59 protein-coding genes and 3 pseudogenes (1 of these 62 running past the window's edge) are annotated in these 57,671 nt (G+C 31.1%); 30 read left to right on the forward strand and 32 right to left on the reverse strand.

Annotated features, from left to right (window positions below; genetic code table 11):
• Positions 1–53 precede the first annotated feature (53 nt).
• A pseudogene (locus B4H69_RS14210) lies at positions 54–1,945 on the reverse strand (S9 family peptidase).
• A 185-nt stretch (positions 1,946–2,130) separates the two neighbouring features.
• On the reverse strand, positions 2,131–2,970 hold the full coding sequence (locus B4H69_RS14215) for a hypothetical protein (RefSeq protein WP_236688191.1): 840 nt from the start codon (positions 2,968–2,970) through the stop codon (positions 2,131–2,133).
• Positions 2,971–3,159: 189 nt separating this feature from the next.
• Between B4H69_RS14215 and B4H69_RS14220 the strand changes: the two genes are divergently transcribed.
• The 3 genes from B4H69_RS14220 to B4H69_RS14230 all read left to right on the forward strand — a co-directional run bounded on the left by B4H69_RS14220 (position 3,160) and on the right by B4H69_RS14230 (position 5,853).
• Positions 3,160–3,519 carry a hypothetical protein gene (locus tag B4H69_RS14220; protein ID WP_180906316.1) on the forward strand — a complete coding sequence of 120 codons (360 nt, stop codon included), beginning with the start codon at positions 3,160–3,162 and terminating at the stop codon, positions 3,517–3,519.
• A 103-nt stretch (positions 3,520–3,622) separates the two neighbouring features.
• The gene (locus B4H69_RS14225) at positions 3,623–5,167 is read left to right on the forward strand and encodes a SulP family inorganic anion transporter (RefSeq protein WP_038333625.1); all 1,545 of its coding nucleotides are present in this window, start codon (positions 3,623–3,625) and stop codon (positions 5,165–5,167) included.
• A 50-nt stretch (positions 5,168–5,217) separates the two neighbouring features.
• Positions 5,218–5,853 carry a carbonic anhydrase gene (locus B4H69_RS14230; RefSeq protein WP_125350207.1) on the forward strand — a complete coding sequence of 212 codons (636 nt, stop codon included), beginning with the start codon at positions 5,218–5,220 and terminating at the stop codon, positions 5,851–5,853.
• Between the two features lie 60 nt (positions 5,854–5,913).
• On the opposite strand, the gene B4H69_RS14235 is transcribed toward B4H69_RS14230, so the two are convergent.
• From B4H69_RS14235 to B4H69_RS14245, 3 genes are all read right to left on the reverse strand, one after another.
• Entirely contained in the window at positions 5,914–6,330 is a 417-nt protein-coding gene (locus B4H69_RS14235) for a hypothetical protein (protein ID WP_180906315.1), read from the reverse strand.
• A gap of 21 nt (positions 6,331–6,351) precedes the next feature.
• Positions 6,352–6,846 (reverse strand): hypothetical protein, encoded by a 495-nt coding sequence (locus B4H69_RS14240; protein ID WP_244958028.1) that lies wholly within the window; start codon positions 6,844–6,846, stop codon positions 6,352–6,354.
• 451 nt (positions 6,847–7,297) lie between these two features.
• Positions 7,298–7,750: a type I restriction enzyme HsdR N-terminal domain-containing protein gene (locus tag B4H69_RS14245; RefSeq protein WP_221854544.1), complete on the reverse strand. Its 453-nt coding sequence runs from the start codon at positions 7,748–7,750 to the stop codon at positions 7,298–7,300.
• 3 nt (positions 7,751–7,753) lie between these two features.
• Here B4H69_RS14245 and holA point away from each other — a divergent pair, with 3 nt between their 5' ends.
• Together holA and trxB are read left to right on the forward strand one after the other, a co-directional pair.
• The gene (gene holA, locus B4H69_RS14250) at positions 7,754–8,764 is read left to right on the forward strand and encodes a DNA polymerase III subunit delta (RefSeq protein ID WP_291053609.1); all 1,011 of its coding nucleotides are present in this window, start codon (positions 7,754–7,756) and stop codon (positions 8,762–8,764) included.
• A 71-nt stretch (positions 8,765–8,835) separates the two neighbouring features.
• The gene (gene trxB / locus B4H69_RS14255; RefSeq protein WP_291094585.1) at positions 8,836–9,780 is read left to right on the forward strand and encodes a thioredoxin-disulfide reductase; all 945 of its coding nucleotides are present in this window, start codon (positions 8,836–8,838) and stop codon (positions 9,778–9,780) included.
• 79 nt (positions 9,781–9,859) lie between these two features.
• Here trxB and B4H69_RS14260 read toward each other — a convergent pair whose 3' ends face one another.
• The 7 genes from B4H69_RS14260 to B4H69_RS14290 form a co-directional block, all read right to left on the reverse strand.
• Entirely contained in the window at positions 9,860–12,967 is a 3,108-nt protein-coding gene (locus B4H69_RS14260; RefSeq protein WP_280045737.1) for an efflux RND transporter permease subunit, read from the reverse strand.
• A gap of 3 nt (positions 12,968–12,970) precedes the next feature.
• Positions 12,971–14,062 carry an efflux RND transporter periplasmic adaptor subunit gene (locus B4H69_RS14265; RefSeq protein ID WP_280045736.1) on the reverse strand — a complete coding sequence of 364 codons (1,092 nt, stop codon included), beginning with the start codon at positions 14,060–14,062 and terminating at the stop codon, positions 12,971–12,973.
• Positions 14,063–14,066: 4 nt separating this feature from the next.
• The gene (locus B4H69_RS14270) at positions 14,067–15,317 is read right to left on the reverse strand and encodes a TolC family protein (RefSeq protein ID WP_280045735.1); all 1,251 of its coding nucleotides are present in this window, start codon (positions 15,315–15,317) and stop codon (positions 14,067–14,069) included.
• Positions 15,318–15,389: 72 nt separating this feature from the next.
• Positions 15,390–16,727: a sensor histidine kinase gene (locus B4H69_RS14275; RefSeq protein WP_244958027.1), complete on the reverse strand. Its 1,338-nt coding sequence runs from the start codon at positions 16,725–16,727 to the stop codon at positions 15,390–15,392.
• Positions 16,728–16,730: 3 nt separating this feature from the next.
• Positions 16,731–17,408: a response regulator transcription factor gene (locus B4H69_RS14280; RefSeq protein WP_180906310.1), complete on the reverse strand. Its 678-nt coding sequence runs from the start codon at positions 17,406–17,408 to the stop codon at positions 16,731–16,733.
• Positions 17,409–17,603: 195 nt separating this feature from the next.
• Entirely contained in the window at positions 17,604–18,251 is a 648-nt protein-coding gene (locus B4H69_RS14285; protein WP_180906309.1) for a 2OG-Fe(II) oxygenase, read from the reverse strand.
• Positions 18,252–18,375: 124 nt separating this feature from the next.
• A complete protein-coding gene (locus B4H69_RS14290) occupies positions 18,376–18,912 on the reverse strand; it encodes a GNAT family N-acetyltransferase (RefSeq protein ID WP_317169017.1) in 537 nt (178 codons plus the stop codon).
• 137 nt (positions 18,913–19,049) lie between these two features.
• Between B4H69_RS14290 and B4H69_RS14295 the strand changes: the two genes are divergently transcribed.
• The gene (locus B4H69_RS14295) at positions 19,050–19,613 is read left to right on the forward strand and encodes an NADPH-dependent FMN reductase (protein WP_180906308.1); all 564 of its coding nucleotides are present in this window, start codon (positions 19,050–19,052) and stop codon (positions 19,611–19,613) included.
• A 54-nt stretch (positions 19,614–19,667) separates the two neighbouring features.
• Positions 19,668–20,123: a hypothetical protein gene (locus B4H69_RS14300; protein WP_180906307.1), complete on the forward strand. Its 456-nt coding sequence runs from the start codon at positions 19,668–19,670 to the stop codon at positions 20,121–20,123.
• A 49-nt stretch (positions 20,124–20,172) separates the two neighbouring features.
• On the opposite strand, the gene B4H69_RS14305 is transcribed toward B4H69_RS14300, so the two are convergent.
• Positions 20,173–20,808, reverse strand: a complete 636-nt coding sequence (locus B4H69_RS14305; protein ID WP_180906306.1) for an NAD(P)H-dependent oxidoreductase — start codon at positions 20,806–20,808, stop codon at positions 20,173–20,175.
• Positions 20,809–20,884: 76 nt separating this feature from the next.
• Positions 20,885–21,349 carry a hypothetical protein gene (locus B4H69_RS14310; RefSeq protein WP_180906305.1) on the reverse strand — a complete coding sequence of 155 codons (465 nt, stop codon included), beginning with the start codon at positions 21,347–21,349 and terminating at the stop codon, positions 20,885–20,887.
• A gap of 105 nt (positions 21,350–21,454) precedes the next feature.
• Between B4H69_RS14310 and B4H69_RS14315 the strand changes: the two genes are divergently transcribed.
• The 5 genes from B4H69_RS14315 (at position 21,455) to B4H69_RS14335 (ending at position 24,959) form a co-directional block, all read left to right on the forward strand.
• Positions 21,455–22,471, forward strand: coding sequence for an aminoglycoside phosphotransferase family protein (locus B4H69_RS14315; protein ID WP_280045734.1), 1,017 nt, complete (start codon positions 21,455–21,457; stop codon positions 22,469–22,471).
• Positions 22,464–22,886, forward strand: a complete 423-nt coding sequence (locus B4H69_RS14320; RefSeq protein ID WP_180906303.1) for a RapZ C-terminal domain-containing protein — start codon at positions 22,464–22,466, stop codon at positions 22,884–22,886. The genes B4H69_RS14315 and B4H69_RS14320 overlap by 8 nt, the downstream gene beginning before the upstream one ends.
• Position 22,887: 1 nt before the next feature.
• Positions 22,888–23,601, forward strand: coding sequence for a nucleotidyltransferase family protein (locus B4H69_RS14325; protein ID WP_180906302.1), 714 nt, complete (start codon positions 22,888–22,890; stop codon positions 23,599–23,601).
• A 151-nt stretch (positions 23,602–23,752) separates the two neighbouring features.
• The gene (locus B4H69_RS14330) at positions 23,753–24,148 is read left to right on the forward strand and encodes a hypothetical protein (RefSeq protein ID WP_180906301.1); all 396 of its coding nucleotides are present in this window, start codon (positions 23,753–23,755) and stop codon (positions 24,146–24,148) included.
• Positions 24,123–24,959, forward strand: coding sequence for a tetratricopeptide repeat protein (locus B4H69_RS14335; RefSeq protein ID WP_291094595.1), 837 nt, complete (start codon positions 24,123–24,125; stop codon positions 24,957–24,959). Before B4H69_RS14330 ends, B4H69_RS14335 begins: the two co-directional genes overlap by 26 nt.
• Positions 24,960–25,040: 81 nt before the next feature.
• Here B4H69_RS14335 and B4H69_RS14340 read toward each other — a convergent pair whose 3' ends face one another.
• Positions 25,041–25,412 (reverse strand): YchJ family protein, encoded by a 372-nt coding sequence (locus B4H69_RS14340; protein WP_038336606.1) that lies wholly within the window; start codon positions 25,410–25,412, stop codon positions 25,041–25,043.
• A 29-nt stretch (positions 25,413–25,441) separates the two neighbouring features.
• Positions 25,442–26,164, reverse strand: coding sequence for an RDD family protein (locus B4H69_RS14345; protein ID WP_180906298.1), 723 nt, complete (start codon positions 26,162–26,164; stop codon positions 25,442–25,444).
• A 29-nt stretch (positions 26,165–26,193) separates the two neighbouring features.
• Here B4H69_RS14345 and B4H69_RS14350 point away from each other — a divergent pair, with 29 nt between their 5' ends.
• The 6 genes from B4H69_RS14350 (at position 26,194) to B4H69_RS14375 (ending at position 32,090) form a co-directional block, all read left to right on the forward strand.
• Positions 26,194–27,189, forward strand: coding sequence for a stage II sporulation protein M (locus B4H69_RS14350; RefSeq protein WP_180906297.1), 996 nt, complete (start codon positions 26,194–26,196; stop codon positions 27,187–27,189).
• Entirely contained in the window at positions 27,176–27,838 is a 663-nt protein-coding gene (locus tag B4H69_RS14355; protein ID WP_180906296.1) for a hypothetical protein, read from the forward strand. The genes B4H69_RS14350 and B4H69_RS14355 overlap by 14 nt, the downstream gene beginning before the upstream one ends.
• A complete protein-coding gene (locus B4H69_RS14360; RefSeq protein WP_180906295.1) occupies positions 27,835–29,079 on the forward strand; it encodes a hypothetical protein in 1,245 nt (414 codons plus the stop codon). Before B4H69_RS14355 ends, B4H69_RS14360 begins: the two co-directional genes overlap by 4 nt.
• Positions 29,079–30,065, forward strand: a complete 987-nt coding sequence (locus B4H69_RS14365; RefSeq protein ID WP_180906294.1) for an AAA family ATPase — start codon at positions 29,079–29,081, stop codon at positions 30,063–30,065. The genes B4H69_RS14360 and B4H69_RS14365 overlap by 1 nt, the downstream gene beginning before the upstream one ends.
• Positions 30,065–31,393: a DUF58 domain-containing protein gene (locus B4H69_RS14370; RefSeq protein WP_180906293.1), complete on the forward strand. Its 1,329-nt coding sequence runs from the start codon at positions 30,065–30,067 to the stop codon at positions 31,391–31,393. The genes B4H69_RS14365 and B4H69_RS14370 overlap by 1 nt, the downstream gene beginning before the upstream one ends.
• A 79-nt stretch (positions 31,394–31,472) precedes the next feature.
• On the forward strand, positions 31,473–32,090 hold the full coding sequence (locus tag B4H69_RS14375; RefSeq protein WP_180906292.1) for an N-acetylmuramoyl-L-alanine amidase family protein: 618 nt from the start codon (positions 31,473–31,475) through the stop codon (positions 32,088–32,090).
• A 49-nt stretch (positions 32,091–32,139) separates the two neighbouring features.
• On the opposite strand, the gene B4H69_RS14380 is transcribed toward B4H69_RS14375, so the two are convergent.
• Positions 32,140–34,536: an outer membrane beta-barrel family protein gene (locus tag B4H69_RS14380; RefSeq protein WP_180906291.1), complete on the reverse strand. Its 2,397-nt coding sequence runs from the start codon at positions 34,534–34,536 to the stop codon at positions 32,140–32,142.
• 125 nt (positions 34,537–34,661) lie between these two features.
• Here B4H69_RS14380 and B4H69_RS14385 point away from each other — a divergent pair, with 125 nt between their 5' ends.
• A complete protein-coding gene (locus B4H69_RS14385) occupies positions 34,662–35,267 on the forward strand; it encodes an N-acetylmuramoyl-L-alanine amidase family protein (protein ID WP_180906290.1) in 606 nt (201 codons plus the stop codon).
• A 56-nt stretch (positions 35,268–35,323) separates the two neighbouring features.
• Here B4H69_RS14385 and B4H69_RS14390 read toward each other — a convergent pair whose 3' ends face one another.
• Positions 35,324–36,013, reverse strand: coding sequence for a DsbA family oxidoreductase (locus B4H69_RS14390; protein WP_291094605.1), 690 nt, complete (start codon positions 36,011–36,013; stop codon positions 35,324–35,326).
• A 229-nt stretch (positions 36,014–36,242) separates the two neighbouring features.
• Here B4H69_RS14390 and B4H69_RS14395 point away from each other — a divergent pair, with 229 nt between their 5' ends.
• The 5 genes and pseudogenes from B4H69_RS14395 to B4H69_RS14415 all read left to right on the forward strand — a co-directional run bounded on the left by B4H69_RS14395 (position 36,243) and on the right by B4H69_RS14415 (position 41,752).
• Positions 36,243–37,532, forward strand: a complete 1,290-nt coding sequence (locus B4H69_RS14395) for an adenylosuccinate synthase (protein WP_038333598.1) — start codon at positions 36,243–36,245, stop codon at positions 37,530–37,532.
• A 58-nt stretch (positions 37,533–37,590) separates the two neighbouring features.
• On the forward strand, positions 37,591–38,445 hold the full coding sequence (locus tag B4H69_RS14400; RefSeq protein WP_038333597.1) for a fructosamine kinase family protein: 855 nt from the start codon (positions 37,591–37,593) through the stop codon (positions 38,443–38,445).
• Between the two features lie 21 nt (positions 38,446–38,466).
• Positions 38,467–39,899 (forward strand): annotated as a pseudogene (gene purB, locus B4H69_RS14405) (adenylosuccinate lyase).
• Positions 39,900–39,995: 96 nt separating this feature from the next.
• On the forward strand, positions 39,996–41,063 hold the full coding sequence (locus tag B4H69_RS14410) for an SGNH/GDSL hydrolase family protein (protein WP_180906287.1): 1,068 nt from the start codon (positions 39,996–39,998) through the stop codon (positions 41,061–41,063).
• A gap of 134 nt (positions 41,064–41,197) precedes the next feature.
• On the forward strand, positions 41,198–41,752 hold the full coding sequence (locus B4H69_RS14415; protein ID WP_180906286.1) for a hypothetical protein: 555 nt from the start codon (positions 41,198–41,200) through the stop codon (positions 41,750–41,752).
• A 49-nt stretch (positions 41,753–41,801) separates the two neighbouring features.
• Here the strand turns inward: B4H69_RS14415 and B4H69_RS14420 are convergent, their stop codons facing one another.
• From B4H69_RS14420 to dnaA, 4 genes and pseudogenes are all read right to left on the reverse strand, one after another.
• Positions 41,802–42,275: a DUF962 domain-containing protein gene (locus B4H69_RS14420; protein ID WP_291094610.1), complete on the reverse strand. Its 474-nt coding sequence runs from the start codon at positions 42,273–42,275 to the stop codon at positions 41,802–41,804.
• A gap of 206 nt (positions 42,276–42,481) precedes the next feature.
• The gene (locus B4H69_RS14425; RefSeq protein ID WP_180906284.1) at positions 42,482–43,189 is read right to left on the reverse strand and encodes an SAM-dependent methyltransferase; all 708 of its coding nucleotides are present in this window, start codon (positions 43,187–43,189) and stop codon (positions 42,482–42,484) included.
• A gap of 9 nt (positions 43,190–43,198) precedes the next feature.
• Positions 43,199–43,644 (reverse strand): annotated as a pseudogene (locus B4H69_RS14430) (low molecular weight protein-tyrosine-phosphatase).
• Between the two features lie 18 nt (positions 43,645–43,662).
• A complete protein-coding gene (gene dnaA / locus B4H69_RS14435; RefSeq protein ID WP_038333589.1) occupies positions 43,663–45,090 on the reverse strand; it encodes a chromosomal replication initiator protein DnaA in 1,428 nt (475 codons plus the stop codon).
• A 255-nt stretch (positions 45,091–45,345) separates the two neighbouring features.
• Here dnaA and B4H69_RS14440 point away from each other — a divergent pair, with 255 nt between their 5' ends.
• From B4H69_RS14440 to B4H69_RS14450, 3 genes are all read left to right on the forward strand, one after another.
• Positions 45,346–45,606, forward strand: coding sequence for a hypothetical protein (locus B4H69_RS14440; RefSeq protein ID WP_114999876.1), 261 nt, complete (start codon positions 45,346–45,348; stop codon positions 45,604–45,606).
• An 84-nt stretch (positions 45,607–45,690) separates the two neighbouring features.
• Positions 45,691–46,119, forward strand: a complete 429-nt coding sequence (locus B4H69_RS14445; RefSeq protein WP_280062014.1) for an acyl-CoA thioesterase — start codon at positions 45,691–45,693, stop codon at positions 46,117–46,119.
• A gap of 93 nt (positions 46,120–46,212) precedes the next feature.
• Positions 46,213–46,743 carry an adenine phosphoribosyltransferase gene (locus tag B4H69_RS14450; protein WP_114999872.1) on the forward strand — a complete coding sequence of 177 codons (531 nt, stop codon included), beginning with the start codon at positions 46,213–46,215 and terminating at the stop codon, positions 46,741–46,743.
• Between the two features lie 36 nt (positions 46,744–46,779).
• On the opposite strand, the gene B4H69_RS14455 is transcribed toward B4H69_RS14450, so the two are convergent.
• Entirely contained in the window at positions 46,780–47,427 is a 648-nt protein-coding gene (locus B4H69_RS14455; protein WP_291094618.1) for a SanA/YdcF family protein, read from the reverse strand.
• A 109-nt stretch (positions 47,428–47,536) separates the two neighbouring features.
• Here B4H69_RS14455 and B4H69_RS14460 point away from each other — a divergent pair, with 109 nt between their 5' ends.
• The 3 genes from B4H69_RS14460 (at position 47,537) to B4H69_RS14470 (ending at position 49,096) form a co-directional block, all read left to right on the forward strand.
• Positions 47,537–48,328 carry a HipA family kinase gene (locus B4H69_RS14460; RefSeq protein WP_291094621.1) on the forward strand — a complete coding sequence of 264 codons (792 nt, stop codon included), beginning with the start codon at positions 47,537–47,539 and terminating at the stop codon, positions 48,326–48,328.
• A complete protein-coding gene (locus B4H69_RS14465; protein ID WP_038333583.1) occupies positions 48,306–48,689 on the forward strand; it encodes a DUF3037 domain-containing protein in 384 nt (127 codons plus the stop codon). The genes B4H69_RS14460 and B4H69_RS14465 overlap by 23 nt, the downstream gene beginning before the upstream one ends.
• 80 nt (positions 48,690–48,769) lie before the next feature.
• A complete protein-coding gene (locus B4H69_RS14470) occupies positions 48,770–49,096 on the forward strand; it encodes a single-stranded DNA-binding protein (RefSeq protein ID WP_291094625.1) in 327 nt (108 codons plus the stop codon).
• A gap of 55 nt (positions 49,097–49,151) precedes the next feature.
• On the opposite strand, the gene B4H69_RS14475 is transcribed toward B4H69_RS14470, so the two are convergent.
• The 9 genes from B4H69_RS14475 to trpS all read right to left on the reverse strand — a co-directional run.
• The gene (locus tag B4H69_RS14475; protein ID WP_291094628.1) at positions 49,152–49,943 is read right to left on the reverse strand and encodes a DUF3667 domain-containing protein; all 792 of its coding nucleotides are present in this window, start codon (positions 49,941–49,943) and stop codon (positions 49,152–49,154) included.
• Between the two features lie 14 nt (positions 49,944–49,957).
• A complete protein-coding gene (locus B4H69_RS14480) occupies positions 49,958–50,206 on the reverse strand; it encodes a hypothetical protein (protein WP_291094630.1) in 249 nt (82 codons plus the stop codon).
• Positions 50,207–50,287: 81 nt separating this feature from the next.
• Positions 50,288–51,511: an aminotransferase class V-fold PLP-dependent enzyme gene (locus B4H69_RS14485; RefSeq protein WP_221627901.1), complete on the reverse strand. Its 1,224-nt coding sequence runs from the start codon at positions 51,509–51,511 to the stop codon at positions 50,288–50,290.
• A gap of 136 nt (positions 51,512–51,647) precedes the next feature.
• A complete protein-coding gene (sufD, locus tag B4H69_RS14490; protein WP_180906275.1) occupies positions 51,648–52,967 on the reverse strand; it encodes a Fe-S cluster assembly protein SufD in 1,320 nt (439 codons plus the stop codon).
• 149 nt (positions 52,968–53,116) lie between these two features.
• Positions 53,117–53,872 carry a Fe-S cluster assembly ATPase SufC gene (gene sufC / locus B4H69_RS14495; protein WP_038333580.1) on the reverse strand — a complete coding sequence of 252 codons (756 nt, stop codon included), beginning with the start codon at positions 53,870–53,872 and terminating at the stop codon, positions 53,117–53,119.
• Positions 53,873–54,013: 141 nt separating this feature from the next.
• A complete protein-coding gene (gene sufB, locus B4H69_RS14500) occupies positions 54,014–55,471 on the reverse strand; it encodes a Fe-S cluster assembly protein SufB (protein ID WP_180906274.1) in 1,458 nt (485 codons plus the stop codon).
• Positions 55,472–55,475: 4 nt separating this feature from the next.
• Positions 55,476–56,378, reverse strand: coding sequence for a hypothetical protein (locus tag B4H69_RS14505; protein WP_180906273.1), 903 nt, complete (start codon positions 56,376–56,378; stop codon positions 55,476–55,478).
• Complete coding sequence (locus B4H69_RS14510; protein ID WP_180906272.1) at positions 56,335–56,664, reverse strand: HesB/IscA family protein; 330 nt, start codon at positions 56,662–56,664, stop codon at positions 56,335–56,337. The genes B4H69_RS14505 and B4H69_RS14510 overlap by 44 nt, the downstream gene beginning before the upstream one ends.
• Before the next feature lie 119 nt (positions 56,665–56,783).
• A protein-coding gene (gene trpS / locus B4H69_RS14515; RefSeq protein WP_180906271.1) for a tryptophan--tRNA ligase crosses the window boundary here: on the reverse strand, positions 56,784–57,671 show its 3' portion. 84 nt of this gene lie beyond the right edge of the window; only the last 888 of its 972 coding nucleotides appear in the window; its start codon lies off the right edge, out of view — the gene reads right to left on this strand; the stop codon is at positions 56,784–56,786.

Raw genomic sequence — 57,671 nt, forward strand, 5'->3', positions numbered from 1 at the left:
TTCTATAGAAATTGCACTTTTAAATTATAGTTATGATTTATAAATCAATTGAATTACAAGGTTTCTTTTAACCATTTGAAAAATTCGGTATGCCAAATCACAGAATTCTGAGGTTTTAACACCCAGTGATTTTCTTCAGGGAAATAAATAAAACGAGATTTGATTCCTTTCAATTGTAAAATTTGATAAGCCTCTTGCCCTTGTCCCATTGGCACACGATAATCATGACCTCCAACATAAATTAACATTGGCGTATTCCATTTATTTACTAATTCTGTACTACTTGGATCAAATTTAGAGTACGTTTTTTGCGCAGCTTTGTTATTTGTTTCCCACCAAGCGCCACCAGCATCCCAGTTTGTAAAGAAAATTTCTTCTGTAGTTCCGTACATCGATTTCAAATCGAAAACACCATTATGTGCAATAAAAGATTTGAAACGACCTTCGTGAATACCTGCTAAATAATAAACAGAATATCCTCCGTAAGACGCACCAACAGCACCACGACGATCTTTATCTACATAAGATTCCTTCGNNGCGAAATATCATCAATCGCAGCCAAATAATCTTGCATTACTTGTCCTCCCCAATCTTTAGAAATTTGCTCATTCCACTCTACTCCATGACCTGGCATTCCACGACGGTTTGGCGCAATTACAATATACCCTTGTGCTGCCATTAATTGGAAATTCCAACGAGGAGAATAGAATTGAGTTAAAGCAGATTGTGGTCCACCTTGACAATACAATAAAGTTGGGTATTTTTTATTCGGATCGAAATTTGGCGGATAAATTACCCATGCAAACATTTCTTTTCCGTCTGTTGTTTTAATTTTACGTGCTTTTACATCACTCAACGCAATATTATCGAAGATCTCTTTGTTTTCGTTTGTTAATTGCGTTAATGCTCCAGATTTTAAATCAACCACATAAATTTCTGCAGCGTGATTGATATCTGTTTTTGTAACAATTGCTTTATTACCAACAATTTCTTTGATGTCTGCAATATCAAAATCACCTTTTGTAATTTGTTTGATGAAAGGCATTTTTCTCATTTTGAAGTTTACATCAACCTCAAATAATTGAATTGTTCCTCCTACTGGCGCATTGAAATAAATTTTGTTACCATCATTGCTCCATTTATAACCTTGTACGGTTCCGTCCCAATGTTTTGTAATATTCATTTCGATATCACCACGACGAACGATTAAGTCATTTTTATCTGCTTCGTAACCATCTCGTTCCATGCTCAAAAACGCAAAATCTCCTTGAGAAGAAAAACTTGGTGTATTGTCATAACCCATTTTTCCTTCCGTGATATTTTTTGTCGTTTTCGTTGCTAAATCGTATTGATAAATATCTGTATTTGTGCTTAATGCGTAATCTGTTCCGAATTTTTTCTTAGAAACATACAAAACTTTTGTTCCGTCTGGTGTCCAAACAAATTCTGAAACAGAATATGGTTCGTCTTTTAAAACATCAATTTTAGTCGAACCTTCTTTATTTTCTGACACAAATAAATGATCGTAATTTCCATCATTCCAAGTATCCCAATGTCTGTAATTTAATTCATTATAAATCTGCACATTTGATTTCTCCATTTCTGGATAATAATCAGAACCAAAAACCTTTTGTAATTTAACTTTATCAGTTTCTGCTTTATATTGTTGAGATTTATTCAACGATTCATCAGCCAAAAGCGTTTTATAATCTTCGATTTCCGAAGCTTTTCCTCCTGCCAACGAAATCATATACGTTTTCGATGTATCTTCTTGTGTTTTTACGTTAGTAGAAGTTACTTTGTAAATCAGATTTTTTTGATCTTTCGTTACTCCAACTGGAGCTACTTTTTTTACTTGCCAAAGAAGTTCTGGCGTCATTACTTTTTGTCCCATTGCTGTTGTCGATATCAAAATACTTGCGACTAATACAGAAAATCTATTCATGTTAATTTCAAATCTAAATAATTGTAAAAGTAACAATTCTTTATCGAGAAAGGTTAAATTTATAGATAAAAAAAGACATCATCCAGTACAAATTGTACTTAAATGATGTCTCCGCTAATAATTTTTTTCAAATCGTCTAATCGATTCTTAAAATTAGGCTATATATTTTATATTAAACTACTTAATTAAAAGTTTAACTTATTTTTATGAGTAAAAACTGGAATAATTGCTCCAAAAACTAAATTTTGTTGAGAGAACACAATATCCTGTTTTGCTTTATCAGCTTTGTTTGCAGTTGTACGAATATCACTTAAGTTAGCATATCCACCTTTTAATTCGGCTTGTACAAAGAAATAATCCCAGAAAGTAAAGTTGATCCCAACCATTGCAGCTGTAGCAAAACCTGCTAAGTGAAACTCATCATAACGTTCGTTACCCATTAATTTTACGTTAGAACGTGGATATAAAATCCCTGCTCCCAAACCAGCTGTTACGTTAACATCGATTCCTTTTCCATTTTTTGTAATTGGGAAATGTTGAATATTATCAAAACGACGAACCTCTAAATTAGCATAGTTCAAACCATCTGTATGTTCAAACGTTAAGAAATCTTCTGTTAATTTTTGATCAACATTATTATATGTTCCATCGTAATCTGAACCTGTGTTGATGTGACCATTCATTTTTACAACTTGGTCTTGATCCATCACATATTTCATGTGGTCAATCCCGAAAGAGATATTCCAATTATCCGAAACAAAGTAACCTAAACGGAAGTTATATTGCGGAATCGTCATAGAACTTGGATTGAAATACTTGATTCCAAAAGAAGTTTGACGGTCATGAGCTGCTACATTATCTAACGTAAAATCGTATCCATCTCCTTTGAACTGAATATCTGATTTTGTATACTGCGCGTGATTCCAACCCCAATAAACATAAAATTTACCTTTATTATTTTTTCCTTGCCCGAAAGTAGTTGCAACTAAAGCAACTAAAAACATTACACTTATATACTTTCTCAAAATTTAACTTTTTGCAAATTTATTCTTAAAAAAATTGAGTAAAAATGATTTATGATATCAATTTTATATCTAGACAATATTTAAAATCAATAAACATTGTTAAGCGTCATAAAATAAAATGATAAATATTTATTAAAAATGATGTTCTCTATTTTGTAATTAAAAATTAAAATATATTTTTGTGACATAATGAAAGACTACCTGATAAAACATAGCATTGGAATTTTTTTCACGCTTCTTTTGGTGTTCAGTACGAACATGCAAGGGTTGGCGGGTTATGTAGATTATCAGATGAGAATGGAGCAACAAGACAAAAAAGATTCTTCTGACAATGATCAAAAAGCTTTGTTTTCTCAAACTTCAACTGAAGAAGAAAATAATCAGAAAAATTCTTCGAGCGAAATCACAGAAAAAATACATTATTTCCACGAAATAAAATTGTTTACATTTTTTAATGTGAAACAAACTACACATTCGGATTTTCATCATTCTAATGCATATGCGTCTTTAGACAATGGTGTGACAACTCCACCTCCTGAATTAGTTTAATTTTTTAATTGATTTTTTGCATCATTCTATTCAAATCTATTGAATGGACAGCAAATTTATTTTTATCATTTCAAATTATTAAATAATTCATTTTAAAACTATTATGAATCTTTTTCAAAATTGGAAAAAGGACATACCTGCGAGTATTGTTGTCTTTTTCGTTGCATTGCCTTTATGTTTAGGTGTTGCGTTGGCCAGTGGTGCGCCTTTATTTGCCGGAATTATTGCGGGAATTGTAGGAGGAATTGTTGTTGGTCTTATTTCTAAATCTCAAATTGGTGTTTCTGGTCCAGCGGCTGGTTTGGTCGTTATTGTATTAACTGCTATTACAGATTTGGGTGCTTACGAACTATTTTTAGTCGCGGTTGTTATCGCCGGAATTTTTCAGATATTACTAGGTATTCTAAAGGCTGGAGTTATTGGTTATTACTTTCCATCTTCGGTGATTAAAGGAATGTTGTGCGCGATTGGTATTTCAATTTTCTTGAAACAAATTCCGTTAGCGTTAGGATATACAGAAACGTTTAGTTTTAGTAATTTTAGTTTAGATTTTATCACGCCAGGAGCGATTATTATTACAGCAATCTCTTTATTTATCTTGATTGTTTGGGATAATATTTTAGGAAAAAAATCAAACTTTTTCAAATTATTACCAGGATCATTAGTAGCTGTATTAGTGGGTATTTTGTACCAAGTTACAATTGGTGATACCAACCACGAAGTATTTTCTATCGACCACAATTTATTAGTAAAAGTTCCTGTTCCTGAAAGTGTTTCAGATTTCTTAGGACAATTTACTATGCCCGATTTCGCCTCTGGATTAACAAATCCTATGGTTTGGCAAGTTGCATTTACCATCGCAATTGTAGCATCATTAGAAACTTTATTATCTGTAGAAGCAACTGATAAATTAGATCCTTTAAAGCGTCAAACACCTACAAATCGAGAATTGATTGCACAAGGTGTCGGAAACTCTTTAGCTGGTTTAATTGGAGGTTTACCTGTTACGCAAGTTATTGTACGTTCATCTGCAAATGCAATGAGTGGCGGACTTACAAAACTTTCTACAATTACGCACGGTGTTTTATTATTAGTGAGTGTGATCTCTATTCCAATGTTTTTAAATTTAATTCCAAATGCGGTTTTAGCCTCTATCCTATTGGTTATTGGATACAAATTAGGTAATCCGAAACAATTCTTGGATATGAAAAAATTAGGAAAAGATCAGTTAATTCCGTTCGCAGTAACAGTTATTGCAATTTTGGCAACAGATTTATTAAAGGGTATCATCATTGGTCTTATTGTTGGTGTAGTGGTTTCCTTAATCAAATCTTACAATAACTCGCACGTAATGTTGGTGAAAGAAGGAAATGTTTTCCATATGAATTTTGCTGAGGAGGTAACGTTTGTAAATCGCGGTGCAATTGTAAAAGAATTAGATGGTTTGAAACCTGGTTCTAATCTTGAATTAGATGTTCGTAAAACACGAATTTTAGATTATGATATTATTGAATATTTAGATGAATTTAAAGTCAAAGCAAAAAATAATAACATTAATATTCGACTAATTTCCGAACGTGGAACAGTCGATAATCCACCATCATTCAGAGAGTTTTTTGGTTACGTATTAGTTGCCGGAGCTCATTAATCTGTAAAAAACATATAAAAATTAAAACACACACAATAAAATTAAATATAATGAAAGCACATACATCAGAAACTCAAGCAACAACAACTCCAGATAAAGCGTTAGAATTTTTAAAAGAAGGAAATGCAAGATTTGTTCAAAATTTAAAAGCAAACAGAGATTTACTTTCGCAAGTGAATGACACAAGAGAGGGACAATGGCCGTTTGCGGTTGTTTTGAGCTGTATTGATAGCCGTACTTCTGCAGAACTTATTTTCGATCAAGGTTTAGGAGATATTTTTAGTGTACGAATTGCTGGTAATTTCGTTAATCAAGATATTTTAGGTTCAATGGAATTTGGAACAAATGTGGCTGGCTCTAAATTGATTGTTGTCTTAGGACACTCTAAATGTGGCGCTTTGAAAGGCGGATTAGACGCTGAAGCAATTCACAAAACTGGAATGAATAATTTGTGTCATTTGGTTGATCATTTCAATCCTATTATCGACGAAATCATTCAAGAAGGTGAAGAACGTTCTTCTAAAAATGCAGATTTATTAGAAAGATTAAATCACCAAAACGTTATACAAACAATAGAAGATATTCGTAACCAAAGTACAACCTTGAATACCTTAGAAAAAGAAGGGAAAATCAAGATAATAGGTGCAAACTACTGTGTAGATTCAGGCGTTGTAACTTGGTTATAAAACAATTAATTCTTTAGATATTTTTTAGTAATGTAAAAGCCACTCTGCGAGTGGCTTTTGTTATTTAATTAAATCTATAGTTTCTATTTTATAACCATCATAAAATATTCTATAATTATTTAATTTGTTTTTAATAATCCATTTAACATCATTCAAAACAAAATTATCTTCTAAAGCTCTAATAATATATCTATCATCAATATAAATTTCTAAAAATTTATCATCAAATAGTTTAACATTCGAAATATCCAATGATACTAACTCAAATAATTCGTTATTATCAATATTAAAATTTGTAATCATATTAAATATTTTACATCCAGATACAAATTCTATTATTACTTCATCAATTTTATCATAATAAATTGATTTATTACTAATTGAAAACTTAAACGATAAAATACCCGAATATTCAATTGAATACAAACTTGCATTCAATAATAATTTATTTAATATAGATTCTACTTTTTCATTCATTATTAAATTGGCTTTTGTTGTTTAGAAGTATATTTTTTTCCATTCCTTAAATTTACTATCAATCTTTGCTTTAATAAGTAAATAATTTTGTTCTGAATCTTCAACATGATAAACAGATTTTTTGTCAATTATCTTCTCGAATATCTTTATGTAATCATCTAAATATGATCCATTATTCTTAGAAAAATCACTATTATCTTCGTAATAATCATTTGTAAATTTTCTTCCAATATCACTTAAATCAGTAGATAAAAACTTACCATCAGAATAACTATTAATAAACTCAGCTCCAGTTATTATGTTATTTTTCACAGAATCAATTCCTGCTTGTGAATCTTTTTTCAACTCTGAAGAAATTAAATCATTATCAATACACCACTTCATATACATTCCAATATGAGTTGACGCATTTTCTTGAGCTAAATCTTTTGGAAAATCATTTCCATAATGCCAAGAAGCATCATCATATTTAGAAATTTCTTTAGAAGAACTTTCTTTCTGTTTTAAACAATTCACATTCAAAACAAGTACTATAAGTAGAAATATTTTTTTCAAATTCATTTAATTTAAATTACAAATCAATTCGTTAATAATCTAATTTACTCAGCAAACTTACTTAAACACTTAGCTGACGACGTTCTGAACCTAGTCAGCTTCCAAATTTACTAAGTTGACGGTCTCTTTTACCAAGCTGGCTTGGTTACGAACCAAGAAAACGAGGTAACCTAACCCCAAATTTGACGTTCCTGACATTGTCAGCTAAGTTCTGGACGTAATCAACTAGGTATAAAACCTCATCAGCTTACTAAAATACAAAGCTAGCTTACTTCGGAACGTAATCAGCTTGCTTCAGAACCACGTCGACTACGTTCGGGACGTGGTCAGCTACGTTTGAAACGTAGTCAAGATCCATTAAAATCGCTCGAATTGACAAATTTTCACATCAACACATTAGCTCATTTTCAAATTATCCTTTCTTCGGCAACTCTTTCAAGAAATTATATCTTTTTTGAACAAAATCCATCATACAATAAAAATGATTCAAACCATTTGTTACCATCAACAATTGAGAACCTAACACAATGTTGTAACGCGCTATTTGATCAAAAGTTGCTTGCGAAATTGCAATATTCGGCGCTTTACATTCCACCATAATAAATGGTTTTTCTTGCTGATAAACGACAATATCTGCACGTTTTCGCATTCCTGTAATATCAATTGCAACTTCCAACGCAATCGCCGAAGTTGAATAACCCAAATCGTTGATTAAATAATTCAGAACGTGTTGCCTAACCCATTCTTCGGGCGTATAGACCAACCATTTTTTTCGAATCAAACAAAAGATATACAATTTATCTTGGGCTTGTTTCAATCTTATTTGGTATTTTTCGGAAAAATTTAATTGTACTAATTCAGTCATTGTATGAGTCCTGTAGAATCTTTGATCAAAGATATAAAAAACAAAAACTATAAACCGATTTACTTCTTGGCGGGCGACGAGCCGTTTTTCATCGATCAGGTAACTGATTTGTTGGAAGCAAATATTTTAACAGAAGAAGAAAAAGGTTTTAACCAAACAATAGTTTATGGACAAGATGTAGAAGTTGGACAATTGATTGGAATGGCGCGTCAATACCCGATGGGTGCAGAAAAATCTGTAGTGATTGTAAAAGAAGCGCAACATCTTAGCCGTTCGATAGATCAGTTGGAAATGTATGCAAATCAAGTACAAGATTCGACGGTTTTAATCATCAATTACAAAGGAAATTCACTTGATAAACGCAAGAAAATCTATAAAGTTCTGAATGAAAAAGGGTATTACCACGAATTCAAAAAGATTTATGAAAGCGAGTTACCTTCTTGGATAGAACAAAAAGTTGCAGCTAATCAATTTAAAATTGAACCAAAAGCAAAGTTTTTGTTGACAGAATATGTGGGAGCTGATTTATCTCGATTGAATAATGAATTAGAAAAACTCTTTACAATTGTTGGTGCGGATAAAACTATCACACCAAATCATATTGAGGAACATATTGGGATTAGTAAAGATTATAATGTTTTTGAACTTCGTAATGCAATCGAAACGAAGAACATCGAAAAAGCATTCAAAATCATTAAATATTTCGAGAAAAATCCGAAGGATAATCCGTACGTCGTTTCGATCACAACAATTTTTAATCTGTTTACAAATATCATTCAAATACATGTTACGCCAAATAAATCAAAACAAAATTTGGCAAAAGTATTAGGAATTAATCCCTACTTTGTACAAGGAATGATGACGGCTGCGAGTAATTATCCGCTAAAAAAAGCTACGAGAATTATCTCATTTATTCGTGAATATGATTTGAAAGGAAAAGGTGTTGGAACTACTGGAAATGTGACATCAAGCCAATTATTAATTGAATTAGTGTATAAAATTATGAATCTATAATTTTCATCTATTTATAGAATCGAAAAAAATAAATAAGAAATACTAAATTTGTAAAAAAATAAAACAACACAATGGAAAATAACGTAAGAGATGTTATCATAATAGGATCTGGACCTGCAGGTTATACAGCGGGAATTTATGCTGCACGCGCGAACATGAATCCTTTGATTTTAACTGGTATGGAGCCAGGTGGACAATTAACAACAACTACAGATGTTGAGAATTTCCCAGGTTATCCAGAAGCAGTTACTGGACCAGAATTGATGGCTGATTTACAAAAACAAGCTGAGCGTTTTGGAACTGAAATAAAATACGAATATGTAACGGAAGTAACTTTTGGAGAAAAAGAAGGTGATGTACATACTGTAAAATCGAACAATGGAACTTACCAAGCGCGTTCTATCATTATTTCGACTGGTGCAACTGCGAAATATTTAGGTTTAGATGATGAAACTAAATACGCTGGTAGTGGAGTTTCAGCTTGTGCAACTTGCGATGGTTTCTTTTACCGCGGTAAAGATGTTGCTGTAGTTGGTGGTGGTGATACGGCTGCTGAAGAAGCAACTTACTTATCAAAACTTTGTAACAAGGTTTATTTATTGGTTCGTAAAGAAGAAATGCGCGCGTCTAAAGCGATGCAAGATCGTGTTGCAAATACACATAATTTAGAGGTTTTATATAATCACGAATTAATTGGTTTGGATGGAAACAATGTTGTTGAAAAAGCTAAAATCATCAACAATGTTACAAACGAAGAAAAAGAATTAATCGTTGATGGAGTTTTTATCGCGATTGGACATAAACCAAATACAGAATTATTCCAAGGTAAATTGGATATGGACGAAACTGGATATTTAATCACGCAAGATCGTTCGTACAAAACAAATGTACCTGGTGTTTTTGCTGCTGGTGATGTACAAGATTCTGTTTACAGACAAGCAATTACTGCTGCTGGTTCTGGTTGCGCTGCTGCATTAGACGCAGAACGTTATGTTGCAGAATTCTTTGAAGCATAATTTTTCAGAAGAAATATATAAATACAAAAATAGCGAGCTAATGCTCGCTATTTTTTTTAATAAAATAAACAACTACAAATTATTTCAGGAATTTCTGTTGATATTCTTTTCTATAGGCATAATAAAATACAACTGGAAGAATTGTAAAGGATAAAATTAAACAAATGATTAATCCTCCTACAATCATAATTGCCAAAGGCTTTTGAATTTCTGATCCCATTCCGGTAGAAAGTGCTGCTGGTAATAATCCCATCGATCCCATAAGCGCAATCATCACAACAGGGCGTATTCTACTTTTAACACCATTAACTATTGCTTCTTTTAATTGCATTTTATGTTTTAAATTATCTCGAATAACACCAATTAAAACAATTCCATCAATTGTTGCTACTCCAAAAAGAATAATAAAACCTATTCCCGCAGATATACCAAAAATAGTTCCTGTTACCCAAAGCGAAATAAATCCTCCAATAAAAGCAAAAGGCAGTGTTAATGCAGCTATCGCTGTGTCTTTTACATTTCCGAAATTAGTGTACAATAATAATAAAATCAAAACTAACGAAATGGGAACGACCATTGCTAATTGCTTTGCTGCGCGCTCTTTACTTTCGAATTCACCAGCCCATTCCATGTAATTTTCTTTCGGTAATTTAACTTCTTTGGCCACTACTTTCTTCGCTTCATCGATTGTACTTCCTAAATCACGACCTTCTATACTGAATCCTACACCGATATATCGACTATTTCCTTCTCGATAAATAAAAGCAGGTCCTGTTTGATAACCAATTGTAGCTATTTCCTGCAAAGGAACATTGTTCCCGTTACTTGTCGGAATCAAGATATTTCCAATTTTCTCAGGAGTATCTCTATAAGCTTCCTGAAAACGAAGAATAACATCAAACTGTCGATCATTTTCATAAAACTTAGTAGCTGCTTGTCCACCAATTGTCATTTCAATTACTGCCTGAACATCCGCTGTACTAATACCATATTTCGCCATTTTTGAATCACTCAACTCTATTCTAAGTTCAGGTAATCCAATATTTTTGTAAACATTGATATCCGTTATTCCATTTACTTTTTCGATAGATGACGCTACCTTATTTGCATATTTTTCTAAATCGTACAAATCATCACCAAAAATCTTAATAACTAATGAGCTTTTTACACCAGCGACATATTCTTCGACATTATCTTGAATTGGTTGCGAAAATCCAAATACAATTCCTGGATAATGATTCAGTTTATCTCGCATCTCTTGAATAATCTCTTCTTTTGAAACCTTGCGCTTCCAATCTTTTTTATCTTTTAATTGAATATTAAATTCAATATTAAAGAATCCTGTTGGATCTGTTCCATCATTTGGACGACCTGTTTGTGTTAAAATAAAATCAATTTCATCACAATCTTTCTGCATCAACTCTTTCATCTCTTTTGTTAATCGAGTTGATTCTTGTAAATTGACACTATTTGGTAAAGTTGCACGAATGTAAATTGCTCCTTCATTCAATTTTGGAAGAAATTCTGATCCATAATGCGAGAACTTAAACAAACAAAGAGCTAAAATTCCTAAAAAGATTCCTATTGTTGCTTTTTTATAACGAAATGCGGTTTCATATAATCCGAAAATAGTTTTCTGAAAAAATCGAGTAATAAAGTTCTCTTTCTCCTCCATATTTTTCTTAAAAAGCAACTTACACATTGCAGGAACATAAGTTAGACTTAATATTAAAGATCCTAATAATGCGTATCCTAATGTAAATGCTAAAGGAGAGAACATTTTACCTTCCACTTTTTGGAATGAAAATATCGGTAATAAAGCAACAATAAGAATAAGTAAAGCAAAGAAAATATAAGAAGCTACACTTCCTGCGCTTTTCTTTATAACGCCCATTTTACTCATTTTCGCGAAACGTTCTGCTCCTACTTTATGTTGCATGGTTGCTAAAGCAACAAAAACTGTTTCCACAATTACCAAAGTTCCTTCTAATAATAATCCAAAATCCAATGAACCCATTGAAATTAAATTCGCTGGTAATCCTTGTATTTTCAACATAATAATTGCGAATAAAAAGGAAAGCGGAATAACCGAAGCTACAATAAATGTTGATTTCCAATTATATAAAAAAACAAAAACAATTAATGAAACTAATAAAATACCTTCAATAATATTTTTAGAAACCGTATGTACTGTATTATCCACCAATTTGGTACGATCTACAACTGTTTCAATTTTCACATTATCTGGTAAAGTTCTTGTGTTTAATTCTTCAATCTTCGCTTTCAGATTTCCAATGACTTCGGATGGATTTTCACCACGTAACATCACTACAATTCCTTCAACCATGTCATCATTTTCATTATAACCAACTTGCCCTAATCTAGGTTTATTTGAAACAACAACATCTGCTACATTTTTGATCAAAATTGGTGTAGAACCATTTAGTTTCACCGTGATATTCCCAATATCTTCTATCTTATCCAACAAACCTACCCCACGAACCACATAAGCTTGATCTCCTTGTTGAATAACATCTCCACCAACATTTATATTTGATTTAGAGACCGCTTCATAAACATCTAAAGGCGATAAATCATAATTCTTTAATTCGGTTGGATTAATTTTAATTTCATACGTTTTTTCTTCACCACCAAAACTTACGACATCTGCAACTCCTGATACAGAAAGCAATTCACGCTCAATTACCCAATCTTGTATCGCTGTAACTTCCTTGATAGGTAAATCACTTTTGATCACATAACGAAAAATCTCTCCCGTAGCACCAGAAGGTGGTTCAATATCTGCATCGGCTCCTTCTGGTAAATCGACTCCACTTAATTTATTAGACACATATTGTTGTGCATAAAAATCATCTACACCATCCTCAAACTGAACCGTTACAACAGATAACCCGAAAAGAGAAATAGAACGAATATTTGATTTATGCGGAATACTATTCATTACTTTTGAAACTGGTAAAGTCACCAATTTTTCCATTTCCTCAGCACTTCTTCCTGGCCATTGTGTTATGATACGAGCTCTAGTATTCGTTACATCTGGAAATGCTTCTATTGGTGTATGTTTTAAAGAAAATATACCTGCAAAGAGTAATGCAAATACAGCAAATAAAACAAAGGTTGTATTTCGTAACGAAAAAGTTACGACTGATTGTACTAACTTTTTCATTTATTATTTATTTAATTCCTCAAATATCATTAGGGCGTTTCGAGAAATAACTTTCTCATTTGGGGCAAACTTTTCGCTAACAAATGTGTATTGCTCATTCTGACCAATCGTCGTAATTTTTCGGATTTCCATTGTACAATCATTTTTATATACCACCACATATTCCTTGTTGTTCTCAAAAACTTTGGCTTTGTTTGGTATTGCAAATGCATTTCCAACAATATTTTGTTTATCGATAATAATATCTGCACTCAAACCTGGCATCAAGTTCAAATCTTGATTTTCCAACACAACACGCGCTTTCAACACGTGTTCATTTTCATCAAACACATTGTATATTTTATCAATTTTTCCAACATAAATTCGATCAGGATACGCCATAGATTTCACTTTTACAGCATCACCTTTTTTTACATATTGCAGATTATTTGCGTAAATATTTACCATTACCCAAACCTGTTTTAGATTTGAAATAGAGAAAAGATTTTCATCTGAATCAGAAGTAATAGATTGACCAACGCTCATGTTTTTCTGAACGATATAACCATTTTTAGGTGATAAAATCTGGAATTGACCATTGCCAACTGCACGATACATCTTCAAAGTAGCATTGATTTTATCAATCTCAATTTGCGCTGATTGTAATTCGTGTTCTGCTTCAGTAACTTCGGGTTGAGAAGCCATTCCATCATTCAATAATTCTTTTTTCGACTTGATTTGTTTTCGAATCAAATCCATTTGATTTTGATGATAACGCTTTTGTTGCACCAAATCCAGTACTTCGTTCGATTTTACAACTGCCAAAACTTGACCTTGACGCACATAATCGCCTAATTCAAAGTTCACTTTATCTACCACTCCTTGTAGCAAACTTTTAAAGCCAACTAAATCATTTTCGTTATATTCAATTTTTCCTGACAAGGTTAATTGTTCGTGAATTGGTTGCTGCAAAACTGGTACAATTTCGGTTGACTTTTTCAATTGCTCGTTCAAACAAAATTTGTTTTCTTTTACCACTTCTTTCTCGGTTTCTTGCTTGTTACAACTACTTAAAACCAAAGTAAAAGCAGCTAAAAAATAAAAAGTTTTTTTCATCATTTTATAAATCTTGTCCAACGATATAATTTAGTTCTTCGAATGTGTTTTGATAATTTTCCAATAAATCCAAATAAGCTTTTTGAGATTCGCGATAAGCCTGCGTAAAATCAATAAATTCTAATAAAGTGATTTGTTTATTTTGGAGATGTTTTTTATAATTGTCAATCATAGTTAATTGCTCTTGATTGTTCAATTTTTTCCATTGAATAAGTGCTTTATCCAATTGACTAATTTGATTTTGAAGTCGATCAATCGAAATATCTAATTCAGAATTCAAGGCATTTTTGGTGATTTGTTGTTGATTCAGTACAATTTCAGAAGCTTTGATGTTTCCTTTATTCGTATTAAAAATCGGTAAATCAATGCTTACTCCAACACCAACAAAATCGCGCATAATATTTCCACCTCGATCATAATTTACTTGAAAAGCCAAATCTGGTGTACGTTGTGCTTTTTCTAAAATCAATTGTTTTTCAGCTAAATTGATTTCATTCTCTTGTTTTTTTAACGCTATATTTTGCTCTTTCGCTAATTGTTTAGCATTAAATGGAATTGATTTGGAGTGAGAATTGAATCTTGAAAAATCGATTTCATTTACATTTAAATCTGAGTTTTGCGTTAACAATCGAAGTTTATTGATGTATTCAATTTCTTGATTTTCTAGCTCAATTTGATCTTTTTGTAAACCAATTAATTCGGTTTGAAGTCTGTAAAAATCTGCTTTTGGAACATTTTTTAAATCTGCTTGTCGCTGATATTGCGTCATCATTTGTTCAAACAAATCAACGCTATTTTGCAATTCTTTCTTTTCAGATTGAATACGCGCCAACGAAAAATATGTTTGTCTTAATTCCTTTTTCAGCTCACGCAACAATTCCTCATACTCAAAAAGTGCCGAATTCTTCTCTAATTCTTTAATCGCAACACGCTTTTTTCGTTTACCAGCGGTTTCAATTAATTGCTCTAATTCGACAGAAATTTGTTGATTTTTCCCGTATTTACCGAATAAATAAGGCTGTTCTTCTACATTATAAGTTTTCCAAAGATTAACCTCAGAAATACTCAACGTTGGATTTTGCCATAATTTCTCCTGAATAATTTCAGCATCAATTCTGTCTACATTGAATTTATTCGCAATAAGCGCATAATTTTTTTGTAAAAACGCGGCTTCTAAATTGTCCAACGTTACATTCTGCGCCTGTGTTTGTATCGCAAGAACAATTGGAATTACTGTATAATAGATCTTCTTCACTTCTACTCTTTTTGAAAATTCAAAAGTAAAAGTGTAAGATTAAGGTGAGTTTTAAGTTAGATTAAAAGTAGATTAGAAAATGAGTTTAACAATCGTTCCTTTAGGTTTATTCGGAACAATTTCTATATCAATTTGATGAAGTGTAAGAATAATATTCGCCATCGAAAGCCCAATACCTTTTCCTTGAAAATCTTGCGTGTTTTTTCCTCGAAAAAAGTTTTGTTTAATTTGTTTGATATCAGTTTCTAAAATACCAATTCCTAAATCGGAAATATGAATTTGCAAACGATGATTAATTTCTAAAAACTGTACTAAAATCGGTTGATTGTTCGAATATTTTATTGCATTACTTACTAAATTATTCAACGCAACTTCTAGTAATTTTTCGTTTCCTTGAATGGTTAACAATTGATTATTTTCGACTTGTAAATCCACATTTATACGTGCTTGATGATACAAAATAGCATTTTCAATCACTTGCCAAACTACTTCATCAATTCGAATTTGATTAAATTCAAAACTCGTTTTTGCACCCGAAAGCAACATCATTTGGTCTAACGTTTCTTGCAAATCATTGGTATATTGTTTCAGTTGTACAATCACGTTTTCGTATTCTTCGAGCGTTCTTTTTTTATGATTCGTTACTTCTAAAGTTCCTAATAATGCAGTAATTGGCGTTCGTAATTCGTGCGAAACATAATCGATAAAATTCTTTTGTACATTAAAAGTTTGCGCCATTCGATCAATAAAATGATTGTAGGTTTTGATTAAATCCTCAATCTCTGCATACGACTTATTGAGCTTTAAAGGTTCAGTAAAATTCTTCGCATCACGCTCTTTTATTTGTTCAATAATTTTTGTAATCGGCTCATAAGCAATCACTCCTAAAAAATTAGAAAATAGATAAATAAAGATCAACCCAACCAATGAAACCGAAATCAAAATTTGAAGTAACGATTCCATTTGTTCATTAAATTCTTGTTTAGATTCACGCGTGATTACCACAAAATCACCTTCGTTATCATGATAAAAAATTCCGTTATAAAAGAAATCTTTACTTGTAAAAAAATCGGATTTATTGGCACGAATACTTTCTATAAAATTGGTTGAAATATCATTGTTTGAAGACATATTTCCATTGTACTTTTTGTTGTTATGATCAACAATTAAAATATTTTTTCGAGAAATCGTCTTCTCTAATTGACTTTTGATATTATTATGTTCTAAAACAGGTAATTCGTCCTTTTCTAAATAATAAATAGAAGCCAAAAGTGTCTTATTCTGCAATGACTTGATCTCTTTTTTCTCCATTTCGGTATAAAAAGAAAAGTAAATAATTGTAGAAACAATCAGAATAATGATACTGAAAATAACGACTGAATAAAGCGCTAATCGGTGTTTTAATTTCATAATTTAGGCTTTAAACATATAACCAACGCCTTTTACCGTGTGAATATATTTCGTCCCGTTTTTCTCGATTTTGTTGCGCAAATACGAAATGTAAACATCCACTACATTTGTGTGATTATCGAATGTTATTCCCCAAACGGCGTTTAAAATTTGGATACGAGTAACGGTTTTATCTATATTTTCGATTAAATAATTCAACAACTTAAATTCACGAGGAGAAAGTTCTGTTTCTTCTTTATTGACAAAAACTTTATATTGATCCAAATCGATTTCTAAGTCATCAAAAATCAATTTATTTTCAGGAACTTCTTGCGAACGAAACTGATTTCGACGCGTTAAAGCCTTGATGCGCGATAATAATTCGTCGAAATGAAACGGTTTTGTAATGTAATCATCTGCGCCATAATCCAAAGCCGAAACTTTATTTTGAACCGTATTCAACGCACTTAACATCAAAATTGGAGTGAATATTTTTTTGTAACGAAGTGTTTGCACAAGCTGAATCCCATCCATTTTTGGTAACATAATATCGCAAATAATCAAATCAAACTGAATCGTAAGAAATTCATCTAAAACCGTTTCGGCATCTTTACAAAGCGTAACCAAATGTCCATTTTCTTCTAATCCTTTGATTAAAAAATCGCTAATTCGCTTATCATCTTCGATTACTAAAATTTGCATACACTTTCCATTTTTTCAAAATTAATGAAATTGATTAAGACAAAATGAATTTAAAATATTTTCTAATTGTTTTTTAATTTAAAAAGCTCAACCAATATTTGAGCTTTGTTTTTATTGTTTAAATCGTTCAAATTGATGCCAATATTTATCTATTGTGAATTGAGATTGAAATCTCGAAGCGACTACAAATTTTAATTATAAATACGTCAAAATATTTCCTCTGGTTTTCAACCAACCTGTGATACTATATCTTGGTCGATGGACGGTTTTTACTTCGTGAGGAATAGTTTTGCTATCAAAAACAGCCAGACGACCAGCAAGAGGTAAAATATCTAATTCTTTTTCTACCTTATTTTCATCTGACAAATACAAAGTCAATTGTCCGCCAAATTCATCTTTCCATTCTTCATCATTCAAATACAACACAATAGAAAGTGTGCGTCTATCATCATTCTTGAAAGCATCAACGTGTTTTTGATAAAATGTCCCTTCGGGATAAATGGCGTAATGAAATTCACTTTCCTCAATGCCCATATAGCATGTTAAATTTAGATATTCTATAAAATCATTGATTTTTGAGAAAAAAATTTCTTCTGTTTCTGTTTTATTTTCTTCATCAATCCATCTGATTTTATCGCCTCTGATTGATTTTACAATTTGTTCGTTAACCGAACTTCCAACGGCTGCTTGATGAAAATCTTTTTTATTTTCTTTTCGAATTATTGCTTCGCGAAGTTGCTTTGTTTCCTCTGTTGAGAAAAAAAAGTCTGAAATAGAGTATTTTTGATTTGATAAGTCATCAATAATCTTTTCATAAATTGGGTTTAATGTAATATTACTCATTCATTATTATGAAAACTTCAGTAAAAGTATATTTTATTACGAAAAACATAATCATATTTTTGAGTTTTTTTTCAAAAAAAAGAACAGAAAAAATCTGTCCTCAAAAAATAGTTTTAATTATCAATTACTTAAACCAGTCAACTTTATTCAACTGATAAATAAAATTTAACTTTGGCTCTTCTCCAAAATATTCAATTTGTTCTTCTTTCACTTTTTTACAACCCAATCGCTCCACTGCTATTTGCGAACGTATATTATCAGCGCCAACATGCAAATAAATTTTGTCAACAAACTGAAAAATATAATCAAACATCAATTTCTTAACGGACGGATTAAAACTTTTTCCCCAACAATTCGTCGAATAAAACGTATAACCAACCAAAATAGACGAATCTTGCTCATCATAATCGTAAAAACGAGAACTACCAACAACTTTATTTGTCTGTTTATCAATAATCTTGAAAGCTCCTTTACTTTGAATTGCACCTTCGAAAAAATTCATAAAAACATCTCTTTTCCAACGATTTTTGTTAGGATGTTGTTCCCAAACTTTCGGATCGGAAGCAGCTAAATATAAGGCTTCAAAATCATTATCGTTGAGTGGTTGGAGCACTACCAAATCATTTTCTAAATTGGGCTGAATATTTATCATTTGTTTCATTTAATACAATACTAATTTACATTTTTCTTATACCATATTCATTAAAAATGATAATTAATTCATTGAAATTTCCAAGTAAATTTTCTTAAAATGAAATCAAATAGCTAACTTTAGTCTAACTAAAAACCAATAAAATTATGACTCAAAAAACAATTGGACTTTTTATAGGAAGTCTACGAAAGGAGGCAAATTCTAGAAAGATTGCTAAGAACTTAATTAAAATGACACCCGAAGGATATTCCTTTAAAGTTATTGAGATTGGACAATTAGAACTCTATAACCAAGATTTTGATGATCATAATCAAGTTCCTGATTCTTACACAGCTTTTCGTAAAGAGGTTTCTGAATTGGATGGCCTAATTTTTATCACACCAGAATATAATCGATCTATGCCAGCGGTTCTAAAAAATGCTTTAGATGTTGCTTCTCGTCCTTTCGGAAAAAATGTTTGGAACAACAAACCTGGTGCTGTTATTAGTAGTTCTACTGGTGCTATAGGTGGTTTTGGAGCGAATCATCATTTGAGACAATCCTTAACCTTTTTGAATATTCCAACCATGCAACAACCCGAAATCTATTTAGGACAATTGAAACCAGATGTGTTTGATGAAAATGGATATTTTAATAACGAAAAAACAACAAGTTTCATTCAGAATTTTGTAGATGCTTATGTAAAATGGTTTGAACAACTAACAAAATAAATCTTGAATTTTATTGATTATTATTATACGACTAACTAACTTCACAGAAAAAATATGTTTTTAAATTTTGAAGATAAAGCCAGTCTTATTTCTAAACTAAAAAGTTTAAAAGTAGATCAACAGCCAGAATGGGGAATTATGACACCTCAACATATGGTTGAACATTTGATTGTAACCACTAAAATTTCAAATGGAGGTTTAACAGTACCTTGTCGAATTCCTGTAGAGCAAATTCCTCAATACAAATCATTTTTACTAGAATCTGATCATGAAATGCAAAAAGGGATAAAAGCAAACGGAATGGATGGTTTGCTGGATTTACGTTACCCTTCTTTAGAAGCTTCAATAGAAAAATTAGAACAAGAAATTGATAAATTCCATTCTTATTTTACAGAAAATCCTGATGCTAAAATTGTCAATCCAGTTTTAAATGATATTGGATACGAAGATTGGAAAACATTTCATAAAAAACACTTTACACATCATTTCAAACAGTTTGGGTTGATCTAAAAAATACAATAAACAAAAAAGCTTTCTCAGTTCTGAGAAAGCTTTTTTGTTATTCATATAATTTCGTTGCAAAATCCTTCATCGGATTTCTAACTTTTTTCATTGGTGCTAACCAATCTTCACTGTCTCGGTATCCCAAAGGAAGCATCAAAACACTTCGCATTCCTTTTTCTTTCAAATCAAGCAAATCATCCAATTCAGCATTATCAAAACCTTCCATTGGCGTGCTATCAATTTTCAATTCTGCAGCTTGAGCAAGAGCAAAACCTAATCCAATGTATGCTTGACGAGCAGTATGCGCAAAATTTTCTTCAGAAGTTTGAGGCAAATAAATTCCTTTCAATTTATCCGTATATGAACCAAAACGACCTCTTGGCAAATCTCTCTCATCCGTTGTATAATCATAGATTGCATCAATACGATCTTCTGTATAACGATCCCAAGCCACGAAAACCAATAAATGCGAACAATCTACAATCGCTTGCTGATCATAGGCAATTGAAACAATTTTCTGCTGTAATTCTTTGTTCTTTATAACCAAAATTCTGAACTGTTGCAAACCTGATGAAGTTGGCGCTAAACGAGCGGCTTCAACAATTTTTTTAACGTCTTCTTCTTCAACAATCAAAGACGGATCATATTTTTTTGTGGCGTAACGCCATTTCAAATCATCTATTAAAGACATAATTACTTATTTAAAATCTTTCTAAAAATACATCAAAAAAGTAATCGATCGACCAAAAAATATGCTAAAATTTATGTTATTTATCTTGTTTCCATTCCAAAAAATAACTTCCAGTTGCATTCGTAGAACTCCAACGAACTTGATAATCACCTTTTGCTAAATCAACTGTAAAATTTTCTTCTTTCGAATTTGTAAGTTGACGATTAAACACAACCTCATTATTTTGATCTACAATTTCAAAATTCATTTCGCCTTCTAATTTGATATTCGAATGAAAATTAGCAGTTAAGCTTTTCGAAATATTTAACTTGATATAACTCGTTCCAGAAGCATCTTCAAACTTCGCTTTTGTCCAATTATCGCCATTCGAATTAGACCATTTCGAATCTCCAACTCCTTTGTCAAAAAAAGTTCCTTGTGATTTGATATTTGGATTATCCACTTTTCTATAAAAATTATTCGAGTCAACATCTGCATTAACTTTTACTGTAATACATGATTGTAACGAAATCATTGCGATAATAAATGCTATTTTTTTCATATTAGTTTCTCTTTTACTAAATAGATGCAGCATTTTGAAAAAAGTTACAGCAAACAAATATTTTTAAATCATTTTTGATATGCGTAACTTTCGCAAAATATTCTGATGAACGATACTACAGCTCAATTTTTGCAAGAAAACTTTACTCAAAAAGCAATTGAAAGTTTAACTCAACTTTCGGGAGGAGGTTCGGCTCGAGTTTATTCGAGATTTTTTGATCAAAATCAATCGTATATTTTAGCGGAAAGCTCTAATATCGAAGAAAATAAAGTGTTTATTCAGTTTTCATTAGATTTAAAAAAAGTTATCAATAATATTCCAGAAATTATTTCAGTTTCAGATAATTTTACAACCTATGTTCAAACAGATTTAGGCGACGAAACTTTGATGAATATTGTATTGAATGATTTCGAGAAAGCAAAACCTTATTATTTTAAGACTTTAGAAAAATTAGCAATTGCTCAAATTCAAGGTGGAACTAAAATCAATTTTAATCATACTTTTTCATATCCTAAATTAGATAAAACATTAATTTTGAGAGATTTATTTCAGTTTAATTTTTATTTTTTAGATGTCTTAGGAATTGATTACAATGCAGGAAAATTAATCAAAGATTTTGATCGTTTTGCGTCTCAATTTGATAAACTTTCGCCACAAGGTTTTGTGTTCAGAGATTTCCAAACGCGCAACATTATGATTCATCAAAATGAACCTTATTTTATCGATTATCAAGGTGGTTTGTATGGACCTGTTGTCTATGATTTGGTTTCGTTAATTTGGCAAGCAAAAGCCAATTTACCATTTGAATTTAAAAAAGAATTGTACGAATTTTATTACCAAGAATTAAACAAACAAATTCCGACTATAGTTCCGATAGATTTTCGTCAATCGTACGAATATTGTGTAGTTGCTCGACTTTTACAAGTTTTAGGAACCTATGGGTTGAGAGGAATTATTGAACGAAAAAAACACTTTTTAGAAAGTATTTCGTTTGGACTTAAAAACTTAGAATCAATAATCGATTATCCTATATTACAAAATTATCCAGAATTAAAACATATTATAAAAATCCTTGTTCTTCCAGAAACGTTAGAACGCATAAATCATAAAATAAATGGCTAAATTAAATATCAACGTTCGTAGTTTTTCATACAAAAAAGGAATTCCAACCGATCCTACTGGAAATGGTGGAGGTTTTGTTTTTGATTGTCGCGGAATCTTAAATCCAGGGCGTATCAAGGAATATAAAACGCAAACAGGGCGCGACGAAGACGTTAAAAAATACTTGGAAACAGAAACTAATATTGCAGTTTTTTTAGAAGGTGTTTTTCAAATTATTGACATTTCAATTGAAGATTATTTGCAACGTGATTTTGAGAATTTAGAAATCAATTTTGGTTGTACAGGCGGGCAACATCGTTCGGTTTATTCTGCTGATGCGACTGCAAAACATATTCAAGAGAAATTTCCAGAAGCGCAAGTTACGTTACATCATGTTGTGCAAGAAGAAAAAAATTGGATAAACGAGGCGTATTAATATGAAAGCAATGATTTTTGCAGCGGGTCTTGGGACTCGTTTAAAACCATTTACTGATAATCATCCCAAAGCTTTAGCCGTTGTAAATGGAAAACCTCTTTTGCAACGAAATATAGAATATTTGAAATCTTTTGGCATTGAAGAAATTGTGATTAATGTTCATCATTTTGCAGATCAAATCATTGAATTTTTAGAAGAAAATAATTATTTCGGAATTGAGATTACTATTTCTGATGAAACGGATCAAGTTCTTGAAACTGGTGGTGGTTTGGTGAAAGCAAAAGCTAATTTTGAGGAAGATTTTTTGGTGATGAATGTTGATATTTTAACAGATCTAAATCTTGCTGATTTTATCAAAGCACATCAAGAAAATAAAGCATTGGTAACATTGGCAGTTTCGGATAGAAATTCGTCTCGCAAACTATTTTTTAATAAACAAAATGAATTGAAAGGTTGGCGAAATCTGAAAACCGAAGAAGAAATAAAAGCTGTAGATTCCTTAGACAATTGCAAAGATTTGGCTTTTAGCGGAATTCATGTTATTTCTCCTTCTCTTTTTGATAAAATTACGGAGAAAGGTAAATTTTCGATCATGAAAGTCTATATGGATTTAATGCAAACTGAATCAATTCTTGGTTTTGATCATTCTGGCGGAATTTTAATAGACGTTGGTCGACCAGAAAGTGTATTAGAAGCGGAAAACTATTTTCAATAAATCTAAAACTCAATTCGCTGAATTGAGTTTTTTTTATGCAAAAAGTTTATATATCTTAGACCGAATGAAATACATCAATTATTTTGTCTATTTAACTATTGTTGCAGTGATAATTCTCTCTTCAATAATTTACTTTTCTTTCAAAACTAAAGTGGGAAGAATAGATAAAAAAGAAATCATCGATAAAGGAACTTCATTTGAGCCTTGTTCTTCTACAATTTATCAATATTATGGCTCTGGTGCAGGTTATAGAACAGAACGTTATGGCATTCGTAAAGTAATTTCTGAACCAATTCATCAATTAAATTTCCCTAATTTTTCTGGGCTTATAGTTGTACGATTTGTAATTAATTGTAAATATGAAATTGGTTATTTCAGAATTAAAGCAGTTGACCAAGATTATAAAAAGGTTGAAATTTCTGATGATTTGCAAAAGAAAATTGTTGCTATTGTTCAGCAATTAAATGATTGGAACGGAAAAAATGTAGATTCGTATTATCAAATTCAAATAAAGTTAAAGAATGGAAAAGTTGAAGACATTTTTTAAGTCAAAAACGTGGCGAATTATTTGGGGATCATTGAAATTATTTATTTCTATTCCAATCTTTTGTATAAGTGTTTTTACTATATATCAATTCTTATTTTCTTCTAACAATAAATTGTTTGTATTTGCTGGTGATACACAAGGCTCTTATTATTCTGATTTTATGTTTGATCGTTTATTAAAATCAGAACCTAAGAATTCTAAATTTTGGTGGGAATCTTCAGTTGCTTATAATAAAAATGGAGATTTTGAAGAAGGAATGCGTCGTTTAAATAAAGCAAATTCTTTAAACGCTACAGATCATTTAGGTTATACAGGTTGGATTAAATATACAAAACTAAAAGATTACGAAAATGCCTTAAAAGATTTTCATCGATTAGATAAATTGTCAAACGTTGTGGAATATCCTTGGGGCGAGAATATTTATTTTCAAATGGGAATTTGTTATCAAGGTTTAGGAGATTATGATTCGGCAATAGTTTATTATGATAAATTTATTGCATCCGAAAAAAATCCTAATAATATCTATCCAAGAATGTATACTTATCGTGGAAAAATTGAAGCTGATCGAAAAAATTATTCAAAAGCTTTAGATTTTTATAATAAAACAATCGGTTTGGATAAAAATATTGCGGAAGTCTATTATTATAAAGCCGAAACGTACCGACTTACTAATCAGAAAGATTCAGCTAAAGTAAATTATAATAAAAGTTTAGATTTAATCAGAAATAATTATAAAAATCAAGATGCTTATGATGAAGTCTTTTTAGAAATCTATGATACAGAAATTCAGGATAAATTGAAGGAATTGTAAATGTAATTATTCAAAAAAAAAACATTTTTTAGATTTCTCGACTTCGCTCGAAAAGACACTTTCCCGAATTTATTTTTAAAATCAATAAAACTCTCCATCTACATAAAACCATTTGCCATTCTCTTGCACAAATGTAGAAAGCTCGTCATGTTCGTAGATTTCACCTTGTTTATCTTGATAATAAGCTCTAAATCGAACTTTATTAGCTTTTGCAAAAACAATTTCTAACTTTAACCATTTATTCGATTTAGCCCACTCTTCGATATCACTAAAATCATTATCTTTTTGTATAGAAGAATGTGTTGTATCAACTAAATATTCAGGCAAAACCATTGCAAAAGCAGCATAACGAGAACGCATCAACTCTTCGGGAGTTTTTGGCAATTCTTTATTTAAATGAAAAGGTTCGCAACAATTTTTATATTCTTTTCCAGAACAACAAGGACAATTCATTTTACTTATTTTTTTTGCAAAGATACTGTTTACTTGTCTTTGTGATAATGATAATGATCTTGAATCACCACTTGAATAAAATCAATATTTCCTAAACCATCACTTTTCACCTCCATTATTTCCTCCAGTTTTCGAGTTAATTTTAATAAAATATCATAATTATTATTGTTCAATGCAGACGTAAAATTTTCTTTTACAATATTAATATCACGATCAGACAAGCGATAAACTTCGGGAAAACGAATTTTATAGGTTTCAGAAACTTCAGCGAAAATAGTTTGTGATAAATCTAATTTCGGATTCAAATCAATCAAACATGTATTCGCAACAATATCACCTAAACGTTGACCATTTTTATTGATAATCATTGTAATCAACGCAATAAGTCCAGTAAATAAAAACAATTCTACAATACCAATCACCCAACGTAAGAAATAATCGAAATTATTGGCGCGGTTTCCATCCATTCGTATTACACGAATCTTCATGATCCATTTTCCAACAGTTTGCCCTTTCATCAAAATCTCTAAAATCAACGGATAAAGTAAAAATATAAAACCTATTATACTATAAATACCCATTCGAAACCATTCGTCTCTATTCGGAATAAACTCCGAAAAATAAGACATGCCGTAAACTAATACGATCCGGATAATCATATCAATAATATAAGCCAGTAAACGTTTTCCGAGTGGCGCAATATTATAAGCAATTTGCACGTTTTGTGGTGTATTGACTAAAAGTTTATTCATATATTTGGTTCACTAACAACTACTCTACTATGAGAGAAGCGCATTTTATTGATAAAAATAAGGCGAAATGGTCTGATATTGAACATAATTTGAAAAATAAAATTGATGTTCATCCAGATATTTTAGCAAAAAACTACATCGAAATTACAAATGATTTGGCGTTTGCTCAAACTTATTACCCAAAAAGTAAGACAAAAGATTATTTGAACGAGTTAGCTTTATTTGCGCATCAGTCAATTTACAAAGATCAAAGAACTTCTGGAAATCAATTTGTACAGTTTTTCAAAGAAGATGTGCCAAATGTAGTCTACAAAAATCACAAAATGTTGTTATATTCATTCCTGATTTTTGCTTTAGCGGTTTTAATTGGCGTTTTATCATCGCATTTCGATCCAGATTTTACACGATTAATTTTAGGAAATCAATATGTAGACGAAACGTTAATGAACATCAAAAAAGGTGATCCTGCAGCAATTTACAAATCAGGAAGCCAGACAGGAAGTTCATTAGCGATTACAATCAATAATATTCGAGTTGCTTTTTTGGCTTTTACATTGGGCTTATTTTTTAGCATTGGATCAGGATATATTCTATTTTCGAACGGGATTATGTTAGGTGCATTCCATTATATGTTTTTCAAAGAAGGTGTTTTGGGAAAGGCGATGTCAGCAATTTGGATGCATGGAACAATTGAAATTTCGGTGATTATTATTGCAGGAGCTTGCGGTTTGATGTTAGGAAATGGCTTTATGTTCCCGAAAACTTTATCGCGAAAAAAATCACTCATAATCAAAGCAAAAGAAGCAGTAATGATTTTATTAAGCACTGTTCCAATGTTTATTATAGCTGGATTTATCGAAGGTTTTATTACGCGTTTATATGATGTAAATATTGTATTGAGTTTATCGGTTATAATCCTTTCATTAATCTTAATTATTTGGTATTATATCATTTATCCGATTCAAAAAAATAGACAAAAAACTTTTTCGTTCAATCAAACTTTAGAATCGAATGAAACAATTTAGACTATTTTTTACATTTACATTATTATTGATTCAATTCGTTGTTTTTGCACAAGAAAAAACAGCAGAATTTAAAGCATTCAAAGAAAAATATGCTGGAAAAGAATTTAATTACGAAGATGTTCCAAAACCTAAAAAAGAATTCGAACCTGGTTTTTTCTCAAAAATAATCGAAGGGATTTTTAGATTTCTTTCTTATTTACCTTGGGAAATCATTTTCTATTTTGTGATTGGATTATTTTTAATTTTTCTTGCCACACGTATTTATAAAAATGGAGGAATACTTAAACGAAATTCGAAAAAATTATATAACGAATCTGATTTTGATTTTATCGAAGAAAATTTAGCAGAAGTTAATTTGAATTCTTTAATCAATAAAGCAGAAACGGAGCAAAATTTTGCTTTAGCAATTCGTTATTTACATTACCAAAATCTACAAAATTTAGATAAAAAAGGTTGGATTGAATGGGATCCAAAGAAAACAAATCAACAATTTATCAATCAAATTAAAGACGAAAAATCAAAAATTTTATTCAATCAAAACACTAAAATTTTTAATCAAGTTTGGTTTGGAGAATTTAAAATTGATGAAAATAAATACCACGAATTCAAGACAAATTTCAATCAGTTTAATCAATATTTAGCCTCATGAAAAAGAAATTAGGTATTCTATTAGGCGCGGTTTTATTGGTCGGAATTTTTGTATTTTCTTTCTCAAAACTTCGTTATAAACTTCCTAAATCATGGGATGTTAGCCTTTATCAAAATAGTAAAGATCCTTACGGATTATTTATTATGCACGAAGAACTTGGGAATTTATCCAATGGAAAAATGAAAGATCTGGAAAAACTTTCTGAATTAAAAATTGATCCTAAAAAAGCAAAAGATTATGCAGTTGTTGTGCTTGGTTCTGAGATTTATTTTGATACAGTTTCCAAAAATCTATTAAGCAAAATTGCCGAAAATGGTGGAATTGTAATGATTGCAGATTATTATGACAATTTTGGTGATGATACAAATGGAAAAGAAGACATTAACGACGAAACGGATTCTACAGATACAATAACAACGGATTCTACGGAATCTGAAGAGAATATGTTGTACAATCAGACTATAAATATTAATAATAATTTTGAACTTAGAACAAATAAATCTTTTAAAATAAAGAAGAAAAAAGAAATTGAACATCACTATTTTAGCGATATCACAAGTGATTCTGAAATCATTGGAACAATTACTTATAAAGATAAAGCTTATCCAAATTATTTAAAAATAAAGCCAAAAGATTACAAAGGCTATTATTTGTATCATGCAGAACCGCTTTATTTTACGAATTATTATTTATTAAATGAAGACAGTTATTTCTATGCTAAATCAGTTTTAGAACCATTAAAAGGGAAAACTATTTTTTGGTACAATACCTCGAAAACTTATGCAGGAAGTTCGTCAATGATGCGTTTCGTAATGGGCGAACCAGCTCTAAAAGCTGCTTGGATAACGCTATTGGTTTTACTTTTCTTCTTTTTAATTTTTAGAAGTAAACGTGAGCAACGCATCATTCCAATTTATACCAAAGAAGAAAATCATACCGTCGAATTTGCTAAGACAATTTCTTCTTTATACCAAGAAAATGGAGAAGTAAAAGACATTGTTTCAAAGAAAATCGATTATTTTTTATATAAATTGAGAAAAACATTTTTAATCGAAACAGACGATATTACGAATAAACAATTCATTGAAATTGTTGCACAAAAAGCAAATTTGAGTCAAGAAGAATGTCTTGAAAAATTCACGATTCTTAAAAATATTTATCAAAAAAATCAACCAAATGAACACGATTTGAAAACTGTGTATCAAATCATCGAAAACTATAAACAAAAAGCAAATATCTAATGAGCGAAAATACATATCAACCATTCGAAAATAGAGTCGATTTTTCGGATGTACAAAATAAAATGCAAACGGTAAAAAATGAATTGAAAAAGGTAATTGTCGGACAAGATGATATTATCGATCAATTAATTTTAGCTTTGCTGTCTAACGGTCATTCTCTTATTGAAGGTTTGCCTGGAGTTGCCAAAACAATGATGGCAAAATTGTTGGCAAAAACGATAGATTCTGATTTTAGTAGAATTCAGTTTACGCCAGATTTAATGCCTTCTGATGTGATTGGAACGTCTATTTTAAATTCTAAAATCAATGAATTTGAGTTCAAAAAAGGACCAATTTTTTCGAATATTATTTTGATTGATGAGATTAACCGTTCGCCTGCAAAAACTCAAGCGGCTTTATTCGAATCGATGTCAGAAAGACAAGTAACAGTTGATGGAACAACTTATCCTTTGCAAGCTCCTTTTTTGGTTTTTGCAACTCAAAATCCAATTGAACAAGAAGGAACGTATCGATTACCAGAAGCGCAATTGGATCGTTTTATTTTTAAGATTTATGTCAAATATCCTTCGTTAGAAAGTGAAATTGAATTATTGAAAGAACAACAAGAACGCAAAAATATCGACAAAGAATCGTTGGTAGAAAAAGTAATTTCAGGAAATGAAATTATTGAGTTCCAAGATCGCATAAAATCGGTTTTCGTGCACGAAGCGCTAATTACGTATATTGCGACAATTGTTCATCAAACCAGAATCGATCAAACCTTGTATATGGGGGCATCGCCACGTGCTTCTATCGCGATTTTAGATGCAGCAAAATCTAATGCAGCGGTGAATGGACGCGATTTTGTGATTCCAGAAGATATCAAACAAATTGCGCATACAATTTTGGGACACCGCGTTGTGATGGTTCCAGAAAAAGAGATGGAAGGTTTTACAACACAACATATTATTCAGCAAATTATTGATCGCGTAGAAATTCCTCGTTAATGAAATTTTTCAGAAGCTTATTTCTTACCAATCGCTTTTTTTATGCGGGATTATTGATTACATTTTGTTATGTGATCGCATTTTTTCTACCTCCTATTTACATTATTGCAAAGATTTTGACATTTGTCTTTATCGTTAGTGTTATTGTCGAAATATTTTTGGTTTATATTCCTAAAACTTCCATTGAAGTTATTCGAAATTATCCAGAACGATTATCAAATGGCGATGAAAATGAATTGGAACTTTTCGTGACAAATCATTATCAATTTCCGCTGAATGTAAGGATTATAGAAGAGTTTCCTGTTCAATTACAATTAAGAGATTTTCAGTTTAGAAAACGATTTAAAAGTGGTCAAAATACTAAATTTGATTTTAAAATTCGACCAACAGAGCGAGGTTCGTATAAATTTGGATTAACAAATGTATTTATTTCTGTTTTTGGATTGATTGAGAAAAAGATCAAAATAAACGAACCTATTTCAATTGCGTGCTATCCTTCTTATTTGCAATTAAAACAATTTCAATTATATTCTACCGCTCAGTTACAGAATCAATTTGGGATGAAAAGAATTCGAAAAATTGGAACAAATACAGAATTTGAAAATATAAAAAATTATACGATTGGTGACGAATATCGTTTAATCAATTGGAAAGCAACGGCGAAAGCAAATCGATTGATGGTAAATCAATTTCAGGAAGAAAAATCGCAGCCTGTTTATTCGTTAATTGATTTGGGAAGAACGATGCGAATGCCTTTTGATGGTTTAAAATTGTTGGATTATTCGATCAATTCGAGTTTAGTTGTCGCAAATATTTCACTTCAAAAAAATGAAAAAGCAGGTTTAATTACATTTAATAAAAGAATTCAAGATCACGTTGTTGCTGATCGAAAAAATCATCAAATGCAATTGATTTTAGAGAAATTATACAATGTACAAACTGATTTTTTGGAAAGTGATTTTGGACAATTATATGCCTATATCAAACGAAAATTAACGCAACGATCGCTTTTATTTATTTACACCAATTTTGAAACAATTGATGGTTTAGAACGTCAATTACCATATCTGAAATTGATTAAAAAATCACATGTTGTCGTTTTGATTCTTTTTAAAAATTCTGAATTGAAAAAACTAAATCATCAGAAAGCAAAAACTACAACTGACATTTATGATCAAACAATTGCCGAAAAGTTTAATTACGACAAAGAATTAATCATAAATCGTTTGCATCAATTTGGGATTTTAACCATTTATTGCGAACCACAAGAATTGTCTATTAACTTAATCAATAAGTATTTAGAGATAAAAGCGCGAGGTTTATTTTAAAAAAAGATTTATTTAACCAATTATTTAGAAAAAAAAGCACAATTATTGCTTAAAGTTGGTCAATTTAATCTGAACAACCATGAAAAAACTATTTCAGATCTTTTGTTTAATCTTAACAACAGGTCTTTTTGCACAAACAAATTTTATCGAAAATAAAACACCTTCTACAAAGCGCGTAATCCTTTTGGATGCTGGACACGGAGGAACAGATACTGGTGTAAAAAAAGATGAATTTCAGGAAAAAGATATTGTGCTGAAAATTGCAGAAATTATTCAAGAAAAAAATCCTTTTACAGACGTTGACTTTGTATTATTGAGAAAAGGTGACGAACAAATTATCAATACAAGTCGTGCGAAAATGATTAATGAAATAAAACCTGATTTGGTTTTATCAATCCACGCAAATTATAATGTAAAAGATTCGAAAAAAGGAACAGAAATTCACCTTTCTCCATTGAATCCTACTTTCGAAGAATGTAAAATACTTGGCGAAAAAATTGGAAAAAGTATAAGTTCTTTAGGTTTTGAAAATTTAGGAATTGTTGAAACAAATTCGAAAATATTACGAGATTCACAAGTTCCAATTATTATGATTGAAATCGGTTATTTGACAAATGACGATGACCGAAAAATCTTAACAAACGAAAGTAATTACCCTAAAATAGCAGATAAAATTTTTGAAGCATTGAAGAATTAGACATAAAAAAATCTCAGAGCATTTTGCTCTGAGATTTTTTGTTTTTTCTCTATTTTCCTCCACTTCTATTTGCTTCTTCTGCATTAGACGTTTGACGTTTACTCACATTGATTTTTGAATTACCAAATTTATATGAAACCGAAAAACGTATCGATTGCGAATCATAATATTGTCTAAACGATTGCGGAATATTTTGCACATTTGTCGATAATGTTGAAAGATCTGTTTTGAAAATATCATACGCCATCAACGACAACGTTAATTTCTTATCCATCGCCAAATATTTAAAACCTATATCTAACGAAGAACTTGAACTATAATTAAATTCTCTGTTTTTTCCTTTTGGTGTAAACGTATAATTAGCTTGAGCCGTAAACGTTTTTTTAGTATTTAAATTCAGGTTATTATAAACCGAAAAATTAGCTCCATTTCCTGTATATTCTTTATCTAATACATCAATTTCATTGATTGATTTATTAAATCCAAAATTAAATTCAAGATTAGATTCCCACCATTTATAAGGTTTTAAAGTTGATGATAAACTAATTCCGTAATTAGACATTTTATAATAATTTAGTCGCTTAAATATTTGTGTTTGCGTCAATTCTCCATCCAATTCTTGTTCTTGATGAAAAGCAATTTGACCAAAACCATCTTGTATATTTTGATAATAAACTTTTGCTTGTAAATAATCTTTGAATCCATAACTTAATTCGAAATTATACACAAAAGCTGGCTGCATAAAAGGATTTCCTTCTGTGTAAGAAATAGGATTACTGTACCATTTATTTGGATTTAATTCCCAAAAAGCTGGTCGTTGAATTCTTCGTCCAAAATTAAAATTGAAGGAATGATCTTCTGTTGGCTGATATTGAATATAAAATGTTGGGAACAATTTGAAATATTCTTTCTCCGTAATAGTATTCGTGGTAATCGAATTGGCTTTAGATTGCATAAATTCTCCTCTAAGTCCAATTTTAGTTGACCATTTATCTGATAATTTTCGTTGATAAGATAAATACAAACTTTCTACATTTTCGGTATAATTAAAATGATCATTTTGTGTCATCAAATTCTCGTTAGTATTGATATCTGTAAAAACTGAATTCAATTTATAATCAGATTCTGTAGAACTTACTTTTGAACCAAATTCCCACGTTCCTTTTTTGTATGGAAAATAAAAATCAATTTTCCCCGAAATATTCTGAATATCCTTATCATTTAGATTATTTGCTAAAATTGTTTTGCGCTCTTTCTTGAAATACATATCCGAAATAAAATCATTTTCATTTGCCCCAGTATTCGACATATAATCTAAATCAACAGAAAATTTCTTTCCAATTGTATCAAACTTGTGAGTAAAATTTAAGTTCAAATTATAGTTATCTCCATCTCCTCCTGTACGAGAATTGGTAGAAAAATCTTTGATAATCTGCCCATTTTGATTACTAATTGTTCTTGTTCTTTCTTTTCCTCCATTGTAATTATGACCTCCATTAAACTGAATTCCAACTGTATTTTTGTCATTTATCTTATAACTTAAAGTTGTCAAACCAGATAAACCTCTATACATATTTTTATTTCTTACCTTTTGATTCCAATGTTCAGTTGGGTAATCATAATTCATATCATTGGTGTAGATATTATTTCCTGTATAATGCGATAAATCAACCAACGCAGAAAATTTATCTTTGGAGTATGAAAAATTAATTCCATCATTCAGAATTCCATAAACACCTTGGGTATACGAACTTCTCAACGTTGTACTCCACGCATTTTGCTTTGCTTCTTTTAATACAATATTGATTAATCCACTATTTCCCTCAGCTTCATATTTTGCAGGAGGATTTGTTATCACTTCAATCTTTTTGATATTTGCAGATGGAATACTTTTGAGATAATTTGTTAAATCGTTTCCACTCATCTGAACAATTCTATCATTTACCAAAACATTCACCGTACTTTTTCCAACAATAGAAATTTGATCATCTTTAATTTTGACAGAAGGTGTATTTTTCAAAGCATCTAAAGCGTCTCCACCTGTTGCCGCAATGGAATTTTCTACATTAAAAACCAAACGGTCAACTAATCGTTCATACGTCTTCGCTTTTCCTTGCACCAAAACTTCCTTCAAACCTAATTGTTGACTTGTTATCACTATATTTCCTACATCCAAATCATTGTATACAGTTATTTTTCGTTGTTCTACAACTTTTCCTATTTCTTCTATCAATAATTCTACTTCTCCTTTTGGAGTTTTAAGAAGAAACTTTCCATCTGTATTTGTTGTAATAAAATCTATAATCGAATCATTTTGAATGATAGAAACATCTAAAAATTCGACAGGTTGATTTTCTTGGTTGACAATTTTACCTTTTATAGAATATTGAGCAGATAAAAAATTCTGGAGTAAAAAAAGCGTTAGAATGGATGCGTAAAATTTCATTTGTGTTAATTTTTATACCTTATAGACGCTTGAATCGCTAAAATGTTACATCTTTTTTAGGCTAAAAATGTAGTTTTTTATAAATAATTGATTATGTTTATATTAATTAAATTATTACGACTATTATGAAAAAGAAACTATATCTATTTGCTATTGCAAGTTTATTCGCAACATCTACCATGTTTGCACAAACTGCTAAAACCTTTGTCATAGATGCTGGACATGGCGGTTTTGATAATGGTTCAAATAATGGAAATATTGTAGAAAGTGAATATTCTTTAGAATTGGCTCAAAAAATTCAACAATTAGCTAAAAAGAAAAATATCAATGTTATTTTAACGAGAGATGGGAATGATTTTCTTGATTTACAATCTCGTGTTGATAAAATGCATAAATTGGATCCTGAATTAGTTATCTCTTTGCATTTGAATAGTGCTTCAAATAAGGAACTAAAAGGAGCTGAAGTTTTTATCAATAAAGATAATACAGATGCAAATACAGAAAAAATAGGGGCTGAATTAGCACAATTAGTTAGTATCAATTCCATTGAAAACAGAGGCTTGAAGAAAGCTAATTTTAAAATATTAAGAGATTCTAAAAAGCCGACTTTTCTAATCGAATTAGGCTTCGCAAGTAATCCTACTGATGCCGAAACTTTGAAAAGTGCTTATCATAAAAATCAATTAGCAGAAAAAATTGTACAATTTTTAGAGAATTATCAATCAATATAATACGAAAAAAAGGACTTCAAATTGAAGTCCTTTTTTATATTTATTTGCAAATTGTTTTAATCACAATTTCCGTCAACATCACAAGAAGCAACATTTTGAGGTTGATCCAAATGATCTTTTTCGTAAGCCTGTGTCAAAGCAGAAACGAAATACTCGACAGGTTGAGCACCAGAAAGTGCGTATTTACGGTCAATTACGAAAAACGGAACGCCAGAAACACCAATATTACGTGCATCTAAAATATTCGAAGCAACTTCAAAAACATTTGCATCAGAATTTAGCATTTCAAGAACTTCGGTTTTGTTCAAACCAATTTCTTCACCCAATTCAGCCAAAACTTCATAATCAGCCACATTTTTACCTTCAGTAAAATACGCTTTAAAAAGTCTTTCTTCTGCTTCCGAACCTTTTCCATTCGCTTGCGCAAAATGAATCAATCGATGTGCATCTCCTGTATTGACAACTTTAGAATTTTGTTGTTGAAAATCAATTCCAACAGCTTTTCCCATTTCAGCCAATTGATTATTCATTGCCGAAACTTGTTCTTCCGAAATTCCTTTTGCTTCGATCAAATAATCATTCACAGAAGTAATTTCAGTTTTAGATAAATCAGGATTTAACTGAAAACTTTTCCATTCAACTTGTATTTTATCTTGATAAGGAATTTGCGTTAGAGCTTGTTCAAAATGTTTTTTTCCGATATAACAGAACGGACACATTACATCCGACCAGATTTCAATTTTCATATGGAAATTTTTGGTGTAAAAGTTTGTAAAAATACGCTTTTTATTTGAATGGATTCGGTTATTTTTCGGTTAATTTAATCTTGAAAAATTATTAACAAAATCTTGAAAAATAATCGTGCTAAATTGAGTTTTAAATTTGTTTAAGACAAGGTTTAAATTACCTTTGCAGTGAACCAAGATAAGATGATTATTTTCATTTTTATTCCAAAACAAATAACGAACAAACAATATGTCAACACACGTAGTAGTCGGTCTTCAATGGGGTGACGAGGGAAAAGGAAAAATTACAGATGTATTAGCCGAAAAATCGGATTATGTTGTACGCTACCAAGGTGGTAACAACGCTGGTCATACAGTATATGTAGGCGATGATAAATTTGTCTTACACTTATTACCTTCTGGAGTTTTACAATGCAAAGGAAAATGTATTATTGCGAATGGTGTCGTAGTAAATCCTGAAGCTTTTTTTGCAGAAACTGAACAATTAGAAGCAAAAGGTTACTCTACAGATCACGTTTTTATCTCGAGAAGAGCGCATATCATCATGCCTTATCACATTTTGTTAGACGAATATCGTGAAGAATTTGCAGGAAAAGATAGTCAAATTGGTACAACAAAACGCGGAATTGGTCCTTGTTATGAGGATAAAGTAGCGCGTGTTGGTATTCGTGCAATTGATTTATTAAACCCTGAAGTTTTAGCAGAAAAAATCAAAGAAAATTTAGTGGTTAAAAATGCTTTATTCGAAAAATTATTCAATAAAGAGCCATTAAAATTCGAAGATATTTACGAAAAATATTTAGCTTACGGAGAGCGTTTGAAAGAACGTATCATGGATTCTGAATTAGAAATCAATCATGCGATTGACGAAGGTAAAAATGTATTATTCGAAGGTGCGCAAGCATTAATGTTAGACATCGATTTTGGTACATATCCATTCGTTACATCATCTTCTCCTACAACTGGTGGAGTTTGTGTTGGTGCTGGAGTTCCTCCTACAAAATTGAAAAATTTGATCGGAGTTTCGAAAGCATATTGTACACGCGTTGGTAACGGTCCTTTTCCAACAGAATTGGACAACGAATTGGGAGAACAAATTCGTCAAGTTGGTCACGAATTCGGAGCATCAACAGGTCGTCCACGCCGTACAGGTTGGTTAGATTTAGTAGCTTTGAAACACGCTTGTATGATTAACGGAATTACACATTTAGTAATCACTAAATTAGATGTAATGTCGAATATTGATACAGTAAAAGTTTGTACAGGTTACAAAACGGAAGACGGAAAAATCATTGATTATTTCACTTCTTCTACAACTAAATTAGCTGATTACGAAGCACAATACGACGAATTACCAGGATGGAAAGAAGATATTACAAATGTAAAATCTTTTGATGAGTTACCGCAAACAGCGCAAGACTACATCCACTACATTGAGAAATACTTAGGAATCGAAGTTTATTTAGTTTCGGTTGGACCAGAGCGTTCTCAAAACATTATTAGAACAACTTTATTTTAATAAATTAAATAGTATAGCCTGACTTTTTTGTTGGGCTATAACTTTATGAGATATTTTTATGAACGAAATTTTAGAACGATTAAAACAATTGAATTTAGGTATAGATTCTATCGTCCCAATAAAAGGTGGTGATATTAACGATGCTTTTCGATTAGAATCGTTTGATAAAAAATATTTTTTAAAGGTAAATTCCGCAAACAACTTTCCTCATCTTTTCAAGAAAGAAGCACGTGCTTTAGAAGCCATCAAAAAGACCAAAACATTTTCGGTTCCGAAAGTGGTAAATGTTGGCGAAGCTGGAAAAGATTTTCAATATTTATTATTAGAATGGATGGAAACCTCTACTCCAACTGTTGTAAATTGGGAAAACTTAGGAAAAAATTTAGCAAAACTTCATCAAAATACAAGTAAACAATTTGGTTGGTCAGAAGATAATTACATTGCAATTGTCGTTCAGCCAAATAGTTTAACGGATTCTTGGAGCGAATTTTATGCAAAAAATCGCATCATGCCAATGATGAAACTACTGCAAAACAAACAATTAATCAATTCAAAACAAATAAAATCTGCAGAGAATTTATGTAAACAATTGAATTCTATATTTCCAGAAGAAAAGCCAGCTTTATTGCATGGAGATTTTTGGAACGGAAATATTTTAGCCAATAAAAAAGGTGAATTCTCGGTTATAGATCCTGCAATTTATTATGGTCATCGCGAAATGGATTTGGCTATTGCAAAGCTTTTTGGAGGATTTGATGATGTATTTTTTGATGCTTATCACGAAAATAATCCTTTAGCACCAAATTTCGAAGAGCGTTTACCGATTGCACAATTATTTCCATTACTGATACACGCTTACCTTTTCGAAGGTTATTATGTGAAAGATGTGCAAACCATTTTGAAAAAATTTTAAAAAACAAAACAAACAAATACAATGAACAAGTATCAAAATCCTTTAGAATCGAGATATTGTAGCGACGAAATGCTATATATCTTTTCTCCTGAGAAAAAATTTACAACATGGAGACAGCTTTGGATTGCTTTAGCAGAAATTGAAAAGGAACTTGGATTAGATATTACAGACGAACAAATTCAAGAGTTAAAAGATAACGCAACAAATATTGATTATGATGTTGCTGCGGCTTACGAAAAGAAATTTCGTCACGATGTAATGGCTCACGTGCACACGTACGGAGATGTTGCACCAAGCGCAAAAGCGATTATTCACTTAGGTGCTACTTCGGCTTTTGTTGGCGATAATACAGATTTGATTCAGATTCGTGATGGATTCCAACACGTAAAAGGACAATTAATCAATGTGATTGATGGTTTAGCAAAATTTGCTCGTCAATACAAAGATTTACCAACTTTAGGATTTACACATTTCCAACCAGCGCAACTAACAACAGTTGGAAAACGTGCAACACTTTGGTTACAATCTGTTTTATTAGATTTAGAAGAATTAGAATTCAGAATAGATACTTTACGTTTTCGTGGAGTAAAAGGAACTACTGGTACAGCAGCTTCTTTCAAAGAATTATTTGATGGAGATTACCAAAAAGTAAAAACATTAGACAAAAAATTATCTGAACGTTTCGGATTCAAAAATGTTTTTGCTGTTTCTGGACAAACTTACGATCGTAAAATTGATGCACAAGCATTAGAATTATTATCAAACATTGCTCAATCTGCACATAAATTTACAAACGATTTACGTTTATTACAGAATNNAATTTAAAAGAGATTGAAGAACCTTTTGAGAAAAATCAAATTGGATCTTCTGCAATGGCATATAAACGTAACCCAATGCGTTCTGAGCGCATCGCTTCTTTAGCGAAGTACGTAATGTCTTTAGCTACTTCTCCTGCAATGGTTGCATCAACTCAATGGTTCGAAAGAACGTTAGATGATTCAGCTAATAAACGTTTAGCAGTTCCTCAAGCTTTCTTAGCGATTGATGCAATTTTAATCATTTGGAACAATATTTTAGATGGTTTAGTCGTTTATCCTAAAATAATCGAAAAGCATATCGCGGAAGAATTACCATTTATGGCAACCGAATATATTATTATGGAAGGTGTTAAAAATGGTGGTGATCGTCAAGAATTACACGAAATTATCCGTACACATTCTATGGAAGCTGCAAAACAAGTGAAAATGGAAGGTAAATCAAATGATTTGATTGAGCGTATTATTGCTGATGATAATGTAAAAATTGATAAAGAAAAATTAGTCGAATTATTAGATCCGAAAAACTTTACAGGATTTGCTTCTGAACAAACAGAAGAATTCTTAAATGATTTAGTTGATCCAATTATCGAAGAAAATAAAACACTTTTAGGCGCACATACTGACCTTAAAGTGTAATCCCGCTTAGAATTAACAAGTACACATGAGACAAGAAAAAAGACTTCCAATATTGGAAGTCTTTTTTTAATTTTAACCTTTAATCAATTATAACCAATGAGAAAATTCTTTCTGCTTTTTGCACTTATTTGTTCTTTTCAAGTATTTGCTCAATTAAAATATATTACAAATAAAGATTTCTCTGTTCAAGGAAAAGCATTTAATAACGCACCATTTTATCATAGAATTGACACCAACAAATACGCAAATCTTCCTGACAAAGTGAAAGGTTTGTTTACAACTCCCGCTGGATTATATGTTGCATTCAAATCGAATACGACACAAATAAAATTGGATTGGACAACTCGTTCTACTTATTTAGGCGCAAATACAACTGGAATTATGGCCCGTGGATTGGATTTATATATCAAAGAAAATGGGAAATGGATTTTTGCAGGCGCGGCTTTACCAAATCAGCAAAATATCAAAAGTGAATATGATATTGTCAAGAATCTAACTAAGACAGAAAAGGAATTCATGCTTTATTTACCGCTTTGGAACGAGATAACAGACTTAAAGATCGGAATTGATGCATCTGCTAATTTTATCAATCAACCTATCGCATATAAAAAGAAAATCGTGGTTTATGGTTCAAGCATTGTACAAGGTGCGTCAGCAAGTCGTCCTGGAATGAATTACCCTTCTATTTTAACACGAAAAATGGGTTACGAATTCATTAATTTTGGCTTGAGTGGAAATGCAAAAATTGAAATTGAATTGGCTGAAATGATTAAAGATATTCAAGGTGTTGATTTGTTTATTTTGGATTGTGTTCCTAACAGTTCGCCCGAAGAAATAAAAAGTAGAACAATTCCGTTCGTCAAATTACTCCGAAAATATCACCCAAAAACACCAATCTTGATGGTAGAAAGTTTGATTCGACCAATGAGTAAATTTGATTTAACTGCTCACGAAGATATGACAAGACAAAATCAAACCTATCGTACACAATACGATGCATTGATAAAAGAAGGTGTAAAAGATTTGTATTTATTGAAAGGTGATAATTTAATTGGTTTGGATAACGAAGGTTCTACAGACGGAATTCATCCAAATGATTTAGGTTTTAGCAGATTATCAGAAGCTATTGAGAAAAAAGTAAATGAAATTTTGAGTAAGAAATAGATTATTTTCAAAAAATAATTTTAAAATGTAATCAATAAAAATCTTAACTTAATCACTAATTATTAAACAATTACAACTAACCTATGAGATTAACTATTACCATCCTTATTCTATTTTTTTATTCATGTAAAAAGATGAATAATAATTCAGTTAATATTGTTCAAAATACAAATACTGAAAATCCTAAACCTGATAATAATCAAAATGAAGTCATGAAAACAGATGACATTCTTTTTAATGGAAAACTTAAACGATTTTTTACTAAAAAAGATTTTGAAAACGTTTTTGGTAAAGCTGATAGTATAATGTTGATGTCAGAAGAAGCTCCTTGTTCTTATATTTTCGAAAATAAAGATGGAACCAAAAACATGGATGATAAATACTATTATAAAGATGGCTCTCGTTTTGAAAATTCTAAAAATGAATTTGCAGTTGATGAATTCAGATTCTCAAAGAATAATTACATCTTATACAAAGGAAAAAAATTATCCTCACAAACAACTATTACAGAACTTAAAAAATTGTTTCCAAATGCAATGAATGATATTGGGACAATAGATGTTTATAATGAAGGTAAGTTACAAGTAATTCAATTAAGAGAAGATGAGCATAATATTTCTGATGGACATATCAAAATATTCATTAAAAATGGAAAATTATACAATATGCATTGGTGGTTTCCTTGTTAAAATATTGAGTATAATAGCTGACGAAAAATTAATTACCTTTAAATAATAACTAATATTTTATACCAACTTTTCTCAAAATAAAACCCAACAACCAAATTGGTCCGACCAACAAAAATTGTAAATCTTTGAGAAAACTTGGCTTCTTCCCTTCTATTTTGTTTCCGACAAATTGTAAAATCCACGTGATAATAAATACCACCAAATAAACTATCCAAGATTTTGTACCGAATTGAAGATTGCACAACGAAATAAAATATTCCATAATCAACATTAGAAAAATCATAATTAGACCAACGACAATCGATAATCTAAAATAAAAAACCGAAACAATTACCAACGCAATGATTGAAGCTATACTGATATAACCAAAACTTGGAATATAAAAGTGCGGTGCTGGAATGTAGGAAATAAAACCAAGAATCGTCCAAAAGATTAAAGGAACACAAATCCAATGAATGGTTTTGTTTATCCCATTTTGATGACTTTCTCCATATTCACTAAAAAGTTGTTCTATTTTTCTCATTTTGGATGATTTTATAATTAAATATAAGTTGAATTTTAAGAAATTATAAAACCTAATCGTTAAAATATTTTAATTCACTTCAACTATTTTTACCACAAAAACTGATTATACGAGAAAGCCAACATATAGATGTTGGCTTTCTCGTATACTTTGGAGCAACGACTCGCGAAAAGAAACACGAAGTGTTGATCTATTTTATAAAATTTTTAAGCTTGCATGACAAAAATTGCGGGACGTTTATGAAAATCATACTTTTCATTTTTCCACTCTTTGATCGATAACGTGCGGATGTCTTCGTCCTCTAATGTAATGTGACACGCGACACAAATCTTGGTTTCGGCACGAAGAATTTTCGTTAAATCATCTACCATTTGATTGTTACGATAGGGCGTCTCCATAAAAATTTGAGCAATTCCGGTTTTCGCACTTTCTGCTTCCAAATGAGCCAATTTCTTTTTACGTTCCGTTTTATCGATTGGTAAATAACCGTGAAAAGCAAAGTTTTGACCATTCATTCCAGAAGCCATTAACGCCAACAAAATCGACGATGGACCAATCAAAGGAACTACCTGGATGCGTTTCTGCTGCGCAACTTTTACCAACTGCGCACCTGGGTCTGCAACCGCAGGCAAACCAGCTTCGGAAATAATTCCGATTGTTTTGTTTTGATCCAATAATTTGATCAAATCTAACATTTCTTCTGGCTCTGTATCTTTGTTTAGAATGTAAATATCTAAATCGGCTTGAACTTTTTCGGGGCAAACTTGTTTGATAAATTTACGTGCAGATTTTTCGTTTTCTACCACAAACGTATCAATTGCTCGAATAACGTCAAGATTGTATAAAGGCAATACTCTACTGTGTTCGCTTTCACCTAAAAGTGAAGGAATCAAATAAACTTTAGCCGTTTTCATTGTATAATTTTAAAGATTGTATTTTTTGATGATTCCGTCTGTGGCTTCATCTAATAATTGATAAACATGCTCGAAAGCATCTTCACCATCGTAGTAAGGATCAGGCACATTTTGCGTTTGCCCTATTCCATCTTTCAAAATCAATTTGATTTTACTTTGCACCTCTTCGTTCCGAGCCAATTGTTGCAAATCGATTAAATTTTGTTCATCCATTGCAAAGATTAAATCAAACTCATCGAAAAAAATGGATTGAAATGCATCGCACGTTGATCAGAAATATCAACACCGTGTTTTTTTGCAACCGAAACCGAGCGTCTATCTGGTTGTTCACCAACATGCCAATCGCCTGTACCAGCAGAATCTACCAAATGATTGTCGCCAACCTTTGCTTGTAAAATCCCTTCTGCCAACGGAGAACGACAAATATTACCTAAACAAACCATCAAAATTTTCATTAAAAAAGTATTTATAGATTAATCTGCAATTTTACGTGAAATATCTTCGATATAACCACGGAATTGCTTATCCGTTTCTTGTAAATTTTTCACTGTTTTACAAGCATGTAAAACTGTTGCGTGATCACGTTTACCGATTTGCGTACCAATACTTGCCAAAGACGCTTTTGTATATTGTTTTGCAAAATACATCGCTAATTGACGCGCTTGTACCACATCACGTTTACGTGTTTTTGACTGAATATCTTCAATCTTCACTTTGAAGTATTCACAAACTGTTTTCTGAATGTAATCAATCGAGATTTCTTTGCGAGCTGTTTGTACTAATTTTGATAACGTACGTGCTGTTAAATCTAACGTAATTTCACGTTTATTCAACGTTGCTTGCGCAATGATTGAATTTAATGAACCTTCTAATTCACGCACATTTGTATCAATATTTTGCGCGATATAATCCATTACTTCATCAGGGAATTCGATGCCATCGTTTTCTAATTTTTGTTTCAAAATAGAAAGACGTGTATTGTAATCAGGATTTTGTAAATCTGCTGATAATCCCCATTTGAAACGAGAAATTAATCGATCTTCCATATCTTGGATATCTGCTGGAGATTTATCCGAAGTCAAAATGATCTGATTTCCTCTTTGATGTAAATGGTTAAATATATGGAAGAATACTTCTTGCGTTTTTGCTTTTCCAGATAAAAACTGAATATCATCCATAATCAAAACATCAATCATTTGGTAAAAGTGAATGAAATCATTTTGATTATTATTTTTTACAGCTTCGATAAATTGTTGTGTAAATTTCTCAGTAGAAACATACAAAACAGTTTTCTCTGGGTGTAAATCTTTTACTTCTAAACCTATCGCATGCACCAAGTGTGTTTTCCCTAATCCTACTCCACCATAGATGAATAGTGGATTGAACGAAGTCCCTCCTGGGCGTTTGGCAATCGCACGACCAGCCGCACGAGCTAATCGATTTGATTCTCCTTCGATAAAATTATTGAATGTATAATTATGATTTAATTGCGAATCGATTTTTAATTTTTGCAATCCTGGAATAACGAAAGGATTCATCATTTTACCAGCTTGCAAATTAATTGGCGCTTCTACCTCTTGTGGGCGAGGTTTTTCTTTGTTCGAACTTGGAATACGTACCGTAAATGGCTCACGTCCTTGCGACTTTTGATCCATCAAAATACTGTATACCAATTTTGCATCAGAACCTAATTCTTTTTGTAAGGCACTTTTTAAAATTTTGATATAATGCTCCTCTAACCATTCGTAAAAAAATTTACTTGGTACTTGTATTGTTAAAACATTATTATTTAGTTTGCCCGGACGTATCGGTACAAACCAAGTATTGAAGGCATCTTCCGCAATGTTGTCTTTTATAAAAGACAAGCATTTTTCCCACACAGAATTTGCAGTTATCGTCATAATATTGTCCAAAAGTGCTTAAGTTTTAATGTAAATTACTGAAAGTCAATGTTAAATTTTCATCAACCCTTCTCTACAAAATTGTGAACAAATTTTGAATAAAAAAAATGATTTAGGTATTGATATATTAAAAAATACTTTGTATAATTCAAAAATATCAATAAGTAGTTTTAGATAAAATAAAAGTACTGCAAAGATAATCTTTTCGGACATATTTTGGCTTATAAAACTAATAATTCATATTTTTGTATCACTATGGAAATTACACAAGAAAAAATTGACTTTGCAATTATCAAAGTAGAAAATCATTTGAATGATTTGGGCATCAAAAATAATTTTTCTCTTTTACGAATTGAACAAGGTGAAGAAGAAAATGTAAGGACTTTTTATTATGAAATAGCAAATCCTACTTTCAAAACGATTATTCAAATTCAATACGATTTCTTAAAAGAAGAGCAAAAAGATTCTTCGCAAACTTCTTTTAGTTGGATGGATTACAAAAAAATTACTGAATAGACTTTTTCATTTTTTATATAATTAATGATAAAGTCTTTTTTTTGTTCTCTACTTTTGAAGATTAAAATGATGTTTTAGAAAATTATGGAGAAGATAGAACAAACCGAACAATTGAATGTTTTTCGCACCAAAACTCGTATTCTTTATAAACACACCGATCAAATGAAAGTGGTTTATTACGGAAACTATCCAGAGTTTTATGAAATTGGTCGTGTAGAATTGATGCGTGAACGTGGTTTTCCTTATGCCGAATTGGAAGCAATGGGAATTCAAATGCCTATTATCGAAATGCATACTAAATATATTGGTAGTGCTTTGTACGATGAATTAATCGAGATTGAAACTACAGTTCATGAGCGTGACAAAGGTGTTCGCATTCGATTTGATTACAATATATATAATGAAGCGGGAAAAATAATTAATCAAGGATACACTATTTTATGTTGTATTGATGCCGAAACTCGTCGTCCTGTTCGTATTCCAGAACGTATTTGGGCAAGTTTAGGTTTGTAATATTATTTAGAATGATTAATTATTCGTTAAAACAAATTCTTGCAAATGATTTCTCATTAAATTTGTTCCTTAACAAAACATGATTAAAAACGAATGTCAACACTTCAAGAAAAAATCAATCAAACGATTGTAGACGTTATCGATTTTCCAAAAGAAGGAATTGTCTACAAAGACATTACTCCATTGTTCTTAAATCCTGAACTTTCGGACGAAATTGTAGACGCTTTTGTAGAAAAAGCAAAAGGTAAAGTGGATATTGTTTGTGGAATTGAAAGCCGAGGATTTTTGTACGGAATTCAGATTGCACAAAAATTAAAAGTTCCTTTTGTATTAATTCGTAAAGCTGGGAAATTACCTCCTCCAACAATTAGTCAATCGTATGATTTGGAATATGGACAAGCAACGATAGAAGTAAATTCGAATTACATCAAAGATGGTGCGCGAGTTTTGATTCACGATGATGTTTTAGCAACTGGTGGAACTGCCGAAGCTTGTGCTAAATTGGTAGAAAAATGTGGCGGAAAAACAACACAATTTTCTTTTATTGTTGATTTGACTTTCTTAAACGGAAAAGATAAATTAACGTCTTTTACAACTGATATTGTTACTTTAACAGAATATTAAACTAAAAACTCCGCTCAAAATTTTGAGCGGAGTTTTTTATTTTTTAGGCGCTATAATCACTTCAGGCGCTCTTTCATTCCCAATATCCAACAAAGCTTTTATATTTGCTAAAATCTCTCTAAAACTCTGTTTACCTTCTGTTTTATAAGGTCCGCTATCTGCATTATATCCAATACAATCTAATCCGAAAACTTTTCCTAAGAAAAGTGCTCTTTTGAGATGATAAGATTGAGAAATTAAAATCACTTTATCAAATTGATAAATATTTTTGGTTCTATAAATAGTGCTATACGTGTCCAAACCTGCCCCATCGAGATAAGTATCTTCAATTTTGACACCTCTGTCCAACAAGTATTTTTCCATCACATCAATTTCATTAAAATTCTCGTGAAGTTTTTCTCCAGAAAGTAAAATTACATCCACTTGATCTTCTTTGTAAAGTCGAATTGCAGCATCCAAACGATCTTTCAAAAAACGAGTTGGTTGTCCATTAGCTTGCACTTTTGCACCAAAAACAACTGCCACACGATAATCTGACGGAATATTTCCTTGATAATTGTAAATGTAATACGAAGTAAAAATCTGAATAATCAATGCAACGATCAAAGTGAAAACCGCTATTAATCCAGCGATAAACAAACTTTTACGCATTACAAATCTTCCTATTTTTACAAGTTTACTCAACTATCTTTTGTTTTAAAAAATTTTAACATTCAAAAGTCTATAAGTTTAGTGATATTTAAAAATTATAAATGTGAAAATTATTTTAAATTTTTCATCGTAATTTTAGAGAATGAATGAGATTGAGTTAAGAACAGTTACCGTTGAACGCTATTTGCAACCTTTGCGCGAAGGTGGTTCTTTGCCTGCACTAGCTGATGCAGATGACGGTTTTAAATATGTTTTGAAATTTAAAGGTGCTGGTCATGGCCCTCGCATGCTGATTTCTGAATTGTTAGGAGGAGAAATTGCACGTGTTTTAGGATTTAAAGTTCCTGAATTAGTTTTTGCAAATTTGGACGAATATTTTGGTCAATCCGAAGCTGATGAAGAAATTCAGGATTTGTTAAAATTTAGCGAAGGAACTAATTTAGCTTTGCATTATTTGTCTGGTGCAATCAATTATGATCCTGCTGTTATGAAAATTGATGACAAATTATCTTCGCAAATCGTTTGGTTAGATGCATTTTTGACGAATGTAGATCGTACTTTTCGCAATACAAATATGTTGATGTGGCACAAAGAATTGTGGTTGATAGATCATGGTGCATCTTATTATTTTCATCATTCGTGGGACAATTGGGAAAAAGCGGCTCTTGCTCCTTTTACACCAATTAAAGACCATGTTTTATTGAAAAATGCGACAAAACTTGAAGAAGTTGATGCAGAATTTAAAGCGATTTTGAATGATGAAATCATTGATAAAATTGTCGATTTGATTCCCGATGAATGGTTAGAAACAGAAGTTGCACATTCTACTCACGAAGAAATGAGAATGGTTTACAAAACATTTATCAAAACACGATTACAACATACCGAACTTTTTATAAACGAAGCGAATAATGCCAGAAAAAATCTTATATGAGTATGCCATTCTTCGTTTAGTTCCGAAAGTTGAACGCGAAGAATTTATCAATGTTGGAGTAATTTTATTTTCGAAAAAAGAAGATTATTTGAAAGTGAAATATTTTATTAATGACAATAGAATCAATGCTTTTTGCCACGAATTAGACCTTGATTTTATTGACAGTAATTTGAACGCTTTGTCTAAAATTGCCGAAGGAATTCATCCTGAATCTGCTGTCTCTAATTTCGAAACGCCTGAACGTTTTCGTTGGTTAACAGCTGTCAGAAGTTCTTCTATCCAAAGTTCTCGTCCGCATCCAGGTAAAACAACAAACCTTGATAAAACCTTGGATCGATTATTTAAAGAACATGTTTTATAAAAGTTAAATACTTAAAAACGAATGTATTAAAAATATTTTCTTAAATTTGGTTATACATTAATTTTAAATTATTTATCGCCATGAGTACATTAAGAAACAAAGTTCAGCTAATTGGGAATGTTGGTAGCAATCCTGAAGTTAAGACATTAGAAAACGAAAAGAAGCTTGCAAAATTTAGTCTAGCAACAAACGAAAGCTACACAAATAGCAAAGGTGAGAAAGTTCAGCAAACGACGTGGCACAATTTAGTTGCTTACGGACCAATTGTAAATGTGATCGAAAAACACGTAGAAAAAGGAAAACAACTTGCTGTAGAAGGCAAATTGACTTACCGAGATTATCAAGATAAAGATGGTCAACAAAAAACGATTACAGAAATTATAATTGATGAAATTGTACTTCTTTAGCGTTTAAAATAAAAGGGAAACGAATTAGTTCGTTTCCCTTTTATTGTTTTATTAATTAACTTTTTCTAAAATAGTTTCCAAACTCTGGATTTATTACAATCATTAAACCTACTATTAGACTAAATATGATTATTAAAACGATATATGAAAGTATCATTAACAAAAAAATTAAAAAGATTTTCCATATAATCAATTTTACTGATTTTGTTGGATAATAATTCTTATAAAAGAAGAATAAAATAAATGGAAGTAATAAAAAACTTAATGATGTAATTTTAAAAATAATTTCCAAATCGTTTTTAAAAAAATACATTAGTGGATAAATTATTAATATTGAACTTATTGTATAAAACGATAAAATAAATGAATTCATCACTACATGTTCATAATAATTTTCACCCCATTTTCTAAAAACAATTTTTGTAAGTATAGCAAAAAATGGAAGTAATGCTAACATCAATAATGCATTATTACTAGCTAAGAAGGCAATTATATCATTTGAAAACTCATTATTAAGTCCCATAGACTTATAAGTCTCTTTAAAAATGTCATTTAAACCAATTACTTGATAACTTAAAAATGATGCAATACCAGAAAGTGCTAGAGCAAACATTAAAGGCTTATAATGATTAACACGACTTCCTTCAATAAATTCCCTTGAAGTTTTACCAGGATTTATTGCGGTTTTCTTTAATGTGTAGTAGAAACCTTTGTTTGTATGCGCATACAAATCTTGTAATTCATCCAATATATAAGTTTTATTAATTCTCTTATTTTTACGTTGACCACAATTTCCACAGAAATTTTCTGTAATCAAATTACCACAAGTCATACATTTATCACTCATAAAAATCTTAAGAATTAATTACTTCTATTTTTTAATTCTTGGTTGATTTGATTTAAACCTGTAACAAATGGAATAAAAATGACAGATAAAGAAACAAAAACGACATTTATAGGTTTTAAATAATTTGCAAAAACTCCAAGAGTAAGTGAAATAGAAATTATAAGTAATATAATTTGAATCGTAATTGTTAGTTTATTAACTTTCTTATGTTTAGTCTGTAATTCATCTAATGTTAGTTCTGATAATTTATTTTTAGTTTGCATAAGTTTTTAGTATTAATTACATCAAAAATAAAAAATTAATTGAAACAAAAAAGGATTTCAAAAAATGAAATCCTTTTAATATTATCCTAACATTCTAATCGCGGTTTTTAGACCTTCGATAAATGTATCTATTTCTTCTTTTGTATTATAAACAGCGAATGAAGCGCGTACCGTTCCCGGAATATTGAAATGATGCATAATTGGTTGCGCGCAATGATGTCCTGTACGAACCGCAATTCCTTTTTTGTCCAAAATCATCCCGACATCAGATGAATGAACACCATCAAATTTTAAGTTAAAAGAAACAGCACCAGAATGCTCTGCATCTTTTGCATAAATCTCCACTTCATCAAATTCTGATAAACGTTGAATGGTATAATCTACCAATTCTTTTTCATAATCGTGAATCGTTTGCAGTCCGATAGAATTGATAAAATCTACCGCAGCTCCAAGTCCAATAATACCTGCAATATCTGGTGTACCAGCCTCAAATTTAAAAGGTAAACAAGTGTAAGTCGAAACTTCCATCGTTACATCTTTTATCATCTCTCCTCCTCCGTGGAAAGGTGGTAATTCATTCAAGATATCTTCTTTTCCATACAAAATACCGATTCCAGTTGGACCGTACATTTTATGTCCAGAAAAAACCAAGAAATCACAATCCATCGCTTGTACATCGATCACTGTATGTGGAGCAGATTGTGCCGCATCAATCAAAACCCAAGCACCTTTTGCATGCGCTTTTTCAATAATTGTTTTGATCGGATTTACAACACCTAAAGCATTCGAAACTTGATTAACACAAACTAATTTGGTTTTATCTGTCAATAAATCATCCAACTTCTCAATATCCAAAATACCTTCTGCAGTTAATGGAATATATTTCAGTTTTGCACCAGTTCGCTGACACAACAATTGCCAAGGAACGATGTTAGAATGATGCTCGATTTCGGTAATAATAATTTCATCATCTGCTGTTAAAACATTACGAAGTGAATTAGAAACTAAGTTAATTCCTTCCGTTGTTCCACGCGTGAAAATGATTTCGTAATCATGTTTCGCATTGATAAATTTCTGAATCTTACGGCGTGATTCTTCCATCAAATCTGTTGCTTCTTGACTTAATGTATGAATTCCACGGTGCACATTTGCGTTGTACTTTTCGTAATATTCGTCTAAAACATCTAAAACAACTTTCGGTTTTTGAGAAGTTGCACCATTATCTAAATAAACCAATGGTTTTCCGTTGACTTCTCTATTTAAAATTGGAAATTGACTTCTTATTTGTTGAATATCTATTGACATTTTTTTAAGTTTTGAGTAATGAGTTATGAGTGATGTGTAATAAAAAAGTAAGTATTCAAAATAGTTTCAAATACTTACTTTATATTTCAAAATAAGTTCAACTTAAAACTTATTACGTATAACTCAGAACTATATTTTATAATTCGAAATCTAAACTAACTCCTAATTTTTTTGCAATTATAGAGTTTACTCTATTTGAGATTTGTGGAATTTGCACATGTCGCAAAGCGTCTGCAGCAAAGGCATACAATAACATTGCTTTCGCTTCTTTCTTCGGAATACCACGTTGTTGCATGTAGAATAAAGATTCTTCTTCTAATTGCCCAACTGTACATCCGTGAGAACATTTTACATCATCAGCAAAAATCTCTAATTGAGGTTTTGTATTAATTGAAGCTCCATCAGATAACAAAACATTATTATTTTGTTGGAATGCATTCAATTTTTGTGCTTCTTTGTGTACATAGATTTTACCATTGAAAACTCCTTGCGCTTTCTCATCGTAAATCCCTTTATACAATTCGTGCGATTCACAATTCGGGAAATTATGCTCCACAAATGTATGATGATCGATATGTTGTTTTCCATCAATCACCGTAATTCCGTCCATTACAGAGTTACAATTTTCTCCATTCTGGAAGAAATTCAAATTGTTACGAACAATTTTTCCTCCAAAAGCAAATGTAAATACATTGGCACGAGAATCTCTTTCTTGGTTGATATATGTATTGTCAACTAAAGAAGCATCGTTAGAATCATTTTGGAATTTGTACCAATGAATTTCAGAATTACGTCCAACATTCACCTCAGAAACAACATTTGTTAAGTTTGCTTTTTCGTCTAATGTTTGATGTCTTTCGATAATTTGAACTTGTGCATTATCTCCAACTACAACCAAATTACGTGGTTGATACATTGCTTCTTGAGAAGCTCCTGTTGAGAAATAAACAATCTGAATTGGCTTAGATAAAATCACATTATTTGGAACATAAATATAAGCTCCATCTTTTGCAAAAGCTGTATTTAAAGATACTAAGCTTTCGTCTTTTTTCGCAATTTTTCCGTAATAATTCTCAATTACAGCTTGATGAGTTGTTTTATGCATTGCGCTTGACAAGACACAAATATCAGCTTCATCATGTGTTGTATTTGACAAAAACGAAGAATATTTTCCGTTAATGAATACGATTGTGTATGTATCGATATCATTAATCAAATATTTCTTGATGTCTTTGTACTCTACTGCAACTTCGTCTTCTGGGAACAATTTGTAATCCACCTTCAACAAAGGAGCAAGATTTGTATATTTCCATTCTTCGTCTTTACGTGTCGGAAAACCTTTTTGATTAAAGATTTCGATGGCTTCTTGACGTAAACCTTCGATTCCTTTATTCACTTTGTTTTTTTCGTTGAACACTAAATGACGAGAAACTAAATTTTCTTTTAAATCAATCATCTTTATAAGATTTTAGATTTTAGATTTCAGATTTTAGATTTCAGACTTTAGATTTTAGATTTTAGATTCTGGATTTAAAAATATTTTATAACCACTTTCTAACTTCTAATATCTAATATCTAACTTCTAATATCTAACTTCTAAATTAATTAGATTCCTGCTTCTTCTTTTACCCAGTCGTAACCTTTTGCTTCTAATTCTAAAGCTAATTCTTTACCACCAGATTTAATGATTTTTCCGTCTGCTAAAACGTGTACAAAATCAGGAACGATATAGTCTAATAAACGTTGGTAGTGTGTAATTACTAACACTCCATTGTTTTCATTTTTGAATTCGTTTACACCATCCGCAACAATACGTAAAGCATCAATATCTAAACCAGAATCAGTTTCATCTAAGATCGCTAATTTTGGGTTTAACATTAACATTTGGAAAATTTCGTTACGTTTTTTCTCACCTCCAGAAAAACCTTCGTTAAGCGAACGAGATAAGAAATCTTTTTTGATTCCTAATAATTCTGCTTTTGCACGAATTTCTTTCAACATTTCTGAAGCTCCCATTTCTTCTAAACCTTGCGCTTTACGCGTTTCGTTGATAGAAGTTTTAATGAAGTTTGTTACAGAAACTCCAGGAATTTCGATTGGATATTGGAAAGACATAAAAATTCCTTTTTGTGCTCTTTCTTCTGGTGCTAATTCTAAGATTGATTCATTATCAAACTCGATATCACCATCCGTTACTTCATATTCTTCTTTACCTGTAATAACGTTAGACAAAGTTGATTTTCCAGCACCATTAGGTCCCATAATCGCGTGAACTTCACCTGGATTAATTTGAAGGTTTAAACCTTTTAAAATTTCGCGCTCTTCAATACGAGCGTGTAAGTCTTTTATATTTAATAACATAATCTAATTTGTAAATTAGTTAATGTGATAATTTTCTAATTATCTTGATTTTGATATTAGATGTCAGATTTTTAGAATCCTCCAACTATATATCTATTTATTATTGTTAATTTCTAACTTCTCAATTCTAGTTTCTAAAAACTATCCTACAGAACCTTCTAATGAGATTTCTAATAATTTTTTGGCTTCAACGGCAAATTCCATTGGTAATTTGTCTAATACTTCGCGGCTGAATCCGTTTACGATTAATGCAATCGCTTTTTCTGTATCGATACCACGTTGATTACAATAGAACAATTGATCTTCACCAATTTTAGAAGTTGTCGCTTCGTGCTCTAATTGAGCCGATTTATTTTCAATCTCGATGTATGGGAAAGTATGAGCACCACATTCGTTACCCATTAATAATGAATCACATTGAGAGAAATTACGTGCTCCTTCTGCATTCTTCATTACTTTAACTAAACCACGGTAAGAGTTTTGAGATTTACCAGCAGAAATACCTTTCGAAATGATTGTCGATCTTGAATTTTTACCGATGTGAATCATTTTAGTACCTGTATCTGCTTGTTGGTAATTATTCGTTACAGCGATAGAGTAAAACTCTCCTACTGAATTATCACCTTTTAAGATACATGATGGATATTTCCAAGTAACTGCAGATCCAGTTTCTACTTGTGTCCAAGATACTTTTGCATTTTTCTCACAAACAGCACGTTTTGTAACAAAGTTAAATACCCCACCTTTACCTTTATCATCACCAGGATACCAGTTCTGAACAGTTGAATATTTAATCTCTGCATCATCCATAATGATTAATTCAACAACCGCAGCGTGTAATTGATTCTCATCACGCATTGGTGCTGTACAACCTTCTAAGTATGATACATAAGCTCCTTCGTCAGCAATTAATAAAGTACGTTCGAATTGTCCTGTACCAGCAGAGTTGATACGGAAATATGTTGATAATTCCATTGGACAACGAACACCTTTAGGAATATAACAGAACGATCCGTCAGAGAATACTGCAGAGTTTAAAGCTGCATAGAAATTATCTGTTGGCGGAACTACTTTACCAATGTATTTTTTTACCAATTCTGGATGCTCTTTAATCGCTTCAGAAATTGACATAAAAATAATCCCTTTCTCAGCTAAAGTTTCGCGGAAAGTTGTTTTTACTGAAACTGAATCGAAAACGACATCAATTGCAACTCCAGACAAACGTTTTTGCTCATCTAATGAAATTCCTAACTTTTCGAAAGTTTTCAATAATTCTGGATCAACCTCATCTAAACTTGCTAATTCTTTCTTCGGTTTTGGAGCAGCATAATACTGTATAGCTTGGAAATTTGGCTTTTCGTAAGTTACGTTAGCCCATTCTGGTTCTTCCATTTTTTCCCAAGCGCGGAAAGCTTCTAAACGCCATTCCGTCATCCATTCTGGCTCTTCTTTTTTGGCTGAAATAGCACGTACGATATCTTCATTCAATCCGACAGGAAATTCTTCGTATTCCATCTCAGTCGACCAACCAAACTCATATTGTTTTTGGCTAGCAAGATCTTCACGTAGATCGTCTTCTGTATATTTTGTGTTACTCATCTTATTATTTATAAAATGTATAGGTAAAATTATAAGTAAGTGGTTGTTGTTTATCCACTTTGTTACCTAAAAATTTGAATTCTTTTATACGTTGATTTTGATCTAAAACAACTTCAAATTGAGGTTGATTTTTCATCGTAATCACGTATTTATTTTGAGCTATTAACTTAATATCAGACCATTGTCCTTCTACCAAATTAATTTTCTCGGTTCTTGGTTCTACATCTGGTGTATATTCTTTTATTTTGAATGGAACACTAAACGTTGAACTACTAAAACATATCTTATTGATATCTTGACCTAATGATTTTGTGATTCTACAATCATGCATCAATCGATCTTCGAAACCTAATTTCTGATCTAAATAAGTCTTTTTCAACATTACATCTCCTTCTAACCATGTTACATCAAAAAGACTATTTGAGTTTTTGATGTACATTTTGTCAAGATCATAATAAAATTGATTGACTTTAACTTCACTTCCTTTTCGATCAATCGTTTCTGTTGCAATTAAACCATCTTGATACGTATATTTTACTTTCAAAGGTTTTGCAACTTCTTCTGTCAATTCGAAATCAAGAAGATTATTTGCTGCATCGTAATTCGCCTTATAAGCGACTTTTTTTGTTGATGCATTGGTAATTGTGACTGTTTTGATTGATTTTTCATTTAAGTCTAACGCATTAATAAATGGTTTTATACCAAACAAACCAAAAAACATATTGTCTGAATAAGCTTTGTTTAATTTTTTTGAAGATTCTGTTGGTTTAAAAACCATCAAATCTTTTTCAATAATTGTTTTCTGAGCAAATGCTGAAAAACAAACCAAAATCGTAATTAAACTTGCTAACTTTTTCATCCAATTATACTGCAAAACTTTCTCCACAACCACACGTACGCGACGCATTTGGATTATTGAACACGAAACCTTTTCCATTCAATCCTCCCGAATATTCTAATGTCATTCCAACAAGGTATAAGAATGATTTTTTGTCAACCAAAATTCTTACGCCATTGTCGTCAAACAATTTGTCATCTGCACTTTGTTCTTTCGTAAACTCTAAATTATAGTTTAAACCTGAACATCCTCCACTCGTAACTCCTACGCGAACAAAAGATTCTTCGATAGAAGTTCCTTCTTCTTGTAAAAGTGAAATTATTTTATTTTTTGCTGATTCTGAAACCTTAATCATTTGATTCTAATTTTATATTGCAAAGATACTTATTTAAAATGACTTCAAATAATGAACGATATAAATATTAACAATCGCTTAAGTTATATTATTTATCGCCAACTTACAATTTGATCAAATTACTTCAATCCCAATTTGTTTCGTGTACGTTTCAATACTTTTTGTGCAACATCTCTTGCCTTCAATGCTCCATTTTCTAAAAATGCATCTAAAGTCACTTTATCATTCATCAATTCATCAAATTTAGTACGCGCATCTGCATATTTTTCTAAAATCAATTCGTATAAAGCTTGTTTTGCATGACCATATCCGTAACCTCCATTCAAATAATTTTGACGCATTTCCTCTATTTGTTCTGGCGTTGCCAATAATTTGTACAAAGCAAAAACATTATCTGTATCTGGATTTTTAGGATCTTCTAACGGAGTAGAATCCGTTTCAATCGACATTACTTGTTTGCGCAATTGTTTTTCTGGTAAGAAAATATTGATAAAATTATTTCTTGATTTAGACATCTTATGACCATCAGAACCAGGAATCAACATAATATTTTCGTCGATTGCAGCTTGCGGTAAAACAAAAGTTTCTCCCATTTGATGATTGAATTTTTCGGCAACACTACGTGTAATTTCCAAATGTTGCAATTGATCTTTACCAACTGGTACAACTTCTGCATCATACAATAAAATATCAGCAGCCATCAAAATTGGATACGTAAATAATCCTGCATTTACATCTGCTAAATAATCTGCTTTATCCTTGAAAGAATGTGCTAAAGTAAGACGTTGAAATGGAAAGAAGTTCAATAAATACCATGTTAATTCTGTTGTTTCAGTCACATCAGATTGACGGTAAAAAACTACTTTCGAAGGATCTAAACCTAATGCCAGCCAAGTTGCAGCCACTTCGTACGTATTTTGTTTTAACACTGCTGCATCTTTAATTTGCGTTAAAGCGTGTAAATCAGCAATAAAAATGAAAGAGTCATTTCCTTCTTTCTCCGTTAA

Source organism: Empedobacter sp. UBA6745 (assembly GCF_002453775.1).
Classification (GTDB): Bacteria; Bacteroidota; Bacteroidia; order Flavobacteriales; family Weeksellaceae; genus Empedobacter; species Empedobacter falsenii_C.

What these genes read in the sequence shown, in the direction of transcription:
- B4H69_RS14220 (WP_180906316.1), top strand. Translation starts at nt 3,160, where the DNA reads ATGAAAGACTACCTGATAAAACATAGCATTGGAATTTTTTTCACGCTT.
- B4H69_RS14225 (WP_038333625.1), top strand. Translation starts at nt 3,623, where the DNA reads ATGAATCTTTTTCAAAATTGGAAAAAGGACATACCTGCGAGTATTGTT.
- B4H69_RS14230 (WP_125350207.1), top strand. Translation starts at nt 5,218, where the DNA reads ATGAAAGCACATACATCAGAAACTCAAGCAACAACAACTCCAGATAAA.
- B4H69_RS14235 (WP_180906315.1), bottom strand. Translation starts at nt 6,330, where the DNA reads ATGAATGAAAAAGTAGAATCTATATTAAATAAATTATTATTGAATGCA.
- B4H69_RS14245 (WP_221854544.1), bottom strand. Translation starts at nt 7,750, where the DNA reads ATGACTGAATTAGTACAATTAAATTTTTCCGAAAAATACCAAATAAGA.
- holA (WP_291053609.1), top strand. Translation starts at nt 7,754, where the DNA reads ATGAGTCCTGTAGAATCTTTGATCAAAGATATAAAAAACAAAAACTAT.
- trxB (WP_291094585.1), top strand. Translation starts at nt 8,836, where the DNA reads ATGGAAAATAACGTAAGAGATGTTATCATAATAGGATCTGGACCTGCA.
- B4H69_RS14260 (WP_280045737.1), bottom strand. Translation starts at nt 12,967, where the DNA reads ATGAAAAAGTTAGTACAATCAGTCGTAACTTTTTCGTTACGAAATACA.
- B4H69_RS14265 (WP_280045736.1), bottom strand. Translation starts at nt 14,062, where the DNA reads ATGAAAAAAACTTTTTATTTTTTAGCTGCTTTTACTTTGGTTTTAAGT.
- B4H69_RS14275 (WP_244958027.1), bottom strand. Translation starts at nt 16,727, where the DNA reads ATGAAATTAAAACACCGATTAGCGCTTTATTCAGTCGTTATTTTCAGT.
- B4H69_RS14280 (WP_180906310.1), bottom strand. Translation starts at nt 17,408, where the DNA reads ATGCAAATTTTAGTAATCGAAGATGATAAGCGAATTAGCGATTTTTTA.
- B4H69_RS14285 (WP_180906309.1), bottom strand. Translation starts at nt 18,251, where the DNA reads ATGAGTAATATTACATTAAACCCAATTTATGAAAAGATTATTGATGAC.
- B4H69_RS14290 (WP_317169017.1), bottom strand. Translation starts at nt 18,912, where the DNA reads ATGAAACAAATGATAAATATTCAGCCCAATTTAGAAAATGATTTGGTA.
- B4H69_RS14295 (WP_180906308.1), top strand. Translation starts at nt 19,050, where the DNA reads ATGACTCAAAAAACAATTGGACTTTTTATAGGAAGTCTACGAAAGGAG.
- B4H69_RS14300 (WP_180906307.1), top strand. Translation starts at nt 19,668, where the DNA reads ATGTTTTTAAATTTTGAAGATAAAGCCAGTCTTATTTCTAAACTAAAA.
- B4H69_RS14305 (WP_180906306.1), bottom strand. Translation starts at nt 20,808, where the DNA reads ATGTCTTTAATAGATGATTTGAAATGGCGTTACGCCACAAAAAAATAT.
- B4H69_RS14310 (WP_180906305.1), bottom strand. Translation starts at nt 21,349, where the DNA reads ATGAAAAAAATAGCATTTATTATCGCAATGATTTCGTTACAATCATGT.
- B4H69_RS14315 (WP_280045734.1), top strand. Translation starts at nt 21,455, where the DNA reads ATGAACGATACTACAGCTCAATTTTTGCAAGAAAACTTTACTCAAAAA.
- B4H69_RS14320 (WP_180906303.1), top strand. Translation starts at nt 22,464, where the DNA reads ATGGCTAAATTAAATATCAACGTTCGTAGTTTTTCATACAAAAAAGGA.
- B4H69_RS14325 (WP_180906302.1), top strand. Translation starts at nt 22,888, where the DNA reads ATGAAAGCAATGATTTTTGCAGCGGGTCTTGGGACTCGTTTAAAACCA.
- B4H69_RS14335 (WP_291094595.1), top strand. Translation starts at nt 24,123, where the DNA reads ATGGAAAAGTTGAAGACATTTTTTAAGTCAAAAACGTGGCGAATTATT.
- B4H69_RS14340 (WP_038336606.1), bottom strand. Translation starts at nt 25,412, where the DNA reads ATGAATTGTCCTTGTTGTTCTGGAAAAGAATATAAAAATTGTTGCGAA.
- B4H69_RS14345 (WP_180906298.1), bottom strand. Translation starts at nt 26,164, where the DNA reads ATGAATAAACTTTTAGTCAATACACCACAAAACGTGCAAATTGCTTAT.
- B4H69_RS14350 (WP_180906297.1), top strand. Translation starts at nt 26,194, where the DNA reads ATGAGAGAAGCGCATTTTATTGATAAAAATAAGGCGAAATGGTCTGAT.
- B4H69_RS14355 (WP_180906296.1), top strand. Translation starts at nt 27,176, where the DNA reads ATGAAACAATTTAGACTATTTTTTACATTTACATTATTATTGATTCAA.
- B4H69_RS14360 (WP_180906295.1), top strand. Translation starts at nt 27,835, where the DNA reads ATGAAAAAGAAATTAGGTATTCTATTAGGCGCGGTTTTATTGGTCGGA.
- B4H69_RS14365 (WP_180906294.1), top strand. Translation starts at nt 29,079, where the DNA reads ATGAGCGAAAATACATATCAACCATTCGAAAATAGAGTCGATTTTTCG.
- B4H69_RS14370 (WP_180906293.1), top strand. Translation starts at nt 30,065, where the DNA reads ATGAAATTTTTCAGAAGCTTATTTCTTACCAATCGCTTTTTTTATGCG.
- B4H69_RS14375 (WP_180906292.1), top strand. Translation starts at nt 31,473, where the DNA reads ATGAAAAAACTATTTCAGATCTTTTGTTTAATCTTAACAACAGGTCTT.
- B4H69_RS14380 (WP_180906291.1), bottom strand. Translation starts at nt 34,536, where the DNA reads ATGAAATTTTACGCATCCATTCTAACGCTTTTTTTACTCCAGAATTTT.
- B4H69_RS14385 (WP_180906290.1), top strand. Translation starts at nt 34,662, where the DNA reads ATGAAAAAGAAACTATATCTATTTGCTATTGCAAGTTTATTCGCAACA.
- B4H69_RS14390 (WP_291094605.1), bottom strand. Translation starts at nt 36,013, where the DNA reads ATGAAAATTGAAATCTGGTCGGATGTAATGTGTCCGTTCTGTTATATC.
- B4H69_RS14395 (WP_038333598.1), top strand. Translation starts at nt 36,243, where the DNA reads ATGTCAACACACGTAGTAGTCGGTCTTCAATGGGGTGACGAGGGAAAA.
- B4H69_RS14400 (WP_038333597.1), top strand. Translation starts at nt 37,591, where the DNA reads ATGAACGAAATTTTAGAACGATTAAAACAATTGAATTTAGGTATAGAT.
- B4H69_RS14410 (WP_180906287.1), top strand. Translation starts at nt 39,996, where the DNA reads ATGAGAAAATTCTTTCTGCTTTTTGCACTTATTTGTTCTTTTCAAGTA.
- B4H69_RS14415 (WP_180906286.1), top strand. Translation starts at nt 41,198, where the DNA reads ATGAATAATAATTCAGTTAATATTGTTCAAAATACAAATACTGAAAAT.
- B4H69_RS14420 (WP_291094610.1), bottom strand. Translation starts at nt 42,275, where the DNA reads ATGAGAAAAATAGAACAACTTTTTAGTGAATATGGAGAAAGTCATCAA.
- B4H69_RS14425 (WP_180906284.1), bottom strand. Translation starts at nt 43,189, where the DNA reads ATGAAAACGGCTAAAGTTTATTTGATTCCTTCACTTTTAGGTGAAAGC.
- dnaA (WP_038333589.1), bottom strand. Translation starts at nt 45,090, where the DNA reads ATGACGATAACTGCAAATTCTGTGTGGGAAAAATGCTTGTCTTTTATA.
- B4H69_RS14440 (WP_114999876.1), top strand. Translation starts at nt 45,346, where the DNA reads ATGGAAATTACACAAGAAAAAATTGACTTTGCAATTATCAAAGTAGAA.
- B4H69_RS14445 (WP_280062014.1), top strand. Translation starts at nt 45,691, where the DNA reads ATGGAGAAGATAGAACAAACCGAACAATTGAATGTTTTTCGCACCAAA.
- B4H69_RS14450 (WP_114999872.1), top strand. Translation starts at nt 46,213, where the DNA reads ATGTCAACACTTCAAGAAAAAATCAATCAAACGATTGTAGACGTTATC.
- B4H69_RS14460 (WP_291094621.1), top strand. Translation starts at nt 47,537, where the DNA reads ATGAATGAGATTGAGTTAAGAACAGTTACCGTTGAACGCTATTTGCAA.
- B4H69_RS14465 (WP_038333583.1), top strand. Translation starts at nt 48,306, where the DNA reads ATGCCAGAAAAAATCTTATATGAGTATGCCATTCTTCGTTTAGTTCCG.
- B4H69_RS14470 (WP_291094625.1), top strand. Translation starts at nt 48,770, where the DNA reads ATGAGTACATTAAGAAACAAAGTTCAGCTAATTGGGAATGTTGGTAGC.
- B4H69_RS14475 (WP_291094628.1), bottom strand. Translation starts at nt 49,943, where the DNA reads ATGAGTGATAAATGTATGACTTGTGGTAATTTGATTACAGAAAATTTC.
- B4H69_RS14480 (WP_291094630.1), bottom strand. Translation starts at nt 50,206, where the DNA reads ATGCAAACTAAAAATAAATTATCAGAACTAACATTAGATGAATTACAG.
- B4H69_RS14485 (WP_221627901.1), bottom strand. Translation starts at nt 51,511, where the DNA reads ATGTCAATAGATATTCAACAAATAAGAAGTCAATTTCCAATTTTAAAT.
- sufD (WP_180906275.1), bottom strand. Translation starts at nt 52,967, where the DNA reads ATGATTGATTTAAAAGAAAATTTAGTTTCTCGTCATTTAGTGTTCAAC.
- sufC (WP_038333580.1), bottom strand. Translation starts at nt 53,872, where the DNA reads ATGTTATTAAATATAAAAGACTTACACGCTCGTATTGAAGAGCGCGAA.
- sufB (WP_180906274.1), bottom strand. Translation starts at nt 55,471, where the DNA reads ATGAGTAACACAAAATATACAGAAGACGATCTACGTGAAGATCTTGCT.
- B4H69_RS14505 (WP_180906273.1), bottom strand. Translation starts at nt 56,378, where the DNA reads ATGCGTCGCGTACGTGTGGTTGTGGAGAAAGTTTTGCAGTATAATTGG.
- B4H69_RS14510 (WP_180906272.1), bottom strand. Translation starts at nt 56,664, where the DNA reads ATGATTAAGGTTTCAGAATCAGCAAAAAATAAAATAATTTCACTTTTA.